Source organism: Desulfosporosinus sp. FKB (genome assembly GCF_002196705.1).
Classification (GTDB): Bacteria; Bacillota; Desulfitobacteriia; order Desulfitobacteriales; family Desulfitobacteriaceae; genus Desulfosporosinus.
The window spans coordinates 1-57,671 of sequence record NZ_NADJ01000039.1 but is presented as its reverse complement, the minus strand read 5'-3'; the positions used below and the strand labels follow the sequence as shown (position 1 = coordinate 57,671).

Genomic DNA, 57,671 nt, shown 5'->3' with positions numbered 1-57,671 from the left:
TGGGCTTTGATTTGCCGGCAAAAGGCAGCTACGGCGTAGGTATGATTTTTGCTCATAAATACGAAGACTTTCGAAAAACTCAGATGGAAACCTTTGAAAAGATTGTTTTAGAAGAAGGTCAAAGAATTTTAGGCTGGAGAGAAGTTCCCATCGATATGACGACTATCGGTGAAGGAGCAAAGGCTGTTATGCCTAGATTTATTCAGGTTTTCATAGCTAAGGATTCAGCAATCACGGATCAAATGGATTTTGAACGGAAACTTTACGTTATTAGAAAACGGGCAGAAAAAGTTATCGTTCCGATGTGTGAGGATAAGGGTGGAACGTTTTATATCTCCAGCCTTTCCTCGAAGACCATCGTCTATAAAGGCATGCTTACGGCAGAACAACTTAGAAATTTTTATCTTGATCTTTCGGATCTGGATTTTGCCTCGGCCTTGGCTATGGTCCATTCGCGGTTTAGCACCAATACGTTTCCAAGCTGGGAGAGGGCCCATCCCAATCGGTATCTCGTTCACAACGGAGAAATTAATACCATTCGGGGCAATGTTAACTGGATGAAGGCGAGACAGAAATGTATTGATTCTCCTCTGTTTGACGATCTTTCTAAAGTATTCCCTATTATTGATGAATCTGGCAGTGACTCGGCGATGTTTGACAATAGTCTTGAATTTCTCCATCTCACTGGAAGATCACTGCCTCATTCGGTGATGATGATGATTCCCGAACCGTGGGAGAAGAACGATTTAATGTCTGAGACGAAAAAGGATTTTTACAGGTTTAATGACTTCCTTATGGAACCCTGGGATGGTCCGGCTGCGATGGCGTTTACGGATGGTGTTGTTGTTGGCGGTGTTCTGGATAGAAACGGTCTTCGGCCTTCACGTTATTACGTAACAAATGATGATAAGGTAGTCCTGGCTTCTGAAGTGGGAGTCATAGACATTAAACCTGAAAATGTTAAATATAAAGGCCGCCTGGAACCGGGAAAGATGCTGCTTATTGATACAGAAGCGAAAAGAATTATCTCGGATGAAGAAATTAAAAGCAGTGTGGCGTCTTTACATTCATATAAAGAATGGAATGAACGTCATATCGTTCGGCTCAGCGATTTGCCTGTTGTAAAGACAGAGGAAGAAAAGGTATCGGAGAACCTGATTAAACTCCAGAAAGCTTTCGGCTATACCTTTGAGGATCTTACCAAAACTATGGAGCCTATGGCGATACAAGGCGTTGATCCCGTGGGGGCAATGGGCATGGATTCTCCTCTGGCGGTGTTATCTGAGAAACCGCAAATGTTATATTTTTATTTCAAACAACTGTTTGCTCAGGTTACTAATCCTCCAATTGACGGTATCCGAGAAGAGATTATTACTTCCGGCAGTATTCTTCTTGGGGATACAGGAAACCTATTGGATCCGGACCAAAGAAACTCTGCCAGCCTGGCCTTGGAACACCCCATCTTAACCAATGAACAGTTAAATACAATTAAGGCTCTTAATAATGACAAGTTAAAAGCAGTAACCATTTCAATATTATATAATGTTTCCGAGGGCTCAAAAGCTATGGAAAAGGCTTTGGATAAAGTCTTCCGGAAAGCCGATCAAGCGATCAGTGAAGGAGCTAATATTATTATTCTCTCTGACCGAGGGGTTAGTAAAGAATTTGCTGCTATTCCTGCTCTTTTAGCGTCCTCCGGACTTCACCATCATATGATTCGCAAAGAAATAAGGACTAATATCGGTATTGTCCTTGAATCAGGTGAACCCAGGGAAGTTCATCATTTCTGTACTCTTATTGGCTATGGTGTTACGGCCATTAACCCCTATCTCGCCTACGAGACTCTTAAGGATCTTGCTGAGAGAGGTTTATTGGATGGACTGAGTTATGAAGAAGCTAAAAAGAACTATATCAAGGCTTCTGTCAAGGGTATTCTCAAAGTCCTTACCAAGATGGGCATTTCTACGATGCGAAGTTATCACGGCGCTCAGATTTTTGAGGCAGTGGGTCTGAGAAAGGATCTTATCGAAAAGTATTTCACATCCACTCCTTCAAGAGTTGAAGGAATTGGTTTGGAAGAAATTGCTTTAGAAAATCAGATGCGGCATGAAAGTGCTTATCTTGAAAACTCCCCTTACACGGACACTCTCGAAGTTGGCGGGTACTTCCAGTGCAAGGATGATGGAGAAATCCATCTTTACAACCCGGAAACAATCTATACGCTTCAGAAAGCATGCCGGGAAGGGAACTACTCTCTCTATAAGGATTTCTCGAAAAAGATTACTGAAGAGGGAATTTATACCTTAAGAAATCTCCTTGACTTTAAAGTAAATTCTGGAGATACAATTCCTGTTGAAGAAGTAGAATCTATTGATTCCATTGTCAAAAGGTTTAAGACCGGGGCGATGTCCTACGGTTCTATCAGCAAAGAAGCACACGAATGTTTAGCCATTGCCATGAATAGGCTGGGCGGGAAAAGCAACACCGGTGAGGGCGGAGAGGATCTCGAACGGTTTACGATGATGCCTAATGGCGACTCCAAGAACAGTGCTATCAAACAGGTTGCCTCAGGACGTTTCGGTGTGACCAGCAACTATCTTGCTAATGCTAAAGAAATTCAGATAAAAATGGCTCAGGGAGCTAAACCCGGTGAAGGCGGCCAGCTTCCGGGACGAAAGGTTTATCCGGAGATAGCCAAAGTCAGACATTCTACGCCGGGTGTTGATCTTATTTCACCGCCGCCCCATCATGATATTTATTCTATCGAAGATTTGGCTGAGCTGATCCATGATTTGAAGAATGCCAACAAAGAGGCACGAATTAGTGTCAAGCTTGTTTCGGAAGTTGGCGTTGGAACTATTGCTGCCGGGGTGGCAAAAGGAAAAGCAGACGTCATTCTGATCAGCGGTTATGATGGAGGGACGGGAGCTTCACCAAGAACCAGCATCAAAAATGCAGGTCTTCCCTGGGAACTGGGATTGGCTGAGACTCATCAAACCTTAGTACTCAATAAGCTGAGAGACAGGGTAGTTGTTGAAACTGACGGCAAGCTGCTTACAGGCAGGGATGTTGTGATCGCTGCGATGCTTGGGGCCGAAGAATATGGATTTTCGACGACACCTCTTATCGCTATCGGATGTGTCATGATGAGGGTGTGCAATCTTAACACCTGTCCCGTCGGAATCGCTACTCAGGATAAAACATTAAGGAAGAACTTTAATGGTAAGCCTGAATACGTTGAGAACTTTATGCGGTTTGTTGCTCAAGAAATGCGTGAAATTATGGCGAAATTAGGATTTAGGACTGTCGACGAAATGGTCGGACGCACGGACAGACTAAAGACCAAAGAGATTATAAAAAATTGGAAAGCCGCTAATCTTGATTTGTCTCAAATTCTTTATCAACCCTATGCCGGGGCTGATGTCGGCCGGTTTAATACTCAAAAGCAGAATCATATGCTGGAGAAATCGCTGGATATTAAAAAGCTCCTCAGAATGTGCAAACCTGCGTTGGAAAACCAGAAACCGATTCGGGCGAAATTGAAAATCAATAATGTAGACCGGGTTGTCGGAACCATTGTTGGAAGTGAAATCTCCAAGAGATATGGTGAAAACGGGCTGCCGGAAGACACAATCAAATTAACCTTTGTGGGTTCGGCCGGTCAAAGCTTTGGAGCATTTATTCCTAAGGGTATGTCCTTAGAGTTGGAGGGAGATGCCAACGACTATTTAGGCAAAGGACTTTCCGGCGGTAAAATTATCGTCTATCCCCCCAAAGCGTCAAACTTCCAGCCTGAAGAAAACATCTTGATCGGCAATGTGGCCTTATATGGAGCTACTTCGGGAGAAGCCTATATCAATGGGATTGCCGGGGAAAGGTTCTGTGTAAGAAACAGCGGGGTTAAAGCAGTTGTTGAGGGAGTAGGCGATCATGGCTGTGAATATATGACAGGCGGTAAAGTCGTTATCCTGGGTAAAACAGGAAGGAACCTTGCGGCAGGGATGTCCGGCGGGGTAGCATATATTCTGGACTTTGACGAAATATACTGTAATAAATCGATGGTGTTACTGGAAACGATCGAATCTGAGGAAGAAATGCATGAAATCAAGAGCATGATTGAAAAACATGTTGAGTACACCGGCAGCCCCTTAGGCAAGAACATTCTTCTGGATTGGACAGGTTATGCTCAGAGATTCACCAAAGTAATACCTAAAGATTACAAACGTATGCTTCAAAACATTGATAAGGCTCACAAGGCGGGCTTAAGCGGTGAAGAAGCCTTGATGGCAGCGTTCGAAGAACATTTTAAAAATTAAAGGACTATATGATTAAGGTGGGACTTACAATGGGAAAAGCGACTGGGTTTTTAGAGTATGAAAGAATAAATCCAAAAAAACGTTCTCCTGAAGATAGAATTAAAGACTGGGAGGAAATGCGGCTTCATCAGGACTCTGAGGTTATTAAAACTCAGGGAGCGAGATGTATGAATTGCGGAGTCCCTTTCTGTCAGGGTGGAGTTCTGCTCAACGGAATGGCTTCAGGGTGCCCTTTGCATAATCTTATTCCTGAGTGGAATGAGCTGGTTTATAAAGGTCAATGGGAAGAGGCATATAAAAGACTGACGCGCACCAGCCCTTTCCCGGAATTCACCTCAAGAGTCTGCCCGGCACCTTGCGAAGGCGCTTGCACAGAAGGCTATATTCTGGAACCTGTGACCGTTAATAGTATTGAGTATGAAATTATTGAAAGGGCTTTCGCAGAAGGATGGGTTCGTCCCAAAAACGCTAAAAAGACAGGAAAGAAGATTGCCATTGTCGGCTCAGGCCCGTCAGGGATGTCGGCAGCCTATTATTTAAATGCTGTTGGACATGATGTAACCGTCTATGAAAGGAACGACAGGGCCGGCGGACTGATGATGTATGGCATTCCCAATATGAAGCTTGATAAACGAGTCGTGGAACGGCGTCTTGAGTTGATGAAGGCTTCGGGAATTCAATTTATTTTGAATACTGAGGTGGGCAAGGATATCCCTGCTCAGGAACTAGTGAACCAATATGATGCGGTTATACTCTGTGCCGGAGCTACCAAAGCACGGGGACTCAATGTTGAGGGCAATGATTTAAAGGGAGTTTACTATGCGGTAGATTTCCTGAAAGCAAATACCAAGAGTCTTCTTGATTCCAAGCTCCAAGACGGCAGTTATATAAACGCTAAAGACAAAGATGTTATTATCATTGGCGGAGGGGATACAGGGACCGACTGTGTGGCCACCTCCCTGCGACACGGCTGCAAGAGTGTTCAGCAATTTGAAATTATGCCTGAACCTCCTGAAAAACGTAGAGAAGCATCAAATCCATGGCCGGAATGGCCGCTTAAGCTTAAAGTTGATTACGGTCAGGAAGAGGCCATAAATCTCTATGGAAAGGACCCTAGAAATTATCTCATTTCGACTAAAAAAATCGTTGGGAATGAGAATGGAGAAGTCAAAGAGGTTCATACTGTAGAGATCACCTGGGTTAAGAATGATTCTGGAAGAATGGTGCCTCAGGAAGTGCCAGGCAGTGAGAAAGTGTGGAAAGCTGACATCGTACTTCTGGCTATGGGCTTTTTGGGTCCGGAAGATACCATTCCCGCCGAACTTAAACTGGAGAGAGATTCCAGGAGTAATATAAAAGCGGATTACGAAGTTTTTGAGACGAATGTAGAGAAGGTCTTTACCGCAGGTGATATGAGAAGAGGTCAGAGTCTCATTGTTTGGGCAATCCAGGAAGGTAAGCTTGCTGCTCGAGAAGTTGATAAATATCTCATGGGCAAAAGTGTTATCTAGGCGATTTCATTTTCCAACAAGCATCCGTGTGGCCGCGGACTATTAATTATTCAATAATATTTTCCCCCAGACTGAAAATTAGTTTGGGGGATTTTTGTCCGGTTTTTAAGCCCCCCACTTCTATAAGTGGGGGTGGGTCCTTCGTTAACTTCAGGTGGGGTAGAGTCCCCATCTGAAGCCCCGATGTTCAGCTTTAGCTGAACGAGTTCACTGTAGATTTATAGATTCATAAATCCTCACCTTGAATAATAGAAATAGAAGATTTGGGATTACAAGGTGCTTATCTTACTGATGAGTCTTTGAGGGGAAAGAGGAGGTAACGGCGAATGAATTATGTTATTGTGGGAAATTCGGCGGCGGCTATCGGAACTGTTGAAGGGATTCGCAGCGCCGATACAAATGGTAGGATTACATTAATTTCGGACGAGTCTTACCATACATATTCACGGCCTCTGATTTCCCTTTATCTTTCCGAAAAGCTGCCTGTTTCTAAAACGTATTATCGCCCCAAGGATTATTATCAGCGGTTGGATCTTGCCCCCAGGCTTGGTGAACGAGTTAGCACGTTAAAACTTGAAGATAAACTTGTAGTTCTGGAATCGAGAGAAACTATTCCTTATGATCGCTTGATGCTGGCTACTGGCGGAAAACCCATCATGCCTAAAATACCTGGCTGTGATTTAAAAGGCGTGCATACTTTTATTAAATGGGATGACGTCCTGGGCTTGGAAAAAGCATTGGCACCGGGAAAACGAATTGCAGTTATCGGTGCAGGACTGACAGGCTTGAAGGCTGCAGAGGCTTTAATCAAGTGTGGGGTTGATGTTACAGTGGTCGAACTTGCCGGTCAGGTTTTAAACACCGTTCTAGATGAGCCCGCTGCCTATCTCGTTCAAAAAAAGTTAGAAGACCATGGAATAAAGTTCTTTCTTCATACCATAATTACGGGAATTATAGGAAGGAAAGGGAAGGTGCTGGGAGTATCTTTTCAAGATGGAACAACTCTTAAATGCGGGCAAGTTGTCTTTGCCCTTGGGGTAAGTCCAAATATTGATTTAGTTAAAGATACACAGATTCAAGTTAACCGTGGAATACTTGTGGATGAGCATATGGCAACGAGTGTGGCAGATGTTTATGCTGCCGGTAATGTTGCCGAAGGATATGATACTATTTATCGGCAGCGGAGGGTATTCCCTATATTAGCCAATGCTTATAAGCAAGGCTTTAATGCCGGTTTGAATATGAGCGGCAGCGTTAGATCCTATTGCGGCAGTTTTACGATGAATTCCATTGGCTTTTTTGATTTGCCTATGATCACTGCCGGCATTTTGAAACCTGGAGGAGAAGAGTTTGTTGAATTAATAGAGTCTACATCTCCCGAGAATTATCGTAAAGCCATTTTAAGGGAGGGAAGAATTGTTGGGTATACAGCCTTAAATAAGGTAAACGGTGCCGGGAGCATTTTAGAACTCATGGAAAAGGAAATAGATGTTAGTAATTTTCAGGAACAATTGTTTAATGAAAATTTTGACCTGGTTAATTTTCTTAAAGAAGATCAAAGAGAAACGTTATAAATAAAGAGTCACATTTGTTTTGAGTAAATAAGGTTTTTACCGGTATAAAACTCTTAGCTGACACATAAGTTCTGGCAAGGGGGGAGTGTCATGGCCTCTTTGGATCTGACAACTTGGATGAGTTATGCTTTTTTCATGCTTTGCCTGATACTTGGCTGGAGTGCTGCTGGAGTCCTGGATTATGACGGAATCTTACGCCGTTCGACGTCCCGATTCAGGAGAATTCTCTTAAGATTTGGCGTGACTTTGGTGCTTGCTGAAGGATTTCGCTTGTTTCTCAGTTTCGTTTTGGGCCCATTGTTAGATATGTTAGTGAATCAGAGTATTAATGGTTTTAAAGCGTTTTAAGCTGCTAATATATATATAAAAGAAATACAAAATATACAATAATATATTGATACATAACACATAAACATAAAACACATAGAACTATAAATACATAAAGCCTAAAAGCAGGCTGCATAGTAATCGTAGTTATATTATAGTTATATTGTTTGTTGAGAAACGAGGGAATTGCAACAAACTCATTTTTGTTTGTTGCGATTCCCTTTTTACACTATCGGACCTCTATCGTTAAGCGGCATCACTGATCTATGGAAAATGCATTTTCCTGAGCAGAAAGTATGACTTTAGGTTGTATACGTTCTATATTACGAAGCCCTGATGTTTAGCTTTAACTGAACAAGTTCACTGAAAATGTTTGCCGGGATATCATTTTGGTTGATAATACAAATAAGCGTGCTAAAATGAATAGGACAACAATTAAAGGAGTAACTATGAAACGGACATGGCGTTTTTGGGTTGCCTTGTGGGTAGGTAAACTCATCACAATAGGTTTGCAAGTCAGCGGAAAAAAAGGAACAACATTACCAGGAAAAATTGCCCAGAAGATTGCCCCGGAGATTATGAAACATTTATCCGCCTCCTATACGGAAGGAATCGTGATCATCACCGGTACTAATGGTAAAACAACTACGGCTAATCTATTAGCGAGTATTTTGCGCGAGGCGGGGAAATCCTTTGCCTTTAATCAAGCCGGAGCAAATCTTGTTACAGGTATTACCGGCGCTTTGCTGCAGAACACTCAATGGAATGGTTCCTCAAGCACCAAGCTCGCTTTGTTAGAGGTTGATGAGGCCACTGTGCCTAAGTTCTGTGAACAAGTAACTCCCAGTTTGGCAATTGTGACAAATTTCTTTCGTGATCAGCTTGATCGATATGGTGAATTGGATACTACTGTGCATTTGGTAAAGGAATCATTATCTCCAGAAACCCTGCTCATTCTTAATGCCGATGATCCACTAGTGGCTCAATTTGGATCGGGTTCTGCGCGAACCTGCTTTTATGGTGTTGAATCAACACCTGATAGTTGTCTTGAGAGTCATGAAACCAGGGAAGCTAAGTTTTGTCCCGCGTGTGGTATTGAACTTAAGTATTCCCTCTTTCATTATGGGCAGTTGGGAATCTATCACTGCCAGGGGTGCGGATTTCATCGCCCTGAGCCTAATGTTTTAGCGCAAAATGTATTTGCCGAGGACGATCTGCTAAACTTTCAGGTGGATGCTGCTGCCTTTTCTACCTCTTTGCAAGGTTATTATAATCTCTATAATGCATTAGCCGCGTTAACTGCAGCGCGCCAGCTTGGAATAGAGGATGGTCTGATTGCTAAAGGATTACGAGAGTTTATTCCTCAAGCCGGGCGTATGGAACGCTTCGGCCTCACGGGAGGAGAGGTTACCTTAACTCTTGTTAAAAATCCAACAGGGTTTAACCAAGTTATTCAAACGATTCTTAGTGCGGACAAACCATTAAGGATTATGATAGGAATTAATGATTTAGCAGCTGATGGCCGGGATATCTCTTGGCTTTGGGATGTTGACTTTGAACGATTAGGAACGCGGGAGGAACGGATACAACATATAATTTGCAGTGGACTTCGCGCAGAAGATATGGCCCTGCGGCTTAAATATGCGGGAATTCCTGAAGAGAAACTTGTAATTGAACATTCCTTACCTGCGGCTGTCAATTTGCTGCAGCAAGGCCGTCAGGGAGATGAGACAGTTTTCATATTGCCTACATACACCTTGCTTTTTACTTTGCGTGAATTATTGGCCGAACAACAGCAGAAAGCGGGCTTGACAGTTATTGAGGACAGAACCCGGAAGGAGGGGGCCAGAACATGAAGCTAACGATTTGTCATCTTTATCCGGATTTGCTCGATCTTTATGGAGACCGAGGTAATATTTTAGCCTTAGCTGCACGCTGTCGTTGGCGAGGGATTGAACCCGAAATCCAAAAAGTTTCCTTAAGAGAAAGCCTTGATTTTACGGGGATGGATATTCTTTTTCTCGGAGGCGGCTCAGACCGGGAACAAAGTATACTGGTGCAGGATTTAATGCGCAGAGAAAATGATCTGCGCCAAGCAATTGAAAATGGCCTGGTAGTTTTAGGTATTTGTGGCGGATATCAAATGCTGGGGAACTATTATCAAATGGCCAGTGGAGAGAAAATTCCCGGATTAGGAATACTTGATCTTTGGACAATTGCCGGTACTAAACGTTTAATTGGAAATGTTGTTGCTGAATTACACCCAACCACTTTAAAAATTGACTCAGAGGACAATTTTGTCCGGAATAATTCTGAGCTTAAATTAAGGACATTAGTCGGTTTTGAAAACCACTCAGGTAAAACGTATCTCGGCAAAGGGGTTAGCCCATTGGGAAAAGTTTCGGTAGGACACGGCAACAATGATCAGGATGGGACGGAAGGGGTTCGATACCGTAATGTTTTCGGTACCTATTTGCACGGTCCTCTCTTGCCGAAGAATCCACATCTTACGGATCTTTTACTGCAGCTTGCCCTGATCAGACGAGGTTTCGACAGTTGCTTGACAGAACTTGATGATTATTTGGAAACCCTTGCCCATAAAACGGTGGTTAATAAGCTTTTGAAGCAAGCATAGATTTCGGCTGTTCATCGATTTTGAACAAAAATGAGTATATCAAGCATGCTATACTGGTATACTATCTATAGATTCAATGATTTATTAGCAAAAATTGCTTAATGTCATGGTTTACCATAATTTACATGCCAAAATGGTTCTATTTTCGCGGTGATTTGGCTTAATTACTCTTCAAGTTCGTTGACACTTTTTTGTATTATTGTCTATAATAGAGTATAGCTTTGGCTAAAAGACTTGGGGGTGCTAATGTGGCAGAGAGTAAGCGGATTATGATCAGTTTGCCGGAGAGTTTGCTTGCAGAAGTGGACGGGATCGTCACGGTGGAGAAACGTAATCGCAGTGAATTTATCCGAGAAGCACTCAACAGCATTCTTCATGAACGTCGAAAAAAAGGAATTCAGGAACAAATGCGCAAAGGTTATATCGAAATGGCGCAGTTGAATCTGTCAATAGCAAGAGAACTGTTCTCAACGGAACAAGAAGTGTTAGAGTACTATGAAGAATCGATGGTGGAGTGTCGGAGATGATCATAAAGCGCGGGGAAATTTATTACGCAGAACTTAACCCCGTTGTCGGCTCTGAACAGGGAGGAACTCGTCCGGTCCTCGTGATTCAAAACGACATAGGGAATCAATTCAGCCCGACCACAATAATTGCAGCGATCACATCACAAATAGCAAAGGCAAAGTTACCTACACATGTTGAAGTAAGAGCTCGGCGCAGTGGTCTAGAGCGAGACTCCGTCATTCTTACCGAACAAATCCGAACCATCGATAAAAGTCGCCTGAAGGAGAAAGTGACAGTTCTCGATGAAGAAGTGATGCTTAGGGTGGATCAAGCCATTGAGATTAGTCTAGGGTTGGCTGATATATAGAAAATTGTTTTTGAACACGAGGCAGCGTAGCGGCGATGAACCGACGCTGTTTTTGTATTCTTAGAGGGGAGATTAAGAATAATGGGAAGACAACGACCTGTGATAGGAATTACTGCTGCACATTATTCTGAAGAATTAAAGACGTTTCCGCGGGCCTTTTATGTTGAAAGCATTCGAAACGCTGGAGGAACTCCGATTATTCTGCCGCCGGTTCAGAATGGTGAAGAAAGCCGAGAGGTTTTAGATTTTATTGATGGTTTGTTATTAACAGGTGGAGGGGACATTTCTCCTGCTTATTTAAAAGAAAATCCTCAGCGAGGAGTTGGAGCTTGCTTTCCTGAAAGGGATTTTAGCGAGCTGCTGCTGACGGAAGTGGCTTTGCAGCTGGATTTGCCTCTTTTAGGAATTTGCCGAGGGATTCAGGTTTTAGCAGTTGCGGCCGGGGGGAGAATCTATCAGGATATTCCAAGTCAGTATCCGGAAGCAATCCAACATAAACAAACTGCGCCCCGTCAATACACATGGCATAGTATTGAAGTAAAGCAAACGTCTTTGCTTTTTACGCTGTTGAAAGATACGGGCATCGATGTCAATAGTCTCCATCACCAAGCCGTCCGTGAGATTCCTCCAGGCTTTCAGGTCAATGCCCAGGCGGTAGATGGTATCATTGAGGGAATTGAAAAGACAGATGCCAAATTTTGCCTGGGGGTTCAGTGGCATCCAGAAAGTATGCCCGGAGCTGAGAAACATAGTCGTGCTCTATTCTGCGGATTTATTGAAGCATGTATTGCCGAATAGGGATTTATTTAAAAGAGATAAGCTTATGACGTATTTTTCAAAAATGAGAGAGGGAAGCACTGCTTCCCTCTCTCATTTTTGAAAAATACCTGGCAAACAAGCTATTAGCTTGCCGTCCATAGCAGGCATTTTTCCCATTTTCGGATGCGTTTTAGAACGCAAACTCAATGTCAGCTCTTGCATAGTTTAAAGCAGATTTGTTACATTGTCAAACGAATTTTTATTCATAAGAAATTCACAAGTTTTTCACGAGAATATCGTATTATACGTTTAAACTTAAGTCATAGAAAATGCAGAATATCCCTAAGTCTTAAAAGCAAAGAGTCTAACAAATTCTGAGGAGGTCTGAAAACCAGGGAAAATATTTTAAAAAGGCTTAGTTGTTAAAGAAGGAAAATTGGGCAAGATAAAATCGAGACTAAATGTTCATAGGTTCCAGTTTAAACATGGCTTAGGCCTAAAATATAAAGTAAAGGGGGATTAACGATGTTTGGCTTAATAATTTTATTGATTATTGCTTATTTTATCTATAAAGAATCACATTCCGGAGAGTTGTTTGGGGGGCATCATCCTGCCCATACCCGTAATCCTTTGGATATCTTGGATGAACGCTACGCACGCGGCGAGATTAATCGAGAGGAGTATTTTGAACGTAAAGCAGGGCTAAGCGGGCGCAAACAAACTGTTTCTCTTGAAAAGACCAATCAGGAATAAGATTTCGAGTTCGTATGGTAAATAATCACATTTTTAATGTGCTAAATTTGAAGGAGGAATTTACATGATGAGTGGTTGGGGACGCATGATGGGCGGTTGGGGTAATGGTGGTTATGGTTACGGAGGCTATGGCGGTTATGGCGGCTACGGGATGGGGATGATGGGCTTTTTTATGCCTTTGATATTTGGAATCGTTATTATTTTACTGGCTGTCTATCTCTTCCGGCGCAGTAGGTCAAGAGTCCAGTCACAAGGATTTAGCACCCATAATAGCGCTCTGGATATACTGCGTGAACGTTATGCACGAGGAGAGATTGATTCCACCGAATTCCAAAGCAGAAAACAAGATCTGGAAAGCCGTTAGGTTCGGGTTAGTATTACCATTATCATGGCACTAAACAAGAAACCATTTAACAAAAAGAAGTCTCCTATAACAAATCGGCCTGCTGATGGACAATCATTGGCAGACCGATTTGTTATTCTGTCAGAAATGATAACCTTCGGTAAAATGCTTTCCTCTGGCCGAAGTGCAACCAACGGTTCACCTTCGCTAAGGCTTAGAGAAGCAGAACTTTCTTTACAGGTTCAAAAGTTGTGGTAATACGTTTAGTGAGCTTTTAGCTGGGAAGTTTTTGATCCAGCCAATTAAGTAGTTCTTGAGGGCTGTTTACGGTTAAACCATTATTGGTTTTAGCTTTTCTGACCAGAACAATATCCAACCCGAGCTCTAAAGCTGCTGAAATCTTTGTGTCTGTTCCTCCGGCAAGACCACTGTCTCGTGTGAGAACAATATCTGCGCTGTAAAACTTAAAAAGGGCTTTATTAATTTCTTTGGAAAATGGGCCTTGCATGGCCACAATATCCCGAGGATGCAAACCGGCTTCCCGACATTTTTGTACCAAATGTCCTTCGGGTAAAATTCTTGCCACGAGACGTACCGATTGGGCAAAAGAACTACTGGTAATTGTTAGAAGCTGATGGCTTCCTGTTGTAATAAAGACGGTAATTGTATGGCCTTTTTGCTTGCGCAGGGTATTAATACGTTGTTCAAGCAGAACTAGTGCTTCTTCCCAATCATAGACGGGAAAAATTAAGGGGCTGGAGGGAATTTTGGTTTCCGGCCGCTCTAAGCGGATAAAAGGAATGTTCAGTTCCTCGCACCAGCGTCGCAAGGAACTGAACTTAGTACTCATAGAAGGGTGACTAGCATCAACAACTAATGCAGGATGAGACGGCAAGGGAGTTTCTTCAGACCAGTATTGTCTCTGAATAACATCAATTTTTCTAGCTGTTAATTGCATATTTAATTCACGTGCTGCTGGAGATTCCCCCAAAAGAACAATCATGTTTGTTAACCTCCGTTAGTGAGCAATAGCTTGAAGGGGCAATTAGTTCAGGCAATTTTCTAAATCCATAACTTTCCATACGATATAAGAAACTGCCCAAGTAATAACGAAAAGGCCGACAAGTATGTAGCCGATAGAACCAAAGTTGAGACTTTGGATCCAGACCCAAAAACTGCTATGATAACCCAGCTTGGTTGACAGTATTTGAGCGAGTTCAATAATCCCAATAACGAGGGCGGCAATAACTGATAAACCTGTAACCGAAAGATTATAATAGATTTTACGCAGAGGGGTAGAAAATGCCCAATGATATGCTGTCGTCATAAAAACCCCGTCTGCTGTATCCATTAAACTCATGCCTGCTGCAAATATAACAGGCAGAGAAAGAATTGCTGTCATGGGCATGCCTTTAGTACCGAGTGTAGCAGAAATGGCGAGTAATGCAACTTCCGAAGCTGTATCAAAACTAAGCCCGAAGAGAAAGCCTAAAGGATAAACATGCCAACTTTTATTTATAAACCGATAGAGAGGTTTAAAAAAGCGGGTTACGAATCCTCGATTCAATAAGAGTTCATCAAGGTTTTCTTCGTCAAATTCACCTTGACGCATTTTCTTGAAAAAGCCAAAGATATCAAACCAAATGTAAAGATTAAACAACCCTATAAGTAAAAGAAATCCTCCGGCAACTGCGGTCCCTATTATGCTGGCGAAATTTTGTATTTGAGGGATGTTTTGTTGTGCCCAATGCATAGAAACAGCAGTAACGATGGACATGATACAAACAACGGTTGAATGACCAATCGAGAAGAAAAAACCGACTCCCATAGGATCTTGTTCTTGTTGGATCATTTTGCGCACTGTATTGTCAATAGCCGCAATATGGTCCGCATCAAAGGCATGACGCAGGCCTAAGGTATAGGCGAGAAAAGCAAATCCCAGTAACTGAGGAAATTGTTTTATATTTAATAGCAGCATGATTATACCCAGAAAATGTATACCAGTGACGGAAACACCATAAGGAAGCCAGCGATGACGATTCCAAATACGTTTGGCGGTGTTATTCATAGGCTCTCTCTCCTAACCAGTGAAGTAATTTATGATCTCAGACAAAACCAAAAGCCCTCCTGCTAAGAGAAGGGCTTAAAGATAAAGATAATACAAATATACCCCCTAACATTCCCGTAGGCAGTTTGGCTTAAGAATAAGCAGGTCTCCTGGCTCAAGATCATTATCAACTCACGTCTTCCCAGGTTTGTCCCAGTGACATTGTGTGAATTGATTCCCTTTTACAGTGGCGGGCACCGCGTCAGCCTTTAACTGACTTTCCTTTTCAATCCTTTTCCCTCAGGAAGGGATCACTTATTCTTAACTATTTAGTTTATTCTAATAATAACATGAATGAAGTGATTTTGTACAGCAAGTTCATTAAATGTAAACCATGTGTTATAGTTATAAAATCGGGGGTGAAAGTGTTCAAATGTTTAATCCATTTTTCATTTTAATAGGAGTTGTTTTTTTTCTTGTCTATGGAGGAATTAATTATTATATTGGCCTGCGTGGCTGGCAGGCTTTATTTAGCTATATCCCCTTTATTCCTTATAAAGCCTATTGGCTTGTCTTTGGGCTGATTTCATTGTCCTATTTAATTGCCCGCTTTCTGCAAAAATTTCTGCCTCAGGGGCTTTACGAAGGGTTAAATCTAATTGGGGCCTATTGGATGGCCTTTATGTTTTACTTTTTATTAATCATTGCTGCCATAGACCTCTTGCGTTTAGTAAACCATATTTTCCATCTTATTCCTCTGAAGGAAAGCCTAAATCCTGCTTTTGGATTGGCAATCTTCGTTCTTGTGCTGGGAATTGTAGGCTTCGGAGCCTGGAATGCGCGAAACCCGCGCATAAATCATTATGATATTACAATAGCCAAACAGGCGGGACCTCTAAAACAATTGCATGTTGTGATGGTATCGGACATTCATCTCGGAACGATTATCCATAATAGTTATCTGACCAAGATGGTTGGGATGATTAATCAATTGCATCCTGACCTGGTATTGTTTGCTGGAGACGTATTTGACGAGAATGTTGAAGCGGTTAATAAGCAGGAAATGACGGAGGCCTTCGAAAAACTAAAAGCCCAGTATGGGGCCTTTGCAGTGTTGGGCAATCATGAGTATATTGGAGGAAATACTGAAGAAGCCGTCAAATATTTGGATGCAGCAGGTGTAAGAGTATTGAAGGACAGCAGTCAGGAAATTGATGGAAGCTTTTATTTAGTTGGAAGGGATGATCGATCCGGATCTCGATATAATGGGGTTCAGAGAAAATCTCTGCAAACCTTGCTCCAGGGAGTTAATCATTCTCTGCCTATTATTGTTATGGATCATCAACCATTACAATTGGAGGAACCAGTTCAGCAAGGGGTTGATCTACAGCTGTCAGGTCATACTCATGCAGGACAGTTGTTTCCGATTCGCTTAATTACCCGTCGAATTTTTGAAGACGATTGGGGCTACCTTAAAAAAGGAAACTTTCAACTCATCGTTTCCTCAGGATATGGAACCTGGGGTCCGCCGATTAGGTTGGGAAATACACCAGAAATTGTAGATATCACGATTAAGTTTAAGTAGTCCGGTAGTTAAAAATAATAGCGCATATAGTTAGGTGGTTTTACTACATGGAAAGTTTGCCCTGTAAAGAGTGTCGGGGATTATGCTGTGGTCCTGTTCCCATCACAATACAAGATCTTAAGTCCATAAAAACAGCTCTTAAGTTAATGCCGGAGACAAGACGATCAGAGCTAAAAAAACAAAAGCGTTATTTTGGAACTTGCATTTTCTATGATCTGGATAAGGATATTTGCGGAATTCGTAAAGCGAGGCCTTCTATATGCCGTGCCTTTGGACATTATAAAAATTTAATTTGTTTTAGAAAACCGGAAGCTTCTAAAGAGTTAAACTGGGTTGCTACAGAAGATCCTATCGGTATTTTGTCGGTAGATTTTACCTGGAAGGACTTTGATCCAGTCTTGAGACTCCCACTTCTATAAGTGGTGGTCCCCGTTCTCTGCTTCGGTGGGGGTAGAGTCTATCCTTCAGCGCGATAGCATTTGTTATGGGCTAGGCGCTTTCGGCGAAAGTGTCCACTGGACACTTTCGTCACCGAAGCCCCGATGTTCAGCTTTAGCTGAACGAGTTCACTGCTGAATCAGGCAGCGGCCATTTTTTGAGAGAAGTTTCTCGGCAAGATGACCGGATTTTTCTGAAAAGGAGGCAGACGATGGCTAGGGATGGCAGAAGCTTAGCGGAGGATGTCGCGGAAGACATTCTGGCAATGATTACTATCGACAAAAAATTTTCAATAGGGGATAAGCTTCCCAATGAGAATGAGCTTGCGGGTAAATTACAAGTGAGCCGTACGACACTGCGGGAAGCTATTCGCATCTTAATCGCTCATAATGTCTTGGAAATCCAGCGTGGTAAGGGAACTTATGTCAAAGATAACCTGGATTTAAATAAGGCTTATGGATTAAAAGAGCTTTCCGCATTTAAACCAGATATCCAAGATCTCTACGAAATGCGGCTCATTTTTGAACCGCAATCGGCTTATTATGCCGCAAAACGTGCGACTGATAAAGAACTTGAGCGAATTTTGTATTATGGCAAGTTAGAAGAAGAACTGATCATTAAAAAAGAAGATCGAACTGAAGTTGAACAGGCCTTTCATCAGGCCATTGCTAAAGCGACCCATAATGAGTTTATGAATCAACTGATGCCGGTTCTTTACCAAGCTATCAACAAAGGGGTCCCTTTGTCGGATACCAATGAAGAAATGATTCGCAATACGCTAAATGACCATCGCATAATTATGGAATTTTTAGCAGCTCGAGATGCTGAGGGAGCCAAAACTGCTATGAAGCTGCATATTATTCATGCCATGAGAGGTTTTGGATTTGTGGAAGATTAAACATAGTTTCGAACTTGTTTTCTGAGATTTATCAAATCGTAAGACTCCCACTTCTGCAAGTGGGAGTTGTTCTCATACCTTGCTTAATGGTAGACAAAAAGAATTTTCGAGAAGTATTATTTCGCCAATAGACATTAGACATCATGCAAGATATAATGATATTACACAACCTAAAAGAGAGAGGTGTTCAAAATGAATAGTGATGCAGTAACAAAGACTGTGCCTCATCGTGCCTTGTTTCATGCCTTAGGTTTAACTAATGAGGAAATGGAAAGGCCGTTAATTGGTATTGTCAGTTCGAAGAATGATATCGTTCCGGGGCATATGAATCTGGACAAGATCGTAGATGCGGTCAAGCTGGGTGTCGCTATGGCCGGAGGCACTCCTCTTGTTTTCCCGGCAATTGCTGTCTGCGACGGACTTGCCATGGGACACCAAGGAATGAAGTACTCCCTTGTCACTCGAGAATTAATCGCTGATTCTACTGAAGCGATGACCCTGGCTCATGCCTTTGATGCCTTGGTTATGGTTCCAAACTGTGATAAGAACGTTCCCGGATTGTTGATGGCTGCAGCTCGGTTGAATATACCAACCATCTTTGTCAGCGGCGGGCCAATGCTGGCAGGAATTGTTGATGGGCAGAAAACAAGTTTTTCCAGTGTTTCGGAAGCCGTTAGTGAATTTCAAGCAGGGAAAATTTCCAAGGAAAAATTACTGGAATATGAAAATAAAGCTTGCCCGACCTGTGGCTCTTGTTCCGGCATGTATACCGCTAACAGCATGAACTGTTTAACAGAAGTATTAGGGATGGGACTTCGAGGCAATGGAACGATCCCGGCGGTTTATTCTGAGAGGATTCAGCTTGCTAAATATGCTGGGATGCAGATTATGGAGCTCCTGAAAAAGAACATTCGTCCGAGAGACATCATGTCCGAAGATGCTTTTAGAAATGCCTTGACCCTCGATATGGCTCTGGGCTGCAGTACGAATAGTATGCTGCATCTTCCGGCCATTGCCCATGAATGTGGTATTAAATTAAACGTAGATATCGCTAATGAAATTAGTGACCGGACTCCGAATCTCTGCCATCTTGCGCCTGCCGGTCATACCTACATCGAAGAACTCCATGAGGCAGGCGGTATTTATGCGGTAATGAATGAAGTTAACAAACTCGGCTTGCTCAAAACGGATTTGATCACCTGTACTGGTAAGACCGTTGGCGAGAATATTGATGGCTGCATTAACAAGAATACAGAGGTCATTAGACCTGCTGAAAATCCCTACAGCAAAACAGGAGGGATTGCTGTCTTAAAAGGTAACCTGGCTCCCGATTCCTGTGTCGTTAAACGGTCCGCAGTTGCCCCTGATATGTTAAAACATGAAGGACCGGCCAGAGTCTTTGACTGCGAAGAGGATGCTATGCAGGCCATTATGACAGGTAAGATTGTTGCCGGTGATGTGGTTGTCATTCGCTATGAAGGACCGAAGGGTGGTCCGGGAATGAGAGAAATGTTAAATCCGACCTCTGCTATTATGGGCAGCGGACTTGGGGGGAGTGTTGCTCTAATTACTGATGGACGTTTCAGTGGTGCAACGCGGGGTGCAGCCATCGGTCACGTTTCTCCTGAAGCAGCGGTTGGGGGAAATATCGCCTTAATCGAGGATGGAGACATTATTCAAATTGACATTATGGCCAATAAAATTAACGTTAACCTAAGTGAGGATGAACTGGCAAAGCGCAGAGCTAAATGGGAGCCGAGACAACCCAAAATTACGACCGGATTCCTGGCTCGTTATGCCGGAATGGTTACTTCCGGCAACAGAGGCGCGGTTTTAGAACTTCCTAAGCAATAAGCACAATTAAAAGCAAAGCAACCAGCAGATCGCCTTAAGCGGCTTGTTGGTTGCTTTTTAATACCCTTTTACAAAGTTAATTAGAAACCGGAGTCACATTTGCCGAGCAGCATATTTTGTCAAGCTTTTTTGTTAGTCAGCAGAATCAGCAATAAACAGGGATAATACACGTTGTTTTATGGCTCTGAGTTCCGGGTCTTCCAGAGAGCGGGGATAAGGAAAAGGCAAAGAAATGATGTCCCCGACTCTGCTTGGATTTGAATGCATGATCATGATTTTCTGGCCGAGAGTTAACGCTTCATCCACATCATGGGTAACGTGGATACAAGTCTTCTGAGTCCTTTGCCACAAATGAAGGAAGTCTGTCTGTAGTTTAGTACGAGTCAGGGCGTCGAGGGCTGAGAAGGGTTCGTCTAAGAGTAAGATCGCGGGATCTACTGCCAGGGCGCGGGCAATAGCGGCCCTTTGAGCCATACCGCCTGATAATTGGCTGGGCCAAGCTTTGGCAAAACCCTTAAGTCCAACCATTTCCATGAGGTCGGCAACAGTTTTATATTCTAATTCCCTAGACATACGTCCTCTTATGCCGAAGGCAATATTCGCCTCTAAGGTCAGCCAAGGAAATAGGCGGGGTTCTTGGAACACCATTCCTCGTTCCCTTCCTGTATCCTTAAGAGCCTGGCCATTAAGAATGATCTCTCCTGAAGTTTGTTTTTCCAGCCCGGCGATGATCCTGAGAAGGGTTGTTTTTCCACAGCCGCTTTTGCCAATAATGCAAATCAGTTCCCCAGAGGTAACTTCAAAGCTAAGGTCCCTTAAGGCCCAAATTTGTTTGGAACCTATTGTATAATTCTTGCTGATTTCTTTGAGTTTTAAAAAGGCTGCCATTTGGGTACCTCGCGTCTCTCTTGTGTATTCCGCCAGGGTAAGAGCGTCTTTTCCAGACGTAGAAATACAAAATCCAAAAATAAGCCGGTGATCCCAATCATCAAGACTCCCGCAAGCATTAGATCGGGTTGAGCTAATTCTCGTCCTTCCTGAATGAGGTAACCAATTCCCTTGGAGGCCCCAAGAAGTTCTGCAGCAACCAATGAACGCCAACAAAAGCTCAGACCAAGTCTCATTCCTACAAAGACAGAAGGCGCAGCAGAGGGGAGATAGACTCTGACAATAATTTGCCAGGGTGAGAGACCGAAGGTTGAAGCTACTTCTTTCAGTTTAGAGTCTGTATTGGAAATACCATGCATAGTGTTCAGAAATATGGGAAAAAAACCAGAATAGGTGATAATGGAGATTTTAGATGTTTCATCAATCCCCAACCAAAGAATGAACATGGGTATCCAGGCGATAGCAGGAATCTGCTGCAAGAAGTTTAAGAAGGGAGATAAGTAATCTTGGACTCTAGGTACCAGACCTAACAAGAAGCCTAAGGGAAGGGCAAGACAAAACGCCAGACCAAAACCGCAGCCAACGCGGTAGAGGCTAGCGCTTAAATGGTTTAACAACGTCCCATTATGGGCAAGGGCAAAAAGCTGGTCCATAATTCCGGAGGGAGGGGGAAGAAGGTAATTATTGAGCCAGCCCATCTGACTGAATAATTCCCAAACAAGAACAAGGACAAAGGGGAGCAGCAAGGCCATAATTGTTTTTTTAAAGACGTTAGTCATAGCAAATCGGTCTCCTCTGGATGAAGGGAATGAAGATTCATCACTTGGCGGGCAGGAAGTCTGGATCTACTAAATCATTAACAAGTTTATTGAGATCAACATTCGGTTTAATCATCCCTTGGCTCTGCAAAAATTCTGCGGATTTTAACAAGTCACTTTTTACTTGATCAAGACCCATGGCGAAGGAAAATTCAGGGTATAGAGCCTTCACAGCCGGGAGACTCATTTTGTTTTCGCTGGCGGCAAGAGCTAAGGCATTGCTAAGATGGGATTGGGTCCAATCAAGCGAGGATTGATGGGCGGTTAAATAGCGTTTAACAATATCTGGATATGCTGCTGCAAAATCACTGCGTACGGCAATAACGGATAAGCCTGGGATTAAGCCTTCCGCAGATATTAATTTCTTTGCCTTGCCGGCCGCAACAGCCTTGGTGAGCAGGGGTTCCGGAAGTATGGTGGCATCGACCTGACCTGAGGCTAATGCAGCCGCTCCCGCAGTGGAATCCATGTCGACAATTTCCAGATCTTCAGCAGTTAAGTTTGCCTGCGTCAGGGCTCTAATTAACATCTCATGCAGCATGGTTCCTTTTTGCAGAGCAATTTTTTTCCCTTTGAGGTCTTGAATTGTCTTAATGTTTTCCCGAGGGTTGACGACAAGACTGATTCCTTTGGGAAAGCGGGAATAGGCGGAAATAATTTTAAGGTCATTCCCGTGAGCTTTTGCTAAAATTACCGAGACATAGTTGAGACTATTGGCGAAATCAAGAGACTTGGAGGCCAGGGCTTCGAGTTGATTGCTCGGGTCTGAAAGATCGTGCCACTGAAACTTAATACCGTCTTTAGAAAACTCTTGTTCAAAAAGCTGTTTATTCTTGGCGACAATAGATGGAACGTTAATAGGCCGACTGACATAAGAGGCATTGATTACTTGGGGCTTTTTCGCGGTGGTATTGCTTGTCGTTTGTTTCGCAGCGGAACAACCGCTGAGAATTGTTGCGCTGACAAGAAAGAGAAAGCTTAAGAGAATTATAACTATGGATTTAGACCGAACCGTAGTAATCACCATCCTACTTCGTTGTTTTTGCCTTGTTCTTAAAGGCACTAGTTCAATAATAGCATTAATTCGTCGATAATCCAGATAAAATTTGGATAAATATCTATATTTAGGGGTACTTTAGTCTTACCGTCCTTGGTTCAGGGACACTCGGCCAATCCACACTGCGGGGGTACGCTTAATGAGCTGCAGTTTGGCGATAGGCTCGTCTGCTTAGCGCGTCATGGCCAGTGGTTCGTATGGGAATATTTGGATGATTGATTTACTATTAAAATTTTGAGATTGACAAAGTCAAAACTTATGATACTATATAATAAAAAATAAGTGAGTAATCACTCATTAGAAGTATAACATTTAAATAAAACTAACTTTTTCAAATTTTAATAAAAGGAGTAATAAGCAGCGGATATGAGCAAAAATCAAAGAGTTCGCACCAAAAAAACTGTAGAAGAAAGGCGGCAGGATATTTTAGAAGCGGCCCTTAAAGTGTTTTCGGAAAATGGCTATAAAGGGGCTACCACAGCTGAAATTGCCCGCCAAGCAGGGGTAGCTGAAGGAACTATCTTTCGGCATTTTGCCACGAAGAAGGAATTGTTGACGGCGGTTTTAGAACCGAAAATTGTTGAAGGTTTAATCGTTTTAGACCAAGAGAAACGAGAGAGCAGTCCGGAAGAATTTTTTCGCTGTTTTCTTAAGAATCGTTTGGAGCTGATGCAGGAAAATGCCGGGCTGTTTCGTTTAATGTTTGCCGAGGCCCAGTATCATTCCGAAGTACGGGAAGCACTGTTTCATGGAATTCTGGGTCCGGGGATAGGTCTAGTTAAGCCCTGGTTTGACAAAGGAATTGCCCAGGGGTTGTTTAAGCCTTTGCCCTTTATACCAACGATGCGGAGTTTTATGGGGATGGCTATGTTTTATGGGGTCTTTGGTTTCTTGTTTCCTAATTTATCTCCTGAAAGTACCATCGACGAGGCAGCCGACCATATTGCTGAGCTTTTTCTCCATGGGTTAGTGCGGTCAGACAGTTAATCGTTTATCCCGTCGTAAGACTCCTACTTCTTTTAAGTGGGAGCGGCTCCCATACTTTGCTTCGGTGGGGGTAAAGTCCATCCTTCAGCGCGATAGCATTTGTTATAGGCTAGGCGCTTTCGCCGAAGCCCCGATGTTCGGTTTTAGCTGAACGAGTTTACTAAAACGTTTCAGGAAGAGAAGAGTTAACTAGAGTCAGGAGAAGAAGGAATGAAGAAAAAGTTGCTGGCAGTCATCGTAATCATAGGTCTAATAGCCGTTTCGGTCTGGGGAAATTCTTATCTTAATCATCCTCAGGATCAAGATGTTTTTTCGGGAACTATTGAAGGGACGGAAATTCCGGTTCAGCCGGAGCTGGGAGGCAAGATTGTTGAGCTGAAGGTACAAGAAGGGCAAATGGTTAAAAAGGGAGATGTCATTGCCAAGCTCGATGACAGTCAGGCTAAGATTTCCTTGGAGACCGCTAAGAGTCAACAGACTCAGGCCCAGGCGAAACTCAATGATCTATTGGGAGGGACTAGGGCAGAAGAACTGCGCCGATTGGAATCTGTTCTGGCACAAGCCAAGGATAATGCTGCGGCTTTGGCTCCGAGTCTTCAATTAGAGGAAAATAACCTGGCGAATGATCAAAAACTTTATCAAAACGGGGCTATAAGCAAACAGGACCTGGATACCCAACAAAACAAATACAATACCCTCAAGGCTCAGTATGAAGCTGCTCAAGCCAATGTAAATGCAGCTCAGGCAAGCCTGGATCAAGCTCAGGCAGGTTATACTCAACCGACCATTCAGGCTCAAAAAGCAGCTGTCGATATGGCAGCCCAATCTGTCGAAACGGCGGAATTGAATCTCAGCAAATTTACGATAACGAGTCCGATAGACGGACAAGTGCTCTATAAACAAGTTGAGCTTGGGCAAGTGGTCAATACGGGCTCGACGTTAATTAGTTTACTCGATTCTAATGACCTGTGGATCAAAATCTATGTTCCGGAAGCAAAGCTTAACAAGGTTAAAGTAGGCGGCACAGCCAGTATTTCGGTAGATTCCTACCCTAATAAAACCTTCAAAGGACAGATTCAATATATAAGTACCCAGGCTGAGTTTACGCCCAAAGATGTTCAGACTAAGGAAGAACGGACGACTACGGTCTATGCAGTCAAAATCATCATCACCCAAGGTCGAGACCAACTAAAGGCAGGTATGCCTGCTGATGTGACCCTGGATTAGAGGAGTGAGAGATAATGAGTCTGGCAATAGATTGCCAAGGTTTAATTAAACGATTTGGCACGTATACGGCTGTTCAGGATGTCACTTTTCAAATTCCTCAAGGGGCCATAATGGGTTTTGTGGGTCCTAATGGGGCGGGTAAGACGACCACTATCCGCATGTTGTGCGGAGTTCTGGTGCCTTCCGACGGGAAGGCTACGGTCTTGGGTTTTGATGTTAAGAGCCAACCTGAGGATATTAAGCAGCGCATCGGCTATATGTCCCAGAAATTTAGTCTCTACGATGATTTAACCGTTGCTGAAAACCTTGCTTTTTATGCCGGGGTGTACAATTTGCGGGGAAAAGAGGCCGCTGCTCAGAAAGATCGGGTTATCGAACGAATTGGTCTGGGTGAACGAACTTCCCAGTTAGTTTCCTCTCTCTCCGGCGGCTGGAAGCAGCGAGTAGCTTTGGCCTGTGCGTTGCTGCATAGTCCCCAATTATTAGTTTTGGATGAACCGACTGCCGGTGTAGATCCTGTTTCACGTCGAATTTTTTGGGATATTATCCATCAGCTGGCCAAAGAAGGCATGACAATCTTAGTTAGCACCCATTATATGGATGAAGCAGCTTCCTGTGATTATTTGGGTTTTGTATTTTATGGACGATTGATTGCCTTTGGCACCCCTGAGGAGATGAAACAACGAGAAGGAAAAGAGACCTTGGATGACCTCTTTATCTATTATGTAGAACGTGAGGCCTCGGAGGATCCTCGTAATACAAAGGCTGGAAGTGGAGGGGCAGGCTGATGCTGCGATTTTCATGGACCCGCTTTTTAGCGGTTTTAAAAAAGGAATTTATTCATATCCGGCGAGATCGCGCCAGTTTAATTATGGCTGTCGCTATGCCCCTCGGAATGCTGCTCTTATTTGGCTATGCTGTTAATACTGATGTTGAGCACCTTCCGACAGTGGTTTGGGATCAATCCCAAACCCAGGAAAGCAGAGATTTTGTGTCTTCTGTGCGCAATACTCAATATATGGATCCCGATGATTATGTTTCCGGATATAAGCAGATTGAGAATTATTTGGACAGCGGTAAAGCACGGGCTGCCGTGATTATTCCGCCGGATTTTGGCAAACAATTGCAAGAGCAGCAGGCAACGGTTCAGGTTTTGGTTGATGGTTCCGATCCTACGGTCGCCCGGGCAGTCACCTCGGCTGTACAAATGCTGGGCTTCGATAAATCTCTGCAATTACAAAGTCAACGTTTGGCCGCCATGGGGATTTCCGGAGGAACGACGTTACCCCTTGATATTGAGACGAGAGTCTGGTATAACCCGGATATGAAGTCGAGAAATTTTAATATACCAGCATTGATTGGCCTGATCCTGCAAAATGTGATCGCAATGTTAACCTCTTTCTCTATTGTCCGTGAGAAAGAACGCGGTACTATGGAACAATTAATTGTAACGCCGATACGTTCCCTGGAACTTCTTTTGGGCAAACTCTTGCCTTTCGTCTTGATCGGATTCGTTTCCCTTTCCTTAATTTTGGTAACAGGCATATTTTGGTTCGGAGTTATGCCTATGGGAAGTATTCCTTTGTTGGTCCTATTGTCGACAATTTTTTTATTCACCATTTTAGCGATTGGACTCCTTATCTCCAGTATTGCCAAGACACAGCTTCAGGCTATGCAAATGACCTTTATCTTAATCTTGCCGTCTATTCTTCTGTCAGGGTTCGTTTTTCCAAGGGAGACAATGCCTAAATTGCTGCAATTAATGGGCGGATTACTTCCTTTAACGTATTTTTTAGAGATTGTCAGAGGGATATTTCTCAAAGGAGTAGGACTCCAGTTTCTTTGGCAAGATACTTTGGCCTTATGTTTATTCGCCGTGATTTTGTTGGCAGTGGCTTCGAAAAAGTTCAAAAAGAATTTAGACTAAGGGTATTACAGTGGGACCGTTGCCAAAAACTCACTAGTTGCAGGCAACGGTCATTTTTTGCTCATTATAAACAGTACATTACTCGTACTCATTATGTAGACATTTAAGCCTGATTTGGTATTTTAACGAGGATATGCTAGGATTATGTGGGAGTTTCCTCATTGAGCCTGGGTTGCTTAATGGATGGACAAAGATATCTGATAATTTTTTGGAGGACGATTTCGCATGAAAAAGGTTCAAAAACTAAGCATGTTGCTATGTTTACTCACGGTGATTTTTGTAATCCTTGGCTGTGGGATACAGACAAACAACTCTGCGTCACAAGGGTCAACGAAAAATAGTCAAACTGCCCCCAATTCAACGTCTTCTTCCGCACCTGTGCCAACAACAAATAATAAGAACAACCCTGTCGTGACCATAACAATGGCTGACGGGGGAGTGATTAAAGCTGAACTCTATCCGAACATTGCGCCTAACACGGTGAAAAACTTTATTTCTTTGGTAAAAAAAGGTTTTTATAATGGTCTAACCTTTCATAGAGTTATCCCAGGGTTTATGATTCAAGGAGGAGATCCGAGCGGTAATGGAAGCGGCGGTCCGGGGTATAGTATTAAAGGAGAGTTTACCAATAATGGTTTTAAAAACGACTTGAAACATACGCGGGGAGTTCTGTCCATGGCCAGGACTGATGATCCTAATTCAGCCGGTTCGCAATTCTTTATCATGGTCGCAGCGGCACCGAGTTTAGACGGTAATTACGCCGCTTTTGGAAAAGTGACGAGCGGGATGGATGAAGTCGATAAAATTGTCAATACTCAGAGGGATCAAGCGGATAAATCGCTGCAAAATCAAGTGATGAAAAGTGTTACAGTGGATACCTTCGGTGTAAACTACGGTGATCCCGAAGTTATTAAGAAGTAAAACCTGACTATACTTTTAAGCCCCCGCTGTCTGTCAGCAGGGGCTTTTTAGACAAATTAGTTACAAATTTGGTCAAATAATGACAAATAAACATGATACAATGTTTAGAGGCCAAATTTATTTTCGCTTAACAGTTTTGCAGCGGCCTTAGGGTGATTTATTAAAAAACGATGGTTATCTAATAGAGAATGGAGTGATAGTATGCCTGCAAAACGTTTGGCTGGGCTTGGTGCTTCAGTTTTTACGGAAATGGATAATTTAAAGAAGACGTTAGAGCAAGAGGGCAAATCATTAATCAATTTGAGTATAGGAAGCCCTGATCGGGCTCCGGCTGAGGAACTTCGCCAGATTCTCAGTCAGGCAGTTCTTGAGGAAACTCAATATGGTTATACGTTAACCCGTGGGACTGGAGAATTTCGCCAGGCTTGTGCCCGATGGTATCAAGAACGGTTTGAGGTTTCTTTAGACCCAGACTCTGAAGTATTGCCCTTAATGGGTTCCCAGGATGGACTGGCTCATATTTTTTTAGCCTATATTAACCCCGGTGATTTAGCGTTTATACCTGATCCAGGTTATCCTATTTATACGGCCGGTCTGTTGCTGGCAGGCGGAGAGAAGGTTCCTCTGCCGCTGGAGGAGAAGAATGGCTACCTGCCGGATCTCCAAGCAATTAATCCCGACTTGGCGCGAAGAGCTAAACTTATGTTTTTAAATTACCCCAATAATCCAACGGCCGCGGTGGCCCCTCTTTCCTTCTTCGAAGATGTTGTGGAGTTTGCTAAAACCTATGATCTTCTTATTTGTCATGATGCCGCTTATTCGGAATTGGCCTTTGAAGGCTATCGGCCGGTAAGCTTTTTACAAGCGCGCGGTGCTAAAGATGTGGGTATAGAATTTCATTCTGTTTCTAAAACTTATAATCTGGCGGGAGTCCGTTTGGGCTTTGCAGTGGGAAAGGCAGAAGTTATTGGTACCCTTTCACAACTTAAATCCAATATTGATTATGGGGTATTTGGGCCAATCTTGAGAATGGGGGCAGCCGCACTCAGTCTACCTCAAAGTTCCATAGACGAGAATCGGCGGGCTTATCAGAGACGAAGAGATCTTTTGGTAGAAGGCTGCGCTCGTGCGGGTTGGAAGATGCCGCTGCCTCAGGGTTCCATGTTTATTTGGGCTCCGGTTCCGACCAGGCAGGATTCGGTATCCTTTGCCAGGGAGTTAGCCCGAGAAGCGGGGGTCATCGTGGTACCGGGAGTGGCCTTCGGAGAGTATGGCGAAGGGTATGTGCGCATAGCCATGGTTCAAGACGACAGCGTTCTGGAAGAGGCTGTTCAGCGTATTCAAAATTATTTGCGGCATAGGCTGACAGAGGCTTAAGCTACATAGTTTACTTAACATGTCAATGAAGTTTCAGCCTTTGCTTTCCATTATATGGAACATGTTATATAATAAAAACCATTAACATCATTGATGATGAGCATAGTTAGGGAGGAAATAGGATTTTGAATTTTAGTCAAGTTATTGCTAAAGAACTTGGATTAAAGCAGACACAAGTGCAAGAAGCAGTCAACTTATTGGATAGCGGAAATACGATTCCCTTCATAGCTCGTTACCGTAAAGAGGTTACCGGGGAACTTGATGAAAATGTATTGCGTGATATTGTTGAACGGTTAGATTATTTACGACGCTTGGAACAGCGGAAAGCCGAGGTCCTGCGGCTTATTGATGAACAAGGAAAACTTAACGACGAACTGTCGGCTCAAATTACTGCCGCGACAGTACTTCAGGACGTCGAAGATCTCTATCGGCCTTATAAGCAGAAACGTCGGACACGGGCCACTGTGGCTAAAGAGAAAGGTTTGGAACCTTTAGCTTCATGGCTTCTTCTCCAATATCCCGGAGTTCGCGTTGACCCTCAGGGAGAGGCTGAGAAGTATCTAAATGATGAATTAAACGTCACTACGGTCGAAGATGCTTTGAATGGTGCCATGGATATTATCGCCGAGCTTATAGCTGATGATGCTGGTTTGCGTAAGCAGATACGTGAAGAAACCTGGCGAATCGCTGATGTGGTTGCTGCAGCGTCGGCTAAAAAGGGTAAGGAACGCTCTGCCTACGAAATGTACTATGAATACCGTGAACCAGTTCGTAAGATTCCTCCCCATCGGATTTTGGCCCTTAATCGGGGCGAGATTGAAGAGTTTTTAACCGTGAAAATTGAGGCTCCCTTGGAAACGATCCAACGGCTTATTGGTATTCGTTATGTAAAAACCGGCCCTTGCGCCGAATATGTTCAAAGGGCGGCCGCAGATTCTTATAAACGCTTAATAGAACCTTCTATTGAAAGAGAGATACGGACAGAGCTTTCCTCTCATGCTGAGGAGCAAGCGATAAAAGTGTTTGCCGCCAACCTTCGGCAGCTTCTGCTTCAGCCTCCCGTCCGCGGTAGAATAGTTTTAGGTCTTGACCCGGGATTCCGGACCGGATGTAAGTGGGCCGTTGTTGACGAGACGGGAAAACTTATGAAGGTGGGAGTAATTTACCCCCATACCGGGAAAAGGCAGCGTGAAGAATCAAAAGTTGCTTTAAAAAAGGCGATTACAGAATTCGCAGTCGATATCATTGCTATAGGCAATGGCACAGCCTCGAGGGAAACGGAAGAAGTTGTAGCGGAAATGATTCAGGAAGAGGGAATAACTGCCGAATTTATTTTAGTCAGCGAGGCGGGGGCTTCTGTCTATTCCGCTTCGAAATTGGCCGGCGAAGAATTTCCTGATTTTGATCTTTCTTTGCGGAGTGCGGTTTCCATTGCCCGACGGCTTCAAGATCCTTTAGCTGAGCTGGTTAAGATTGAACCCAAGGCCGTTGGTGTGGGTCAGTATCAGCATGATGTTCAGCCCAAGCGGTTGGAGGAATCTCTCCATGGAGTTGTGGAAACCTGTGTGAATGGCGTTGGTGTTGATCTGAATACTGCTTCGGCTTCTCTGCTTCAATACGTAGCCGGGCTGAAACCGGCAGTGGCGAAAAACATTGTTGCCTGGCGCGACGAGAATGGGAAATTCAAGTCACGAGACCAACTGAAAAAAATACCCCGCCTTGGTGCCCAAACATTTATCCAATGTGCCGGGTTTATTCGTCTGCCCGATGGGGAAAATCCTCTGGAAAATACGCCGGTTCATCCGGAATCCTATCAGCTGGCGGAAAACATTTTAAAAAAGGTTGGTCATACGCCTCAGGATTTAAAGGATCAACTTAGAGAAGTTCGTCAGAAACTCGCCGAACTAACAGCTGAGGAATTGGCCGAAGAATTTGGCGCTGGGGTACCGACAGTTCGCGATATTTTAGATGCTCTGCAAAGACCGGGACGAGATCCACGGGAAGATTTGCCCCGACCGTTGCTGCGGCGGGATGTCACTCACTTAGAGGACCTCAAGGAAGGCATGATCTTAGAAGGAACCGTTCGCAATGTGGTGGATTTTGGTGCCTTTGTGGATATTGGAGTTAAACACGACGGACTTGTTCATATTTCTCAGTTAAGTGATAACTATATTAAACATCCGATGGAAGTTGTGTCTGTAGGAGATATTGTCAAAGTTCGTGTCCTGGGGATTGATAAGGAGAGGGAACGGGTGAGCCTTTCCATGAAGGACCTTTTGCCTAATGCATCCCTAGCCTAAAAGGCCGGGCTTGATCCCCAAAGTACCTTGCTATAGGGTGGCAGTTGGTTAACTTTGATAGAAATGAGGGCCGTCTTCAGTGCAGAAGGTTCAAATGCAGCGTTGGCAGGGAGTAGGTGCTGTCCTAACAGCTGGAACTGGATATGCTTGTATGTCTATTCTCTTGAAAGGGGCTTACAGCCTTGGACTTGGCCCAATCCAAGTCATTGCGTTACAATCTTGGGTAGCAGCTATTCTCCTCTTTAGCTATACAGTTATCTTTAAACGGGAGATTTTCAAAATTTCTTTACGGATGTTTGGCTGGCTGCTGCTCCAGGGTGTCGTGGGAACAATGGGAACAAGCTTGTTGTATGCTTACGCGCTTATATTCCTGCCCGTTTCTGTAGCTATACTTCTTCTTTATCTATATCCGGCCTTAGTTCTTGCGGCGAGAGTCTTTTTATGGCACAAGCGAATCGGTCGTAAGGAATTGGCAGCTCTCTGCTTGACCTTAGGCGGGACGACGTTGGCCAGCGGGATATTTTCGGGTGTCAGTGGAGTGGCTTGGGCTGGTATTCTCTTGGGTTTAGCGGCGGCAATAGGTTACGCGGTTTTCAATCTTGTGGGAGAGGTTGTGCTGGCTGAAGTGTCACCCTTAGCGGCCATGTGTTTTAGCCAGTGGGTATGTGCTGTTTCCCTGCTCATTGTCTCGAAGGGAGAAATTATGAGCATTCCTTGGCAGAATGTGCACATCTGGGAATTAGGCCTTTTGCTGGCTACTATTGCCTCAATCATTCCTTTTTATATGACGTTGTTGGGCATTGAACGTCTTGGCTCTGATCAGGCCGCTATTTTGAGTACCTTTGAATTGCCTATGACGTTTGTGTTAGCTGCAATTTTTTTAAAGGAATTTCCCACCATGACCCAGTGGATTGGCGGGGGATTTGTTTTAGCGGGAATTTTATTATTAAATTGGAGGAACAGAAAGAATGAGGAAACTTCTAATAAAAAACGGCCGGATTTATACGATGGCAGGGCGTGATTTCGTGGGGGATCTATTAATCGAGGGATCGAAAATTGCGGCTCTCGGAGAAACATTGGAAGTTCCCGGGGATGCTGAGGTGATCGATGCTTCCGGATGTCTCGTTTTGCCCGGTATGATTGATGCTCACTGTCATGTAGGTATTGGGGAAGAGATCTACCGCTGGGAGGGAGAAGACTTTAATGAAATGACCGATCCGGTGACACCGGATATGCGGGCCATTGATGGTATTAATCCTGAGGACGAAGGCTTTCGCGATGCCCGCTTAGGCGGGATTACAGCTGTCTTTACCGGCCCCGGCAGCGGTAATGTTATTGGCGGAACGGGAGTAGTCATGAAGACGGCAGGTAAAATTGTCGATAAAATGGTTGTAAGAGATCCTGCAGGTTTAAAAATTGCTTTTGGCGAGAACCCTAAAATGGTTTATGGTGAACAAAAGAAAATGCCCATGACCCGGATGGGCACGGCAGCACTCCTGCGTCAAGCTTTAGTTGATGCTCAAGTATATAAGGGTAAGCTTGAGGATGGGAAAAAAGATCCGGATAAACTTCCGGAGAGGGATTTGGGCCTGGAAGTGCTTATGAAGGTCATTCAGCGGGAAATTCCCTTGCGCGCTCATGCCCATCGGGCGGATGATATTATGACGGCAATTCGTATTGCTCGGGAATTTGACGTTGATTTAGTTATTGAACATTGTACGGAAGGTCACAAAATTGCCGAAGAGTTGGCTGAGTTGGGGTATCCTGCGGTGGTTGGTCCCCTTTTGACAAACCGCTCGAAAGTTGAATTAAAGGATAAATCTTTCCAAACTCCGGGAATCTTGACTAAAGCAGGAGTTAAAGTAGCTATTATGACCGATCACTCAGTTACCCCCATAGAACAGCTTCCTTTGTGTGCTGCTCTGGCTCACAAAGCAGGAATGGATAAGGAAGATGCTCTTCGTTCCATCACCATTAATGCGGCGGAAATCCTCGGTGTTGCTGATCGTATCGGTTCTTTAGAGGTTGGTAAAGACGCTGATATTGTTGTTTGGGATGAACATCCCTTTCAATTGGGTGCGCGTCCTCACTATGTCATTATCGACGGGAAGATGGTCTGTCCGGAAGCGAGGAAGGCTGGTAATGGATTATAAAGTAACGAGTGTGACAGCTGAACAAACTAAAAATTGGGGAAAATATTTAGCAGCGTACTTGCTGCCCGGCGATGTCCTTGCCTTAATTGGGGATTTGGGCGCCGGAAAAACTGCCTTTGCTCAAGGAATCGGCGAAGGGTTAGGGGTCACGAGACCGATGGCCAGTCCGACGTTTACCTTAATTCATGAATACGAAGGCCAATGTCAAGGAACTCAGATTCACTTAGTTCATATGGATTTGTACCGTTTGCAGCATCCTCACGAAGCTGAAGTGATCGGTGTTGAGGAATCGTTTTCAGGGGATTCTATTTGTTTAATTGAATGGCCGGAAATTGCTGAGGATTATTTGCCGGAAAATCGCCTGGACGTTAAGATCCTTGGGAGCGGGGAACAGCCTAGGGAAATTGTCTTTCATGTCAATGAAGGGAATTGGGAACAACGGATTACAGCCATGATTCACTCTAAGGAAGGAAAGCTTGGGGGATCCTAATGAAATACTTAACCATAGATACAACAACAAAAGTGAGTGCCATTGCCCTAGCCGAAGATGGAAAGGTCGTTGCTGAGGGTTTCTTACATACCTCAAAGACCCATTCAGAACGAATTATTCCAATGCTGGACCAGCTTTTTGCTGCTGCTGCTTGGACACTGTCTCAACTGGAGTTAATAGGTGTTGTGAGAGGACCGGGTTCATTTACCGGGATAAGGATTGGCATCGCTACAGCCCAAGGGTTGGCACAGGTCTTGAAATTGCCGTTGGCAGGGATACTTTCCCTCGATGCTCTCGCCTGGGCTGGCTGGGGGAGAGACGAAGATATAGTACCCATATTGGATGCACGAAAGAATGAGTGGTATACAGCCCGCTATCGCTGGACAGCGGAAAGTGCTTCTGCAGAGTGCCTAATGGCTCCACAAGCCCTTTCAATCAGCGAATGTTTGGAACAGTTAAAGGAACTTAAGCAGCGGATTTGTTTTATCGGAGATGCTGCCGGAAAAGCCAAACAAGAAATTGAAGCTGCCCTTGGGGACAGAGCTATTGTCCTGCCGGATTATTTAAGCTTACCAAGGGGGGCTTATGCGGCCCAAGAGGTATGGAGACGCTGGCAAGAGATTGGTGCAGGCGAAAAGGTAGAACCCTTTTATATACGTTTTTCGGAGGCCGAGGTCAATTGGGCCAAAAAAGAGCGGGCGCGCAAAGGAGAGAACCATGAATAAAGGATTGGTGCGTCCAATGCGTATGGAAGATCTTGAAGCTATTATGGAAATCGAGCATGCTTCCTTTTCAACTCCCTGGTCGTTACAAGCCTTTGCGGCAGAACTTAAAGACAACGAATATGCCCAGTATCGTTGTCTGGAGTTGGATGGCCGAGTGATCGGGTATATGGGACTATGGTTCATTCTTGATGAAGGACATATCACGAATATTGCTATTTCTCCTGACTATCGGGGTCAACGCAGGGGAGAATTTTTGATGCGTTCTGTGATGAACGAGATGGTTAATTTAGGCATGGATCGGATGACTCTCGAAGTACGCGTCTCTAATTATCCAGCCCAGGATTTATACAGGCGCATGGGTTTCAGCGCAGCAGGGGTCCGCAAAGGCTATTATGCAGACACGGGGGAGGATGCCTTGATTATGTGGGCGGAATTGGGGAGGAGTGATGAACGATGACGGTGAGTCAGGAGAAGCAGATTACTATTTTAGGCATTGAAACGAGCTGTGATGAGACCTCTGCCGCTGTTTTAGTTGATGGGGTAAACTTACGCAGCCATATTATTTCTTCCCAAATTGTGACTCATCAGAAATATGGAGGCGTGGTACCGGAAATAGCTTCCCGCGAGCATAGCCTTCATATCCGTCCGGTAGTGGAACAGGCATTAGCCGAGGCCAGCGTTGGGTTTAAAGATCTTTCAGCGATTGCGGTAACTTATGGACCAGGACTCGTGGGTTCTCTGCTGGTGGGCGTTTCCGGTGCCAAAGCTATGGCTTATGCCGCCGGAATTCCTCTGTTAGGGATAAACCACTTGGAAGGGCATATTTATGCCAATTTCCTGGAACATCAAGATCTGGAATTTCCTCTTTTGGCCCTTCTGGTTTCTGGAGGACATACGCATCTTATTGTATTTAAAGATCATGGGAGATACGAAGTTTTGGGATATACTCGGGATGACGCGGCAGGTGAGGCTCTGGACAAAGTGGCCAGAGCTTTGGGTTTAGGTTATCCAGGAGGACCTCAGATTCAAAAAGCTGCTCAAGACGGTAATGAGCAAGCGTTTAAATTTCCGCGCGCCATGTTAGAGCCTGGAAGTTTGGATTTTAGTTTCAGCGGAATGAAGTCAGCTGTTTTGAATGCTTTGAATTCTGCCCGTATGCGGGGTGAAACCTTAAATGTCCCTGATTTAGCGGCTTCTTTTCAGCAAGCAGTTGTTGACGTTCTAGTTCACAAAGCACTGCTTGCTCTTCAGCAGACTGGGGTTAAAACGCTTCTCTTAGCGGGTGGAGTTGCAGCAAATCGTTTATTAAGGGAATCTCTTGAGTATGAGTTATCCCGGCAAAAAGTACGTTTAGTTTATCCCTCACCGGTGTTTTGCACAGACAATGGGGCAATGATTGCCGCGGCTGGCTACTATCATTTCCTCGCAGGAGACGCTGCACCTTGGACATTGAATGCAGTTCCAGGACTAAATTTAAAGTCGCTATAGTGATTATTGTGGTTTAAATGAAAATGAATTCGACGAAACAAAGCGAGGACGTTAGATTTCCTCGCTTTGTTTCGTATTCTTTTGAAAGAAAAATATCCTTGGCAGTAAGGTGCTGTGGATAAGGTAAAACTGTGGATAATGTGAATAAGTCTGTAGATAAGTATAGATAGCGGGTTGAGGGTTTTAAGATAAAGGTGGACAGTTGGGATAAAGTTACCCACAGACCCTGTGGATAATGTTGATAACTTTCCGGGAAGGCAGTTAAACTGGGGATTAGGCTGTGGATAAAAATGTGTGTTAAAAAACGTTAAGACTTTTCCTAAACATGTCCGTATAGATTGAAAAAATGTGAACAACTTCGAAATAATGCAAGCTCAATAAAACATTTATAGTTAAACTTTAATTCTAGAATTAATTAGCGCAATTGTCTGATTAATGTAGAAAACCATCGTATTATGCTGTATATCATCAAATATTCATGAATTCTATAGCTCAATATTTTGGTATAATGATAATTTAAAAATTCTAACTATACATAATAAAAATTAAAATTTAGAAGAAGGAGTTTGCCGCTATTGATCGAATATTTCTAATAAACATGTGATTTTACCGAAAGGCAGTGCAAGAGATGAGTAAGGAGACATCATTGCAAAAGGGTATCATACGCAAATCCTGTTTAGCCCAGCGCGGAAGTATGGGGGAGAAAGAAAGAGCTGACAAGAGCCGTTTAATTCAGGAGAAGGTTTTGGCCTTATCAGACTATAGACAGGCTCAGACTGTCATGCTGTTTCTTAATTTTCGCGATGAGGCAGAGACCACGGGCTTAGCTGAGGCTGCCCTTGCCATGAAAAAACGACTTATCTTGCCTCGTTGTGCGCCTCAAGGGATACTTCTGTCAATTGAAGTACGCAATCTCAGCGAGGATATTGAACCGGGACTTTGGGGAATTCGTGAACCTAAATTGAAGCTTGGTGAAACAGAGCCTTCAGAGATTGATTTAATCCTTGTGCCCGGTGCAGGCTTTGATCTGCAGGGGAATCGTTTGGGATACGGAGGAGGCTATTATGATCGGTTTTTTATGCGGATCAAGCCGACCGTACCCCGAATTGCTATAGGTTTTGAATGTCAAGTCATTGATCAAGTCCCTGTGGATGATCATGATGTTAAAATGACCATGTTAATAACTGAAAAGAATGTTTACCATTTTGAATCTAGGAAACAATAGGGGGTATTTATTTGTGCACTGCGTGTGAGGATCTCGTCGATCCTAAAGAGATCAAATTGGATGAAATTATTGCCAAGTATCAAAGCGAAAAGGGGCCTTTGATCCCGATTTTACAAGAAGCTCAAGAAGTCTATGGATACTTGCCTGCTCACGTTCTTAAACACATTAGCAAAGCGACCCGTATACCGTTATCCAGGATTTATGGTGTGGTAACATTTTATGCCCAGTTCCGCTTAACTCCTGTAGGACGCAACCTGATTAATGTTTGTATGGGAACGGCCTGTCATGTTCGCGGGGGAGCCAAAGTATTAGAAACTTTGGAAAAGGAATTAAAAATTAAAGACGGCGCGACAACGGAAGACGGACGTTTTACGTTGGAAATCGTAGCCTGTATTGGAGCCTGTGGACTTGCCCCGGTAATATCCATCAATAATGAGGTTCATGGACGATTGCTGCCGGAGAAGATAGCCGGGATATTGGCCAAATACGAGTAGGGGGTTAAGGGATGGCTGAGAATCAAAAGATTCTAGTGTGTGCAGGAACAGGTTGTGCTTCTTCTGGGGCACTTCCGATCATTGATATTTTAAAAGAGGAAATAAAGCGTCAAGGGCTGGAAGAGACTGTAACTATTGTCGGTACAGGATGCCAAGGTTTCTGTGAAAAAGGACCAACTATTGTTATCGAACCTCAACATGTCCTATATACTCGTGTTCAAGGAGAAGATATTGCAGAAATCGTTGCTTCGGATGTTATGAAAGGTGAAAGGGTTGAACGTTTATTATTATTAGACACAGAAACTCAAAAACCCGTGACCAAAATGTCCGACATCCGGTTTTTCGCGAAACAACATCGAATTGTCCTGAAAAACTGCGGGGTTATTGATCCCCAGCGTATTCAAGATTATACGCTTCGCGACGGTTATAAAGCCCTTGAAAAAGTGCTCAAAGAGATGAAACCGAACGACGTCATTGAAGAAGTTAAAAAATCCGGATTGCGTGGACGAGGTGGTGCAGGATTCCCAACAGGTTTAAAATGGAGTTTCTGTCAACAAACGCCGAGTGACAAAAAATATATAATTTGTAATGCCGATGAAGGAGATCCGGGGGCCTTCATGGATCGCAGCGTTCTTGAAGGTGATCCGCATTCCGTTATTGAAGGAATGCTCATTGGAGCTTATGCAATGGGTGTTGATGAAGGTTATGTTTATTGCCGTGCGGAATACCCTTTGGCTATTAAACATCTCAGTATAGCTATTAAGCAGGCTGAAGAAGCGGGCTTTTTGGGAGACAATATTTTTAATTCCGGCTTCAATTTCCGCTTGAAAGTATTTGCCGGTGCAGGAGCCTTTGTCTGCGGTGAAGAGACAGCGCTGATGGCTTCCATCGAGGGCAAGCGCGGAATGCCGCGTGTTCGGCCGCCCTTTCCGGCTGTGAGCGGTTTATGGGGGAAACCGACAAATATTAATAACGTTGAAACCTGGTCTAATATTCCGCATATCATCCGTCATGGAGCAGAGTGGTATGCTCAATTTGGAACGGAGAAGAGCAAAGGGACGAAAATTTTTGCTCTGACCGGAAAAGTAAATAATACAGGTCTGGTTGAAGTTCCAATGGGAACAACATTACGGGAGATTATCTTTGATATTGGGGGTGGAATCCAGAACGGCAAAGCCTTCAAGGCTGTGCAGATTGGAGGCCCCTCAGGCGGATGCTTGCCTGAGAACATGCTCGATCTATCCGTAGATTATGAAACCTTGACCAATGCTGGAGCAATGGTCGGTTCGGGCGGACTTGTCATTATGGATGAGACGACGTGTATGGTCGACATTGCCCGTTTCTTCGTAAACTTTTCCCAGAAAGAATCTTGTGGAAAATGCACCCCCTGCCGCGAAGGCAATAAGCGGATGTACGACATTCTGGACAAAATCACGAAAGGCGAAGGGAAAATTGAAGATCTCGACACCTTAGAGAATCTAGCCTTAACGATCAAAGAAACATCCCTCTGCGGCTTAGGCCAGAATGCCCCAAATCCTGTACTGGCAACGCTCAAATATTTCAGACATGAGTTTGAGGCCCATATTTTAGAGCATAAGTGTCCCGCACATGTCTGTTCAGCGTTATTGAGTTATTCAATTGATGCCGATAAGTGTAAAAAATGCAGTCTTTGTGCCAAAAACTGTCCGGCTAACTGCATCAAAGGCGATAAGAATACTCCATATGTTATTAACCAAGATGAATGTATTAAGTGCGGTACTTGTATGGATAAATGTAAGTTTGGAGCAGTAAGCCGTTCGTAGTCTGGGTTTGCGTTTTCAATATCGCTATGATAGATATACTGAGAGGAGTGAAACACTTTGGAGTGGTTTACAATAACTATTGACGGCCGTGAAGTAAGCGTTCCCAAAGGAACAACTGTGCTTGAAGCCTGCCGCATGAACAATATTCCTGTTCCTACGTTGTGTCATGATCCGGAGCTTACCCCTTCTGGTGCTTGTCGTTTATGTGTAGTTCAAATTGAAGGAATGAGGAATCTTCCTCCCTCTTGTGTTACCCAAGTGGCACAAGGCATGAAAATTGAGACGCAAAATCCAAAGGTTCGCGCGGCACGTAAAACGATTTTAGAATTATTAGTTGCCAATCATCCTTTAGATTGTATGACCTGTGAAAAAATGGGGAATTGTTCTTTAGCAGAATATGCTTATGAGTATGGAGTAAAAGGTGACGTTTTCGCAGGGGAAAAACGCGACCTTCCTGTGGATAATGCAAATCCTTTCATCATTAGAGATCCTAATAAATGTATCTTGTGCGGGAAATGTATCAAGGCTTGTACAGAAATCCAAGGAAAAAGCAGGTTAGACTTTTCCTTCCGCGGATTTAACACTCAGGTAGGTCCCGCCTATAATATACCCCTCAACGAATCGGATTGTGATTTTTGTGGTTCTTGTGTTTCAGTATGCCCCGTGGGTGCACTGACGGAAAAACAAATGGCTGGGAAAGGACGTCCTTGGGAAGTCACTAAAGTTCAAACGACTTGTCCGTTTTGTGGTGTGGGATGTAACTTTGACCTGAATGTTAAAGATGGTCAGGTCATTGGTGTAACATCGAACCCGCAAGCTCCTGTAAATGGCAAGGCTCTTTGTGTAAAAGGCCGTTTTGGGATGGATATGATTTATAGCTCCAGACGCGTAACGACCCCGCTTATCCGAAAGGATGGCGTCTTAGTTCCGGCGGAATGGGATGAGGCTTTAGATTTAGTTGCTTCGAAATTTCGCGAAATTAAGGATGCTTATGGGCCTAATGCTCTTGCAGCTTTAAGTTCAGCACATTGTACTAATGAAGAAAATTATTTAATGCAAAAATTTATGCGCGCGGTGATCGGAACGAATAATGTTGATCACTGCGCCAGGACCTGACACGCTCCCACAGTGGCCGGTCTGGCCACTTCATTCGGCTCAGGTGCTATGACAAATTCTATCAACGAAATTCCAAATGCCGAGGTTATGTTTGTTATCGGTTCGAATACAACGGAGGCTCATCCGGTCATTGGGACGAAGATGAGGCAAGCATTAGCTAAAGGCGCAAAACTAATTGTAGTAGACCCACGCTGCATTGATTTGGCTGAACAGGCAGATGTATGGCTAAGACTTCGCCCAGGGACGGATATTGCTCTGGTTAACGGGATTATGCACATTATTCTTGCCAAGGGCTGGGAAGATCGTGGGTTCATTGCAGAACGTACGGAAGGTTTTGAAAAACTCAAAGAAACCCTTCAGAAATATACCCCCGAGTACACCAGCCAGATTACCGGTGTGCCGGCAGAACAACTCGAGGAAGCAGCAAGGATTTATGCAACTGCCGAACGGGCACAGATTTTCTATACTTTAGGAATTACTGAGCACTCCTGCGGTACAGATAATGTTTTGAGTCTGGCAAATCTCTCCATGCTTACAGGGCATATAGGCAAGGAATCTACAGGAGTTAATCCGCTGCGCGGGCAAAATAACGTTCAGGGTGCCTGTGACATGGGAGCTTTGCCCAATGTTTATCCCGGTTATCAACAGGTTAGTAATCCAGAGGTGAGAGCAAAGTTTGAGGCCGCTTGGGGAGTTCCCCTTGATCCGAATCCGGGCTTTATGATTCCTGATATGTTTGACGCTGCGGTGAACAAACAACTGCGTGCTTTGTATATCATGGGTGAAGATCCTGTAATGACGGATGCGGATGCTAATCATGTCCGCAAAGGCTTAAAAGCTTTGGACTTCCTCGTTGTGCAGGAAATTTTCCTGTCGGAAACAGCACTGCTGGCCGATGTGGTTCTGCCAGGTGCTAGTTTTGCCGAAAAGACAGGAACTGTTACTAATACCGAGCGCCGGTTCCAGATGGTAAATCAGGCCATAAAACCCTTAGGGAACGCTAAACCTGATGGCGAAATCATCTGCGAACTGGCAAATCGAATGGGTTATCCTTTCCCCTACGCATCGTCAGCAGAAGTTATGGAAGAGATTGCCCAGCTAACGCCTCAATTTGCCGGAATATCCCATGAGCGCCTGGGAACTCAAGGACTGCAATGGCCGGTCCCAACTGCGGATCATCCTGGGACTAAGTTCCTGCATAAAGGAAAATTTAATAGAGGCAAAGGGCTTTTCGTTCCTTGTGAAAATCAGCTGCCTCATGAACAACCTGACAAGGAGTACCCTCTCCTTCTCAACACAGGACGGAAACTTTCGCATTATAATGTATTTACGCAAAGTTCTGAAGGGTTGATTAAGAACTCACCGGAGGAATTAGCAGAGCTCAATCCTATTGATGCTAAGCAAATAGGAATCAGTGATGGTGACGTTGTAAAAGTAGCATCTCGCCGGGGAGAACTTAATACGAAGGTTAAGGTAACTGAACGGGTGCCTGCGGGCATGCTTTTTATGACTCTTCACTATGCAGGATCGCCGACCAATGTTTTAACTAATGGAGCTTACGACAAAGTCACTAAGACCTATGAGTATAAGGTCTGTGGTGTAAAAGTTTCAAAACTCTAGTAAATACTAAAGGGGCTTTCGTATTTAGCGAAGGCCCTTTTTCAATTGTTCACCAGAAAGTAAACCTTCGTACAAGGGGGCTTTGAGAAAATGATACTTCAAGACACCATAAAACGGCTTCCTAAGCTCGAGGCGACGGGAGTTTTGCTGGCCGGAGGAAAAAACTCGCGCATGAAGAAGAATAAAGCGTTCTTGGAATTAGAAGGGAAGCCTCTTGTGGAACGTACTCTAGACGTTCTGGAAGATACCTTTTCCGAAGTCCTAATCAGCAGTAATGAGCCGGAACTTTATAAGGACTACAATTTTTCGGTTATTCAAGATGAACATCGTGATCAGGGACCATTGGCAGGACTTTATCAGGGTTTGAAAGCTGCAGACAACCCCTCTGTTTTTTTTGTCGCTTGTGATATGCCTTTTCTGCAAGGAGAGCTTATCCGCTTTCTGTTTCGTTGGGCACCAGACTATGATGTCGTAGTTCCACGGTTTCAGTCAGTAATTCATCCTCTCCATGCTTTTTATCATCGGAACTGCCTGCCGGAAATTAAAAAAAATCTTGAGGCCGGTCGCCTCAAGATTACCGATTTGTTCTCTGCATGTTCCATAAAATATGTGGAAGAAACTGAACTAACGAGTTTTTCGGGTTTAGATGATGTTTTTTGTAATGTGAATACTCCGCAGGAATGGTTAAATATCCTTAAATGATAACTCGTTCGGGACAGGTATAGATATTCAAGCGCTGTTCCCGTGCAAAGCCAATGACAGTAATGTTTAAGGCAGCGGCCTGAGATAAGGCCATATCAGTTGGGGCACCACGTGCGATGAGAATGGGAACTTTCATTTTAGCAACTTTTAAAAGAATTTCAGAAGATACTCGGCCGCTAAAGAAAATAACATGGTTTTCAAGCTGTAATCCGGAGCGAAAGGCACTGCCGTTTAATTTGTCAAAAACGTTATGGCGGCCGATGTCGTAACTGGTTAAGATCACTTCGCCTTGATGTCCTACCCCACCGCTGTGGACTCCTCCGGTTGCTTGAAAAAGCGGAAGATGGTTCTGCAAAAAACCGGCGTATTTGTAGGCTTCTTCAAGAGAAATACGATAAGTTGAGACGAGCGGTTTAACCATAAGCGCATCGTTAGCGAAGCAAAATGAAGCTCGGCTTTTTCCACAGCAAGCTGAAACAAAACGTTTGCTCATAAGTTCCTTTTGCAAGAGGCATGGTTTACCTTCGATCCATACTAAATGATCAGCAGGGTCCTGGCGAAGTTCATAGACGTCATTGGGAGTTTGGATAAAGCCCTCATTGAGTAAAAAACCTAAGGTTAGTTCTTCGGTTTGTGAAGGAGAACATAAAAGGGTAGCAATTTCTTCCCCGTTGTAGTGAACGGTCAAGGGAATTTCTTGGACTATACAGTCTTCAACCTCTTCGAGCTGAAGGCCGCTGGCTTTTAAAATGGTATGAGTTACTATTTCCTTAGTCATGTGTACCTCCTCGTACCCTGTTAACTCTAGTTTACAATATTTTAAGACAAATCTAAATCCTTTTTTCTTTAAATCTGATACTGAAAAATATAGAGGATTTTGGTGTCTTATCTCGAAAAGTATAAGGAATACGTAATATAATAAGTGTTGCAATTGGACAACTTATAACGATTCATTAGTTATGGTTTTTCATGGTATGAAGGTTTGAAAAATTTTGAATGCTCCGAAGCTGGCTTTCCTAAGGCAAAGGCTATGGGAACCAGACAAGTGTTTTAAGACACTCGGGTATTACGGGAAACTGTAATATCTCCCATTGGAAAGGAGTCTGTTGACAGGAGGAAATAATCCCCCGGTTGTTTACAGACCGTGGTTTTTTTTATTTATCTTGTAATAATAAGAGGGGGATTTTATGCAGGATCAATTTCAAAGACAAATTGACTATCTAAGGATTTCCGTAACTGATCGATGTAATCTCCGCTGTAAGTACTGCATGCCAAGTCAAGGCGTAGCATGGATGCCTCATGAGGACATCCTTACTTTTGAAGAAATTCTTCGCTTAATGAGGCTTAGTACGCAGCTGGGGTTTCATCGTTTTCGCATCACCGGGGGAGAACCTCTTGTCCGCAGAGGGATTCTGGAGTTCCTGAGCAAAGGATCACAAATCCCCGGAGTTGATGATTTAATGCTTACCACCAATGGAATGTTGCTTTCTGAAATGGCCTTTGATTTAAAAGCTGCAGGTGTACGGCGTGTAAATATTAGTTTGGATACGATGAATCCTGAGCGGTTCGCTGAGATTACACGCGGCGGAGATGTTTCGAAGGTGATCCAAGGAATTTTCCGTTCTCTTGAAGCTGGGCTGAAACCGGTAAAAGTTAATGTTGTCGTTGTCCGTGATTTTAATACTCAAGATCTGCCTGGTTTTTTAACACTAGCCAAGCAGTATCCCATTCATATCCGTTTCATAGAACTCATGCCGATTGGCTCGAGTTCCGAAAGACGAAGTGATTTTGTTCCTATACAAGAGATGAAAGAATTGTTAGGAATTAAGCAATATGTTCCTTCAAAAGAGATTTTAGGCGGGGGACCGGCAGAATACTTCCAGCTCCGTGACTTTAAAGGAAGTATTGGGTTTATCAGCGCTTTAAGTCGCCATTTTTGCAGTACCTGTAATCGCATACGTTTAACACCTGACGGCAAACTCAGGCCGTGTTTGCATAGTAAATTAGAAATTGATTTGCGGGAAGCGCTGCGAAATGGCAGTTCAGATCAAGATCTGTTGGATATAGTTGCCCAAGCAGTATGGCGTAAGCCTTCTGAGCATCATATGAATGAAGAAGCTCTGCAAGGCCAGCGTATTATGTCTCAAATCGGAGGTTAGAGGATGAACGATTTAACTCATTTTGATGAACAAGGGCGTGCCCGCATGGTCGATGTCAGTGATAAAGCAGAAACTTCTCGAGTTGCAGTAGCTCATGGAAGTGTCCAGATGAAGCAAGAGACTTTAGATCGAATTCGCAGCGGGGGTATTGCTAAAGGAGATGTCTTGGCAGTTGCCCAGGTTGCAGGAATTATGGCGGCCAAACAGACTTCCCAGCTAATTCCCATGTGTCATCCTTTGGGAATAACAGGTGCTAAACTGAGCTTCAATTTGAAAGACCCGGGAGAAGTTGAGATTGAAGCGATTGTAAAAGTTCAAGGAAAAACAGGAGTTGAAATGGAGGCCCTGACGGCTGTGAGTATTGCCGCCTTGACCATCTATGATATGTGTAAAGCCATTGATAAATCCATGACGATTGGAGAAATCTACTTGGTAGAAAAACAGGGCGGCAAAAGTGGTCATTATGTGCGTTGATCAAAGGCAAGAACAAGAGGTACAATAAGAAGCTAAACAATTATAAATATCATATTGGTCAGGTTCTTCTTATAAAGGGCGAGTAAAATGGAACATTCAGGGAAAGAGAGACGATGAAGGTGGGTAAAATTGTTGCAGTCTGCGTTAGTGAACGAAAAGGAATGCGTAAAAAAAATATAGGTGAGGGAATCTTAAAGGTCGGTTTTGGGCTAGAAGGCGATGCTCATGGCGGGAATTGGCACCGAATGGTCAGTTTGTTAGGTATGGAAAGCATCAAAACCATGCAGGACAAAGGGTTGGACGTTGGTCCCGGAGATTTTGCTGAGAACTTAACGACGGAAGGGTTGGAATTATATTCGCTTCCCATCGGCACAAAGTTAAAAATAGGTGCAACAAGTATTGGCGAAGTAACTCAAATCGGCAAAGAATGTCACTCTAAATGCGCAATCTACTATCAAGCGGGAGATTGTGTCATGCCCAAGGAAGGGATTTTTATTCGCTTACTGGAAGGCGGAGCAGTTCGTGTAGGGGATACTATTGAGGTGATAGAATAGTGGTAAGGGTTGGAATAATTACGGCAAGTGATAAAGGCTCACGCGGAGAACGAGAAGATCATTCAGGTCCCGCCTTAAAAGAGATGGTTCGAGAAATGGGTTGGGAGGTTGTTGAATATGCAGTGCTTCCAGATGATCAATTGCTCCTTGAAAAAACCTTGTGTTTGTGGGCCGATGAAATTAACTTGGATTTGATATTGACGACCGGCGGTACTGGTTTTTCTCCTCGAGATGTCACACCTGAAGCAACACTGGCTGTTGCTGATCGGTTAGTACCGGGCATAGCGGAAGTGATGCGTCAAGAAAGTTTAAAAGCGACTCCAAAAGCAATGCTAAGCAGGGCTGTGGCTGTAATCAGAAAGCGAACTCTTATTATCAATATGCCTGGAAGTCCTAAGGCTGTTCGCGAATGTTTTACTGCAATTTCTTCGGCTTTGCCGCATGGTATTCAAATTCTCAAGGGAGAAGCGAGTGAATGTGCCACTCCCGATAAATAAGAAAACTAAATAGGATAACGTCTTAGAGTTAAGGGCTTGCACAGTCTTGTGAAAGCTCTTTAACTTTATCCCTTTGCTTGTCACTCTTGTCCAGGATTTAGCGTATGATATCACAGAGGTGGCTTGAAAGGTGATGATAACAATGACTAAAGCCATTGCGTTTGTTGATTACGAAAATATCTGGACAAGTTTACTTGAACGAGGCTATGAACTGACACCGGAACAGCTAGTTCAATATTTACAAACCTACGCCCAAAAAAACGCCTTGGATTTGCAGGCTATTTATTTGTATGCTAATTTTGATCGTGAGGAATTTTGGCGTACTCAAACAAACTTTGAAAAGACAAATGTTTTCACGAGACATGTATTTAGTAAGAATAATTATGCTAGTACCGGATTGCGCCGTAATGCTGCTGATTTAGAACTGATGCTGGAAGCTCAAGAAATTTTGCTCACACGAACAGCGACCTTCGACCTGTTTTTATTAATCACAGGTGATGGCGATTTCCTTTCCCTCTTACGCAAAATCAGAGCTTGGGGTAAAGACGTTAAAGTTGTTGGGGTAGGCGGCAGTGTCCATCATTCTTTGCAGCCTTATTGTGAAGGAGACGACCTTTTAGAATGGGTGTTTCATGAGAACCCAGAAGCAGAGTATCTACCGCAAACGGATTTGGAGCGGGGGGTCCAAATTATTGGTTCGCTTCAAATCCGATTACCTTATGTGGCTTCGACAAAGGCAAGAGCAGCCTTAGCTGAGCTTTTAGGACGCTCAATTCCTCAAGTTAAAGAGTTGATCCGGTATTTATTGAAGGAAAATATGCTTTCTGAGAAGGAGCATCTGGACAGCAATTTGAAAATAGGCAAAACTAAGATCTACCTTCTTAACCAAAAACACAAGAAAGTTAGGGAAGCCCTTGGGCCTATGCTTGATGAAGTAACCCAACGCCAATTAAAACTAATTTCGGAGGAGTAGATGAATAAAATGGTAATAATATGGAAACTATAGTTTCTAGTGATTTAAAGGTCTTCGAGTAAGATCTAAGCTATATAATCAAACGGCTTATATAGGAAATTGGAGGAAATGAGATATAATTTGGATACAAGAGCGAATTCGGCTATTTGGGGGGGTTGCTTTCCGCTGTCCCCTTGCATATTATTATAGTGATATTGTTAGCACTCAATAAAGCCGAGTGCTAACAAATTATAAACTAACAAATAACATTAAGGAGGGTCTTTTCTTCATGAACATTAAACCTCTCGCAGATCGGGTAGTCATTAAAGCGCTCCCGATGGAAGAAAAAACAAAGAGCGGAATCATTATGCCGGATACGGCTAAAGAGAAACCGCAAGAAGGCGAAGTTGTGGCTGTAGGACCTGGCAAAATGGAAAAAGGGACTCGCATTGCACTTGATGTTAAACCAGGTGATAGAGTCATTTATTCTAAATATGCAGGTACTGAAGTTAAGTATGATGGTGAAGACTACCTGATTTTAAAAGAAGCAGATATCCTGGCTATTCTCGGTTAATTAATTAACATTTACTTAAGGAGTGAATAACGTGGCAAAGCAAATAGTTTTTAATCAAGATGCTCGACATGCTTTAGAGCGTGGTGTAAACGCTCTCGCAGAAGCTGTTCGTGTTACTCTCGGACCTAAAGGCCGTAATGTTGTATTAGATAAAAAATTCGGATCTCCCTTAATCACTAATGATGGAGTTACTATTGCCCGTGACATTGAACTCGAGGATCCATTTGAAAATATGGGTGCTCAACTTGTTAAAGAAGTCGCTACCAAAACTAACGACGTTGCCGGTGACGGAACAACGACCGCAACCGTTTTGGCCCAAGCCATCATTAGAGAAGGTTTAAAGAATGTCGCAGCCGGCGCCAATCCCATGGGAATTAAACGTGGTATTGAGCAAGCAATCGAGCTCGTTGTGGCAGACATTAAAGCCAATGCTAAACTTGTGGAAACAAGCGAAGCTATTGCTCAAGTTGCCTCAATTTCTGCCAGTGATAAAACAATTGGCAGCTTAATCGCTGAAGCTATGGAAAAAGTAGGTAAAGACGGAGTTATCACCGTTGAAGAAGCTAAGGGTATGACGACTGAGTTAGAAGTTGTTGAAGGTATGCAATTTGACCGCGGTTACATTTCAGCTTATATGGTTACTGATACTGAAAAAATGGAAGCTGTGCTCAATGATCCTTACATCCTGATTACCGATAAGAAAATCAGCTCAATTCAAGATGTTCTGCCTGTACTTGAAAAAGTCGTACAAGCAGGCCGTCAATTGTTAATCATCGCTGAAGATATTGACGGAGAAGCTTTGGCTACCCTCATTGTGAACAAATTAAAAGGCACATTCGTCTGTGTCGGTGTTAAAGCTCCTGGTTTCGGTGACCGACGCAAAGCTATGCTGGAAGATATCGCCGTACTTACAGGCGGAACAGTTATTACCGAGGATCTCGGCCTGAAACTGGAAAACACTACTGTTGATATGCTTGGACGTACACGACAAGTTCGCGTTACTAAAGAAAACTCCACCATCGTGGAAGGTGCCGGTGACGCTGAGGATATAAAGAAACGTGTCGAAGCAATCAAGAGACAAATCGATGAGACCACTTCAGACTTCGACCGTGAAAAACTTCAGGAACGCTTAGCAAAATTATCCGGCGGCGTTGCTGTAATTCAAGTCGGTGCAGCTACTGAAACCGAAATGAAAGAAAAGAAACTTCGGATTGAAGATGCTTTAGCTGCTACCCGTGCTGCCGTTGAAGAAGGTATTGTTGCCGGCGGCGGAACAACCTTGATCGATGCTATCAGTGCTTTAGATAAACTTGAACTGACAGGCGATGAAGCAACAGGAGTTATGATTATTCGCCGTGCTTTGGAAGAGCCCCTGCGTCAAATCGCTAACAATGCCGGTCAAGAAGGTTCGGTTGTTGTTGAGAAAGTTCGCTCCTCCAATAGAGGAACCGGTTTCAACGCTGTAACCGAAGTTTATGAAGATATGATCGCAGCTGGTATCGTGGATCCTGCTAAGGTTACACGTTCAGCTCTGCAAAACGCCGGTTCCATCGCTGCAATGTTGCTCACCACTGAGTGCTTGGTCTCTGACCTGCCTTCTAAAGACAATGGTGCTGCTGCTATGGCTGGTATGGGCGGAATGGGTGGCATGGGCGGAATGGGCGGAATGATGTAAGTAAACGCCTGTAATCCTTGACACAAGCCGATTTTATGGCATAAGCTCCCCTAAAAGGGGTAACAAAAGCGTAACATTTTCTGAGAAAATAATTAATACCCAAAAGGGGTATTGGGAAAATTAGAGGTTTTTCATGAGTTCACTGAACTTTTGAGAAGCCTCTTTTTTATGTCGTCAATTATCGTAGATTATTATGTCTGGAATTATCAATTATCTTACAATTCGAGTCAAATCTTAATAAGATTTGATAACAAATAATTAGATATTGACTCAACAAAGGATGGAGGACTTTATTTGGTGAGCTCTTCATTACATCTCTATAAGTTAATGTCTAGCCTAGCTTTAAAACAATAGAAAAATTTTATTGTACATACCTAGTAGTTTTACTAGGGACAAAATATAAAATTAACGATAATCTTGTTATTAACAAATACCATAAAGAGATGAAGATCAAGATTTTGAAAGGTATTTAGTAAAAGTATGAAAGAAGGCTTATAAGGGGGATGAAAATTAAGACTGTTTAGGCTGTAATGAAAAGGTAATCTAATTATTAAAAGAGGGGGAATTTTCATGAAAATTAAGTTAAGTGCCGTATTAGTAGTTCTTATGATGGTAATGTCTATGTTGCCTGTGGATGCATTAGCTAGTAATAGTAATCAAGATGCAAATAGTGTATTATCTTCATTTTTGCTGGCTACTCAAAAGAATGATATTAATCAGATGATATCTCTCTCAAATGATTCTAGAGTATCTTCAACCTCTAGGGTGGAATTTTATTCTCAAATACTTGAAAACCAATCAGAACAATTAACGTCGTATAAAATTCTAACCCAGGAAATACTTTCGCGAACTTCGAGGAAATACATAACCGAATTGACGTTTAAAAACGGAGACTTATCCCAAGTTCCATTTACAGTTAGTAATTTTAATGGGCAATGGAAAGTTATAGTAACCCCTGGTTCGTTAGAAGACTCCAAATTTAAGGTGTTAAAAGGCGAAAACATGATTTCAGGTAGAGATGATACAAACCCGACTACGGTAACTACTTCCCAAAATTTGATTTCCCCCGCCGCTCTTACTTCATTGTGTAGTTGGTCATTTACAGGGCTGTATACGACTTTGTATAGTACAAATTCGTTTAATATAAACTCAGTTTATAGCCAAGTATTACTTCAAGGGCATCAATATTCAACAGATCGGCTTTCAGGTTATGTCCCAAATATTCAATATGCAGTAGTTCAACCTAATTGGTACGGAGATACCGTTTGGGGATCGACAAACTATACAGGAAGTGGATATTATTCCTTTTTGATTAACGGAAGCTCTAAAACGTTTAGCAACGCTAAACTTAGATTTACTAGAGTGGGTGGAGGTCAATATGACAAAGCAGATGGGGATGGCAATGTGTACAATAATTAGTAAATTCAAATGATATTACCTTATAACAAAAGCAAATAAGGCTATTGTAGTCATTACGTATATGTAATTACTAATAGCCTTATTTGACTAACATTTTTTTGCTCCAACTTTTACTCAAATTTCCTGCAGGTTTGTGTTAGTGTTTCTTGACATATATAGATTATCTATATATAATTGTGCATAGATGATCTATATATGGAGGGAATAATGTGACAATTGATAAAAGTTTTTTAACCGGGAATACTACCATGCTGATTTTAAGACTGCTTGATGAAAAGGATATGTATGGGTACCAAATGATTGAAGAGCTTCGGAAAAAGTCAAATAATGTTTTTGAGTTAAAAGCCGGTACATTATATCCGTTGCTCCACACTTTAGAGAAAAAGAACATGGTCACTTCGTATGAAGACATTGCTGATAATGCGAAGGTACGGAAATATTATAGTATCACGAAAAATGGCCACAATTGTTTAAATGAGAAAAGGGAAGAATGGAAAACGTACATTGCCGCGATAAATGAAGTGTTAGGAGGTGCAAGTTTTGCAACAGACTAGCATAATCCCTGAGTACTTGGAAATTGTGCGCCAACAGATACGTTGGAAGAAGATTCAGTCTTCTCTTTTAGAGGAAATCAATAATCATATTAACGATCAAATTAGCGCCTTTGTAGATGATGGACTCGATGAGGAAGAGGCAACTAAGAAGGCTATTGCCGAGATGGGTGATCCCGTTATCGTCGGAAAACAGCTTGACCGTACGCATCGTCCAAACTTAGTTGGCATAGGGTTAGGTTTGATTTTAATTCTATCCGTTTTAGGGTCAGCTGATATGGGTAACAGCCTATTACGAATTATTGGGTTTGGAGATCAAATAGTCCTCGGTATTTTTATTCCAAGATTGGCAGAACTGGTTTATCTAATAGGGATGTTTGTTATTGAATCTTCATTTGCGTTTATCTATGCTCCTACTAATGTAAGAAAAGCAGTGATATATTGCCAGGGTTTTATTGTGACAGCTGTCTATTTATCTGAAGTATTCCCGCGCCTAAGATTCGTGCTGCTATTGGTAGCTGTCAATATTGCTTGTTTTCTTATTTTATATCGAATTACAAGAAGCATTAAGTTTGGACTTGTGTGGACAGTAACTAGTTTCATTGGGCTATTTTTACTAGTGTTAGGTACTCAAATTAATTGCTTTATGTATAATCATGCAGTAAATGGTAACTTCGGAGGGTTTGAGAATGTCCCTAAAGCCTTAACAGCTATTGCTATCATGTGTCTGGTTCCTCAGGTATTTATGGCAATTTTTATAAGGGGAAGAAATTCAAAAGAGCAAATTGTATAAGCAAGGAATATATTTTATCTCTTCCAAATGGAAATCTTAAGGCTCACTAAGGATTATCCAATTATAAGACTCCCGCTTCTACAAGTGGGAGTGGTTCCCATACCTTGCTTCGGTGGAGGGAGAGTCCCCCACCGAAGCCCCGATGTTCAGTTTTAGCTGAACGAGTTCACTACAAGATACTTTACAATATTGTTTCTAGAGATATCTCATCAAAGGTGTTCCATTTTGGTTTTTACAGAATAATTTTCGGATTCGACAGGATTATCCAAATTTCATTGCAGGGAACGCAAATAAAAAAGAGAATTAAATAATATGACTGAAAGTGCAGAAAATTACTGAAACTGTGTTTGACATTGGAACTTGATACAATTATTATCTCAAAAACTATCAAATAATCGAAGAAAGGATGTTATAAAAATGAATTATCAACAGATTGCAGAGCTCGTACATAAATTAGTCAAAAATCCTAAAAGCCCGGAGGTGTTAAAAGAGGAAGTACTATCGGAAGAAGTGAGGATGAATGAATTCACATGCATTCAAAAAGTTTTTTCCAAGCTTGAGGTGTCCGGGGATATTTTGACGTTTGAAATTACGCCGCTGGATTTTTGGGGATAAGGGAAATGGGCCATCATCTTGATCAAAGCATTACAGTTGAAATCACCAATTTACTATGTAAAACTCTTCTGAGTTCAGAGATTCAAGATATTATGTATTCTTCCTTGGAAGCTAATAGTAAGGCCGGCGAACCCTACAGGTGGGCCCATCTGACATTGTTGAATTGCGAATGTATAAATGGAGTGCCTGAAGTTTCACTACCTGGTGCAATTGCTATGGAATTAGCTGCCCTGGCAGCCGACATTTTTGATGATATTCAGGATCAGGATAATGATGACCAACCTTGGCGTAAAATTCCTACAGCAAACGCTCTCAATCTGGCTATCTGTTTAAGTATGTTGAGTAGTGAGGCTGTCGAGCAAATACAAGATGGTCGTATTTACAGGGAAGTTAATCAGACCTTAAACAAAATGTGGATAAGAGCAAGTGATGGTCAATTTCAAGAGGCATTATTTGACACTCGCGAAAAAGTATCCCTTGATGATTATTTTGATTTGGTAAAACGAAAGTCAGGTAGTCTAACAGCTTCTGCATGTAAAATTGGTGCAATTTTAGGAGGAGCATCGGAAGATATAGTATTACAATCGGAACAGTTTGGATTAAATTTGGGTATTATGAGCCAACTATGGAACGATTTAAATGACTTCTTAAACTTTGAGAAGAAAAGGGATTTTGTTAACAACCGCAAAACGCTTCCGTTTGTCTATCTACTGAACACTCTAGAAGGCAAAAAAGCAGACGAGTTTAGAGACTTGACTCGATTACAAAGGCTTGGAAAGCAAGAACAAGATTATTTAAAACAACTGGCCATAGATGAAGGGGTTGTTCACTACTGTAGAGTTATGTATGAACTATTCCGGAGAAAGTCACTGGAAATGGTGCAAAGGCTTCCGGTTCTCGAAAATCGTAAGGAAAAGATGATCAAACTTGTTGAAGAAAATGTTTAGGCGGCAAGCATATTATTATGCTAGTGCCGTCTTTATCTTATTAGCGCTTGTTTATTTTTTTGCTGCTATGAAACAACCATATATTGGCCTAAAGATTAGAGAAATTAAGGGACAATGGAAAGTCATTTCCGCGGATCCTCAAGGTGAAGGTTACAAATCGGGGATCCGTATAGATGATGTTATCGTGAAAATAGACAAAGACGCTCCCGAAAATTATTCCTTAATTCAGAAATGGAGTGAGGCAGAGGGAGCCTCAACGTTCGAAGTCCTTAAGCAAAACGGTATATCTGATCAGATGATTAATATTCCTATACCCTCAATTTTGCAGAATACTATAAGTGAAATTCCCTTTACAATCCTTGGGGTTGTTTTTTGGCTTTTAGGATTTGCTACCTGGTTAAGACGCCCGTTTCTGGTCGAGGCTCGGAAGTTATTTTGGTTTAACTGGAGTACGGGCTTGGCTATCGTCTTAGCTTCAGCCTCGAGCCGTGATTTGTTATTTGCTCGGGAATTGGAGTATATGATTTTTGCGGCTGTGCCCATCTACCTTAATGATTTTATTTCGGTTTTCTTAAAAGACAAAAATAAACAGATTAATCGCTGGGGTCGTCGCATTCTCAAATTGATGTTTGCGTTTATCTTATTAATAACTGTGTTGCAATCTGCAAATATTACAAGTTCCTTCAGCGCATTAAGAAAACTGGTCCTAGCAATAATGACCTTTGGTAGTCTTTTTGCGCTTTGGAATTTAAGTTCCTTATTAAGTTTACATAAAGATAAACCGCAAAAAAATCAGGTAAATATTTTACTTATTGGTATGGTGGTTGGTTTTTTGCCATTTGTTCTTCTGACGGCAATTCCTACTATCCTTGGACTTCAACCGCTTATGAATTCTCATTTTAGTTCACTTTTTGTTTCAGTGATTCCAGCTATCTCGTATTATGCCGTAGTAAATAAATATTTACCGGATAGTCGAAGGCTATTAGAGATTATAATACCATTCGTCGTTTCGGCAGTAATTATCTGTCTTGTGATAAGTTACCTGCTTTTTGCTTTAAAAGAATCAGAAAAATTTAGTCTGAAGCCATATCTTTGGACTCCGGTTTTATTTATAATCTTTTTTGGAGGTTTTGATGTACTAAGATTTTCAACAACTAAATTGTTAGATAAATTCATATTTAAAAATAACAAGAATTCTTTCAAAAATAGAATTCTTGAACTAAATGAGCAGTTGTCTATACTTAATGAAGAAAATCTGATAATGGAAGAAATGATTCGAAGACTGGCCATTGAGGGTGTTTTCATAATTGTAGAGAATGGTAAAGGGGGATATCTTAAAAGGGCTTCGGGGAGATTTTTAAAAGAACCAAACGAACAAAATGCGTTGGAGGAATTTTTTCAAAGAGACTTGGAAACTAGCTTCGATCCCAAAATTCTTTCGGATGATTATTCAGCCGAACTTTACATTCCTGTTATTAGTGACGATTACACTTTTGGAATATTTTTAGGTCATCGCAAATCGAATGTTAAATTTGAGCCGGATGAACTTCCGTTAATTGAATTGGTTTCCAGTCAAATGGCTCATCGGCTTAAGACTATACTTGTTATTCGGGAGCTGTCGAAAGAAATAAATGACTTAGCTCAACGATCTCTCGAGGCACAACGTAAAACTCAGGGGCTTCAGGGAATAAATATCTCTTTGTTTAGAAATCTGGAAAAAGAGAGAAAGTTAATAGCCAGCGAGATTCATGATGGGCCTTTGCAATTAGGACTAGACATGAATCGTTGGCTAAATTACTTAGTGGAAGAGTGTCATTGTAGTGAGAACACGAAGGCTAACAAAGCAATTTGTCATATGCGAGAACTAGTAGAAAATTTGAACTTTGAGCTCCGATTAATATGTAATGACCTGCGTCCTCCGTCGTTAACTGATTTAGGTCTGGTTCCTGCTATTGAATTATTATGTGAAGAAATTATGCATAACGAGTTATTGCTAATTTCCCTTGAGACTGAAGGCATGAATCGCGAAGAACGGTATGCGGAAGGAGTAGAATTAGCAGCTTTTCGGTTTGTACAGGAAGGTATAACAAATGCCTTAAAACATTCAGGCTCTAGAAAGTTAGAGGTTCAAATTAAAATGAAGGAATCAAGGTTAGAATTGACAGTGAGCGATTCTGGTAAAGGGTTTGATACTAGTAAAATAGAGGATTGGTTACTGACAAGTGTTCACTTTGGAATTGTTGGAATGAAAGAACGATTGGAAAATTTAGGAGGTGAGTTTCAAATTAATTCAATAATCGGGCAGGGTACCATTCTTAGAGCTGTAATACCTATAGTTTGAAAAGATTATCCCATATCAATTTTATGAGTGTTCTATAAATGAGAGGAAGATAGATGTGCCATTCAACCTTGAAAAACTACTAAAGATTAAGGTACTAGTAGTAGACGATCATACACTTTTTGCGGAAGGAACTGTTTCCTTATTATCCTCTGAACCCCGAATCTCGGTAGTCGGAATAGCTAAGAGTGGAAAAGAATGTTTGAGCTTAATTTCAGTATCTAAACCCGACGTCGTACTGTTGGATATTAAGCTTCCCGATGCTAGTGGTACTGACTTAATTGACAAGATAAAGAAGGTTCAACCAGTAGTAAAAATCATTATGCTGACCGGGTATAGTCCAAAAGGTTATATTACTAAATCAATGAGTAGAGGAGCTGATGGTTTTTTATTAAAGGACTGTGCTGTGCAGGAGATGATTCAAGGAATACTAAAAGTTTATAATAGTGGAGTTTATTTTTCGAAGGGTTTAGAGATTTTCCTTCCTTCCGAAAATAACTGTGATAGGATACATGCTCTTGCTGAAATTGTAGAACTACCTGGAGAAAAGCTAACACCTAAAGAAAGTGAAATTATTGAATTAGTATCAAGAGGGTTACACAACAAGGATATTGCAGAGGTTTTGGGAATTAAAGTGGCAACTGTTAATTTTCATGTTAGTAACATCCTTGTAAAAATGAATGTAAAAACACGTTTGGAAGCTGTCCTAAAATACAAAGATGGAGAACTTAGCAATTTGTAAGTTCTCCATCTTTGTATTTTAAGTACTGAAGTTTCGCACCTAATAAATCAGCTCTAATTCCGGCTTAATTGGGTCAAACAGATATAAAAATTCCGCATGAACACAGGGTTTTGGTATAATTTGATTGCGTACAAATCTACCAAAATTGAG

At 42.7% G+C, this 57,671-nt stretch carries 53 protein-coding genes and 2 riboswitches (1 of these 55 running past the window's edge); of the genes, 47 read left to right on the top strand and 6 right to left on the bottom strand.

What is annotated here, in order from left to right:
- The 11 genes from gltB to B5Y67_RS18925 all read left to right on the top strand — a co-directional run.
- Positions 1-4,316: the 3' portion of a glutamate synthase large subunit gene (gltB, locus tag B5Y67_RS18975; protein ID WP_088227988.1), read on the top strand. Its footprint begins 247 nt before the window's first position; 4,316 of the gene's 4,563 nt are visible here — the last part of the coding sequence; its start codon lies beyond the left edge, outside the window; it ends in the stop codon at positions 4,314-4,316.
- Positions 4,317-4,345: 29 nt separating this feature from the next.
- Positions 4,346-5,827 (top strand): glutamate synthase subunit beta, encoded by a 1,482-nt coding sequence (locus B5Y67_RS18970; protein ID WP_088227987.1) that lies wholly within the window; start codon positions 4,346-4,348, stop codon positions 5,825-5,827.
- 326 nt (positions 5,828-6,153) lie between these two features.
- Positions 6,154-7,401, top strand: a complete 1,248-nt coding sequence (locus tag B5Y67_RS18965) for an FAD-dependent oxidoreductase (protein ID WP_088227986.1) — start codon at positions 6,154-6,156, stop codon at positions 7,399-7,401.
- 90 nt (positions 7,402-7,491) lie between these two features.
- Positions 7,492-7,749 (top strand): hypothetical protein, encoded by a 258-nt coding sequence (locus tag B5Y67_RS18960; protein ID WP_088227985.1) that lies wholly within the window; start codon positions 7,492-7,494, stop codon positions 7,747-7,749.
- A 428-nt stretch (positions 7,750-8,177) separates the two neighbouring features.
- Entirely contained in the window at positions 8,178-9,584 is a 1,407-nt protein-coding gene (locus tag B5Y67_RS18955; RefSeq protein WP_088227984.1) for a Mur ligase family protein, read from the top strand.
- On the top strand, positions 9,581-10,363 hold the full coding sequence (locus B5Y67_RS18950; protein WP_088227983.1) for a glutamine amidotransferase: 783 nt from the start codon (positions 9,581-9,583) through the stop codon (positions 10,361-10,363). The genes B5Y67_RS18955 and B5Y67_RS18950 overlap by 4 nt, the downstream gene beginning before the upstream one ends.
- Before the next feature lie 248 nt (positions 10,364-10,611).
- On the top strand, positions 10,612-10,890 hold the full coding sequence (locus tag B5Y67_RS18945; protein ID WP_047810879.1) for a ribbon-helix-helix protein, CopG family: 279 nt from the start codon (positions 10,612-10,614) through the stop codon (positions 10,888-10,890).
- The gene (locus B5Y67_RS18940) at positions 10,887-11,237 is read left to right on the top strand and encodes a type II toxin-antitoxin system PemK/MazF family toxin (RefSeq protein ID WP_014825820.1); all 351 of its coding nucleotides are present in this window, start codon (positions 10,887-10,889) and stop codon (positions 11,235-11,237) included. The genes B5Y67_RS18945 and B5Y67_RS18940 overlap by 4 nt, the downstream gene beginning before the upstream one ends.
- 81 nt (positions 11,238-11,318) lie before the next feature.
- A complete protein-coding gene (locus B5Y67_RS18935) occupies positions 11,319-12,035 on the top strand; it encodes a gamma-glutamyl-gamma-aminobutyrate hydrolase family protein (RefSeq protein ID WP_088227982.1) in 717 nt (238 codons plus the stop codon).
- 486 nt (positions 12,036-12,521) lie between these two features.
- Complete coding sequence (locus tag B5Y67_RS18930) at positions 12,522-12,749, top strand: SHOCT domain-containing protein (RefSeq protein WP_088227981.1); 228 nt, start codon at positions 12,522-12,524, stop codon at positions 12,747-12,749.
- A gap of 64 nt (positions 12,750-12,813) precedes the next feature.
- Positions 12,814-13,113, top strand: a complete 300-nt coding sequence (locus B5Y67_RS18925; RefSeq protein ID WP_242976042.1) for an SHOCT domain-containing protein — start codon at positions 12,814-12,816, stop codon at positions 13,111-13,113.
- A 253-nt stretch (positions 13,114-13,366) separates the two neighbouring features.
- On the opposite strand, the gene B5Y67_RS18920 is transcribed toward B5Y67_RS18925, so the two are convergent.
- The gene (locus B5Y67_RS18920; protein WP_088227980.1) at positions 13,367-14,095 is read right to left on the bottom strand and encodes a precorrin-6A/cobalt-precorrin-6A reductase; all 729 of its coding nucleotides are present in this window, start codon (positions 14,093-14,095) and stop codon (positions 13,367-13,369) included.
- 42 nt (positions 14,096-14,137) lie between these two features.
- Positions 14,138-15,160: a HoxN/HupN/NixA family nickel/cobalt transporter gene (locus B5Y67_RS18915; protein WP_088227979.1), complete on the bottom strand. Its 1,023-nt coding sequence runs from the start codon at positions 15,158-15,160 to the stop codon at positions 14,138-14,140.
- 121 nt (positions 15,161-15,281) lie between these two features.
- Positions 15,282-15,473: riboswitch (cobalamin riboswitch) on the bottom strand.
- 99 nt (positions 15,474-15,572) lie between these two features.
- Between B5Y67_RS18915 and B5Y67_RS18910 the strand changes: the two genes are divergently transcribed.
- From B5Y67_RS18910 to ilvD, 4 genes are all read left to right on the top strand, one after another.
- Positions 15,573-16,724 carry a metallophosphoesterase gene (locus tag B5Y67_RS18910; RefSeq protein WP_088227978.1) on the top strand — a complete coding sequence of 384 codons (1,152 nt, stop codon included), beginning with the start codon at positions 15,573-15,575 and terminating at the stop codon, positions 16,722-16,724.
- Between the two features lie 47 nt (positions 16,725-16,771).
- Positions 16,772-17,143 (top strand): YkgJ family cysteine cluster protein, encoded by a 372-nt coding sequence (locus B5Y67_RS18905; RefSeq protein ID WP_088227977.1) that lies wholly within the window; start codon positions 16,772-16,774, stop codon positions 17,141-17,143.
- Positions 17,144-17,373: 230 nt separating this feature from the next.
- On the top strand, positions 17,374-18,060 hold the full coding sequence (locus tag B5Y67_RS18900; protein WP_088227976.1) for a FadR/GntR family transcriptional regulator: 687 nt from the start codon (positions 17,374-17,376) through the stop codon (positions 18,058-18,060).
- A 192-nt stretch (positions 18,061-18,252) separates the two neighbouring features.
- Positions 18,253-19,914, top strand: coding sequence for a dihydroxy-acid dehydratase (gene ilvD / locus B5Y67_RS18895; RefSeq protein WP_088227975.1), 1,662 nt, complete (start codon positions 18,253-18,255; stop codon positions 19,912-19,914).
- A 132-nt stretch (positions 19,915-20,046) separates the two neighbouring features.
- Here ilvD and B5Y67_RS18890 read toward each other — a convergent pair whose 3' ends face one another.
- From B5Y67_RS18890 to B5Y67_RS18880, 3 genes are read right to left on the bottom strand one after another with little or no spacing between them, the layout of a single operon-like run.
- On the bottom strand, positions 20,047-20,802 hold the full coding sequence (locus B5Y67_RS18890) for an ABC transporter ATP-binding protein (RefSeq protein WP_088227974.1): 756 nt from the start codon (positions 20,800-20,802) through the stop codon (positions 20,047-20,049).
- Positions 20,787-21,581: an ABC transporter permease gene (locus B5Y67_RS18885; RefSeq protein WP_088227973.1), complete on the bottom strand. Its 795-nt coding sequence runs from the start codon at positions 21,579-21,581 to the stop codon at positions 20,787-20,789. Before B5Y67_RS18885 ends, B5Y67_RS18890 begins: the two co-directional genes overlap by 16 nt.
- A 40-nt stretch (positions 21,582-21,621) precedes the next feature.
- Positions 21,622-22,647 (bottom strand): aliphatic sulfonate ABC transporter substrate-binding protein, encoded by a 1,026-nt coding sequence (locus B5Y67_RS18880; RefSeq protein ID WP_088227972.1) that lies wholly within the window; start codon positions 22,645-22,647, stop codon positions 21,622-21,624.
- A gap of 396 nt (positions 22,648-23,043) precedes the next feature.
- Here B5Y67_RS18880 and B5Y67_RS18875 point away from each other — a divergent pair, with 396 nt between their 5' ends.
- From B5Y67_RS18875 to B5Y67_RS18790, 18 genes are all read left to right on the top strand, one after another.
- Complete coding sequence (locus B5Y67_RS18875) at positions 23,044-23,664, top strand: TetR/AcrR family transcriptional regulator (RefSeq protein ID WP_088227971.1); 621 nt, start codon at positions 23,044-23,046, stop codon at positions 23,662-23,664.
- A gap of 210 nt (positions 23,665-23,874) precedes the next feature.
- Positions 23,875-24,891, top strand: coding sequence for an efflux RND transporter periplasmic adaptor subunit (locus B5Y67_RS18870; RefSeq protein ID WP_088227970.1), 1,017 nt, complete (start codon positions 23,875-23,877; stop codon positions 24,889-24,891).
- A gap of 14 nt (positions 24,892-24,905) precedes the next feature.
- A complete protein-coding gene (locus B5Y67_RS18865; protein ID WP_088227969.1) occupies positions 24,906-25,679 on the top strand; it encodes an ABC transporter ATP-binding protein in 774 nt (257 codons plus the stop codon).
- Positions 25,679-26,818, top strand: coding sequence for an ABC transporter permease (locus tag B5Y67_RS18860; protein WP_088227968.1), 1,140 nt, complete (start codon positions 25,679-25,681; stop codon positions 26,816-26,818). The genes B5Y67_RS18865 and B5Y67_RS18860 overlap by 1 nt, the downstream gene beginning before the upstream one ends.
- Positions 26,819-27,043: 225 nt before the next feature.
- Positions 27,044-27,739 carry a peptidylprolyl isomerase gene (locus B5Y67_RS18855; RefSeq protein WP_088227967.1) on the top strand — a complete coding sequence of 232 codons (696 nt, stop codon included), beginning with the start codon at positions 27,044-27,046 and terminating at the stop codon, positions 27,737-27,739.
- Positions 27,740-27,940: 201 nt separating this feature from the next.
- On the top strand, positions 27,941-29,116 hold the full coding sequence (locus B5Y67_RS18850; RefSeq protein WP_088227966.1) for an aminotransferase class I/II-fold pyridoxal phosphate-dependent enzyme: 1,176 nt from the start codon (positions 27,941-27,943) through the stop codon (positions 29,114-29,116).
- Positions 29,117-29,241: 125 nt separating this feature from the next.
- Positions 29,242-31,416 (top strand): Tex family protein, encoded by a 2,175-nt coding sequence (locus B5Y67_RS18845; RefSeq protein ID WP_088227965.1) that lies wholly within the window; start codon positions 29,242-29,244, stop codon positions 31,414-31,416.
- Positions 31,417-31,495: 79 nt separating this feature from the next.
- The gene (locus tag B5Y67_RS18840; RefSeq protein WP_088227964.1) at positions 31,496-32,437 is read left to right on the top strand and encodes a DMT family transporter; all 942 of its coding nucleotides are present in this window, start codon (positions 31,496-31,498) and stop codon (positions 32,435-32,437) included.
- Entirely contained in the window at positions 32,385-33,569 is a 1,185-nt protein-coding gene (locus B5Y67_RS18835; protein WP_088227963.1) for an amidohydrolase, read from the top strand. Before B5Y67_RS18840 ends, B5Y67_RS18835 begins: the two co-directional genes overlap by 53 nt.
- Complete coding sequence (gene tsaE, locus B5Y67_RS18830; RefSeq protein WP_088227962.1) at positions 33,559-34,059, top strand: tRNA (adenosine(37)-N6)-threonylcarbamoyltransferase complex ATPase subunit type 1 TsaE; 501 nt, start codon at positions 33,559-33,561, stop codon at positions 34,057-34,059. The genes B5Y67_RS18835 and tsaE overlap by 11 nt, the downstream gene beginning before the upstream one ends.
- Positions 34,059-34,784, top strand: coding sequence for a tRNA (adenosine(37)-N6)-threonylcarbamoyltransferase complex dimerization subunit type 1 TsaB (tsaB, locus tag B5Y67_RS18825; RefSeq protein ID WP_088227961.1), 726 nt, complete (start codon positions 34,059-34,061; stop codon positions 34,782-34,784). Before tsaE ends, tsaB begins: the two co-directional genes overlap by 1 nt.
- A complete protein-coding gene (rimI, locus tag B5Y67_RS18820) occupies positions 34,777-35,241 on the top strand; it encodes a ribosomal protein S18-alanine N-acetyltransferase (protein WP_088227960.1) in 465 nt (154 codons plus the stop codon). Before tsaB ends, rimI begins: the two co-directional genes overlap by 8 nt.
- Complete coding sequence (gene tsaD, locus B5Y67_RS18815; protein ID WP_088227959.1) at positions 35,238-36,272, top strand: tRNA (adenosine(37)-N6)-threonylcarbamoyltransferase complex transferase subunit TsaD; 1,035 nt, start codon at positions 35,238-35,240, stop codon at positions 36,270-36,272. The genes rimI and tsaD overlap by 4 nt, the downstream gene beginning before the upstream one ends.
- A gap of 628 nt (positions 36,273-36,900) precedes the next feature.
- A complete protein-coding gene (locus B5Y67_RS18810) occupies positions 36,901-37,497 on the top strand; it encodes a 5-formyltetrahydrofolate cyclo-ligase (RefSeq protein ID WP_088227958.1) in 597 nt (198 codons plus the stop codon).
- A gap of 11 nt (positions 37,498-37,508) precedes the next feature.
- Positions 37,509-37,991, top strand: a complete 483-nt coding sequence (gene nuoE, locus B5Y67_RS18805; RefSeq protein WP_088227957.1) for an NADH-quinone oxidoreductase subunit NuoE — start codon at positions 37,509-37,511, stop codon at positions 37,989-37,991.
- An 11-nt stretch (positions 37,992-38,002) separates the two neighbouring features.
- Complete coding sequence (gene nuoF / locus B5Y67_RS18800) at positions 38,003-39,793, top strand: NADH-quinone oxidoreductase subunit NuoF (RefSeq protein ID WP_088227956.1); 1,791 nt, start codon at positions 38,003-38,005, stop codon at positions 39,791-39,793.
- Positions 39,794-39,850: 57 nt separating this feature from the next.
- Positions 39,851-42,529, top strand: coding sequence for a formate dehydrogenase subunit alpha (gene fdhF, locus B5Y67_RS18795; protein WP_088227955.1), 2,679 nt, complete (start codon positions 39,851-39,853; stop codon positions 42,527-42,529).
- 90 nt (positions 42,530-42,619) lie between these two features.
- Entirely contained in the window at positions 42,620-43,231 is a 612-nt protein-coding gene (locus B5Y67_RS18790; protein ID WP_088227954.1) for a molybdenum cofactor guanylyltransferase, read from the top strand.
- Here the strand turns inward: B5Y67_RS18790 and fdhD are convergent.
- On the bottom strand, positions 43,224-44,009 hold the full coding sequence (gene fdhD, locus B5Y67_RS18785; RefSeq protein ID WP_088227953.1) for a formate dehydrogenase accessory sulfurtransferase FdhD: 786 nt from the start codon (positions 44,007-44,009) through the stop codon (positions 43,224-43,226). The two genes, B5Y67_RS18790 and fdhD, sit on opposite strands and share 8 nt — an antisense overlap.
- A 209-nt stretch (positions 44,010-44,218) precedes the next feature.
- A riboswitch (molybdenum cofactor riboswitch) is annotated at positions 44,219-44,350 on the top strand.
- Positions 44,351-44,418: 68 nt separating this feature from the next.
- On the opposite strand from fdhD, the gene moaA reads away from it, so the two are divergent.
- The 14 genes from moaA to B5Y67_RS18715 all read left to right on the top strand — a co-directional run bounded on the left by moaA (position 44,419) and on the right by B5Y67_RS18715 (position 57,521).
- Positions 44,419-45,390: a GTP 3',8-cyclase MoaA gene (moaA, locus tag B5Y67_RS18780; protein WP_088227952.1), complete on the top strand. Its 972-nt coding sequence runs from the start codon at positions 44,419-44,421 to the stop codon at positions 45,388-45,390.
- Positions 45,391-45,393: 3 nt separating this feature from the next.
- The gene (gene moaC / locus B5Y67_RS18775) at positions 45,394-45,864 is read left to right on the top strand and encodes a cyclic pyranopterin monophosphate synthase MoaC (protein ID WP_088227951.1); all 471 of its coding nucleotides are present in this window, start codon (positions 45,394-45,396) and stop codon (positions 45,862-45,864) included.
- 119 nt (positions 45,865-45,983) lie between these two features.
- Positions 45,984-46,418 (top strand): MOSC domain-containing protein, encoded by a 435-nt coding sequence (locus B5Y67_RS18770; protein WP_088228407.1) that lies wholly within the window; start codon positions 45,984-45,986, stop codon positions 46,416-46,418.
- Positions 46,418-46,915, top strand: coding sequence for a molybdopterin adenylyltransferase (mog, locus tag B5Y67_RS18765; RefSeq protein WP_088227950.1), 498 nt, complete (start codon positions 46,418-46,420; stop codon positions 46,913-46,915). Before B5Y67_RS18770 ends, mog begins: the two co-directional genes overlap by 1 nt.
- A 133-nt stretch (positions 46,916-47,048) precedes the next feature.
- Positions 47,049-47,888 (top strand): NYN domain-containing protein, encoded by an 840-nt coding sequence (locus tag B5Y67_RS18760; protein WP_242976074.1) that lies wholly within the window; start codon positions 47,049-47,051, stop codon positions 47,886-47,888.
- Positions 47,889-48,156: 268 nt separating this feature from the next.
- Positions 48,157-48,441 (top strand): co-chaperone GroES, encoded by a 285-nt coding sequence (groES, locus tag B5Y67_RS18755; RefSeq protein WP_088227949.1) that lies wholly within the window; start codon positions 48,157-48,159, stop codon positions 48,439-48,441.
- A 31-nt stretch (positions 48,442-48,472) separates the two neighbouring features.
- Positions 48,473-50,116: a chaperonin GroEL gene (gene groL, locus B5Y67_RS18750; RefSeq protein ID WP_088227948.1), complete on the top strand. Its 1,644-nt coding sequence runs from the start codon at positions 48,473-48,475 to the stop codon at positions 50,114-50,116.
- Positions 50,117-50,686: 570 nt separating this feature from the next.
- Complete coding sequence (locus B5Y67_RS18745; protein ID WP_088227947.1) at positions 50,687-51,535, top strand: hypothetical protein; 849 nt, start codon at positions 50,687-50,689, stop codon at positions 51,533-51,535.
- Between the two features lie 209 nt (positions 51,536-51,744).
- Positions 51,745-52,089: a PadR family transcriptional regulator gene (locus B5Y67_RS18740; RefSeq protein WP_088227946.1), complete on the top strand. Its 345-nt coding sequence runs from the start codon at positions 51,745-51,747 to the stop codon at positions 52,087-52,089.
- Complete coding sequence (locus B5Y67_RS18735) at positions 52,076-52,879, top strand: permease prefix domain 1-containing protein (protein WP_088227945.1); 804 nt, start codon at positions 52,076-52,078, stop codon at positions 52,877-52,879. Before B5Y67_RS18740 ends, B5Y67_RS18735 begins: the two co-directional genes overlap by 14 nt.
- A 417-nt stretch (positions 52,880-53,296) precedes the next feature.
- Positions 53,297-53,494, top strand: coding sequence for a hypothetical protein (locus B5Y67_RS18730; RefSeq protein WP_088227944.1), 198 nt, complete (start codon positions 53,297-53,299; stop codon positions 53,492-53,494).
- A 5-nt stretch (positions 53,495-53,499) separates the two neighbouring features.
- The gene (locus B5Y67_RS18725) at positions 53,500-54,441 is read left to right on the top strand and encodes a polyprenyl synthetase family protein (RefSeq protein WP_088227943.1); all 942 of its coding nucleotides are present in this window, start codon (positions 53,500-53,502) and stop codon (positions 54,439-54,441) included.
- A 457-nt stretch (positions 54,442-54,898) separates the two neighbouring features.
- Complete coding sequence (locus B5Y67_RS18720; protein ID WP_242976041.1) at positions 54,899-56,782, top strand: ATP-binding protein; 1,884 nt, start codon at positions 54,899-54,901, stop codon at positions 56,780-56,782.
- Positions 56,783-56,837: 55 nt separating this feature from the next.
- Entirely contained in the window at positions 56,838-57,521 is a 684-nt protein-coding gene (locus B5Y67_RS18715) for a response regulator transcription factor (protein ID WP_088227942.1), read from the top strand.
- Positions 57,522-57,671: the final 150 nt, after the last annotated feature.

What these genes read in the sequence shown, in the direction of transcription:
- B5Y67_RS18970 (WP_088227987.1), top strand. Translation starts at nt 4,346, where the DNA reads ATGGGAAAAGCGACTGGGTTTTTAGAGTATGAAAGAATAAATCCAAAA.
- B5Y67_RS18965 (WP_088227986.1), top strand. Translation starts at nt 6,154, where the DNA reads ATGAATTATGTTATTGTGGGAAATTCGGCGGCGGCTATCGGAACTGTT.
- B5Y67_RS18960 (WP_088227985.1), top strand. Translation starts at nt 7,492, where the DNA reads ATGGCCTCTTTGGATCTGACAACTTGGATGAGTTATGCTTTTTTCATG.
- B5Y67_RS18955 (WP_088227984.1), top strand. Translation starts at nt 8,178, where the DNA reads ATGAAACGGACATGGCGTTTTTGGGTTGCCTTGTGGGTAGGTAAACTC.
- B5Y67_RS18950 (WP_088227983.1), top strand. Translation starts at nt 9,581, where the DNA reads ATGAAGCTAACGATTTGTCATCTTTATCCGGATTTGCTCGATCTTTAT.
- B5Y67_RS18940 (WP_014825820.1), top strand. Translation starts at nt 10,887, where the DNA reads ATGATCATAAAGCGCGGGGAAATTTATTACGCAGAACTTAACCCCGTT.
- B5Y67_RS18935 (WP_088227982.1), top strand. Translation starts at nt 11,319, where the DNA reads ATGGGAAGACAACGACCTGTGATAGGAATTACTGCTGCACATTATTCT.
- B5Y67_RS18930 (WP_088227981.1), top strand. Translation starts at nt 12,522, where the DNA reads ATGTTTGGCTTAATAATTTTATTGATTATTGCTTATTTTATCTATAAA.
- B5Y67_RS18925 (WP_242976042.1), top strand. Translation starts at nt 12,814, where the DNA reads ATGATGAGTGGTTGGGGACGCATGATGGGCGGTTGGGGTAATGGTGGT.
- B5Y67_RS18920 (WP_088227980.1), bottom strand. Translation starts at nt 14,095, where the DNA reads ATGATTGTTCTTTTGGGGGAATCTCCAGCAGCACGTGAATTAAATATG.
- B5Y67_RS18915 (WP_088227979.1), bottom strand. Translation starts at nt 15,160, where the DNA reads ATGAATAACACCGCCAAACGTATTTGGAATCGTCATCGCTGGCTTCCT.
- B5Y67_RS18910 (WP_088227978.1), top strand. Translation starts at nt 15,573, where the DNA reads ATGTTTAATCCATTTTTCATTTTAATAGGAGTTGTTTTTTTTCTTGTC.
- B5Y67_RS18905 (WP_088227977.1), top strand. Translation starts at nt 16,772, where the DNA reads ATGGAAAGTTTGCCCTGTAAAGAGTGTCGGGGATTATGCTGTGGTCCT.
- B5Y67_RS18900 (WP_088227976.1), top strand. Translation starts at nt 17,374, where the DNA reads ATGGCTAGGGATGGCAGAAGCTTAGCGGAGGATGTCGCGGAAGACATT.
- ilvD (WP_088227975.1), top strand. Translation starts at nt 18,253, where the DNA reads ATGAATAGTGATGCAGTAACAAAGACTGTGCCTCATCGTGCCTTGTTT.
- B5Y67_RS18890 (WP_088227974.1), bottom strand. Translation starts at nt 20,802, where the DNA reads ATGGCAGCCTTTTTAAAACTCAAAGAAATCAGCAAGAATTATACAATA.
- B5Y67_RS18885 (WP_088227973.1), bottom strand. Translation starts at nt 21,581, where the DNA reads ATGACTAACGTCTTTAAAAAAACAATTATGGCCTTGCTGCTCCCCTTT.
- B5Y67_RS18880 (WP_088227972.1), bottom strand. Translation starts at nt 22,647, where the DNA reads ATGGTGATTACTACGGTTCGGTCTAAATCCATAGTTATAATTCTCTTA.
- B5Y67_RS18875 (WP_088227971.1), top strand. Translation starts at nt 23,044, where the DNA reads ATGAGCAAAAATCAAAGAGTTCGCACCAAAAAAACTGTAGAAGAAAGG.
- B5Y67_RS18870 (WP_088227970.1), top strand. Translation starts at nt 23,875, where the DNA reads ATGAAGAAAAAGTTGCTGGCAGTCATCGTAATCATAGGTCTAATAGCC.
- B5Y67_RS18865 (WP_088227969.1), top strand. Translation starts at nt 24,906, where the DNA reads ATGAGTCTGGCAATAGATTGCCAAGGTTTAATTAAACGATTTGGCACG.
- B5Y67_RS18860 (WP_088227968.1), top strand. Translation starts at nt 25,679, where the DNA reads ATGCTGCGATTTTCATGGACCCGCTTTTTAGCGGTTTTAAAAAAGGAA.
- B5Y67_RS18855 (WP_088227967.1), top strand. Translation starts at nt 27,044, where the DNA reads ATGAAAAAGGTTCAAAAACTAAGCATGTTGCTATGTTTACTCACGGTG.
- B5Y67_RS18850 (WP_088227966.1), top strand. Translation starts at nt 27,941, where the DNA reads ATGCCTGCAAAACGTTTGGCTGGGCTTGGTGCTTCAGTTTTTACGGAA.
- B5Y67_RS18835 (WP_088227963.1), top strand. Translation starts at nt 32,385, where the DNA reads ATGAGGAAACTTCTAATAAAAAACGGCCGGATTTATACGATGGCAGGG.
- tsaE (WP_088227962.1), top strand. Translation starts at nt 33,559, where the DNA reads ATGGATTATAAAGTAACGAGTGTGACAGCTGAACAAACTAAAAATTGG.
- tsaB (WP_088227961.1), top strand. Translation starts at nt 34,059, where the DNA reads ATGAAATACTTAACCATAGATACAACAACAAAAGTGAGTGCCATTGCC.
- rimI (WP_088227960.1), top strand. Translation starts at nt 34,777, where the DNA reads ATGAATAAAGGATTGGTGCGTCCAATGCGTATGGAAGATCTTGAAGCT.
- tsaD (WP_088227959.1), top strand. Translation starts at nt 35,238, where the DNA reads ATGACGGTGAGTCAGGAGAAGCAGATTACTATTTTAGGCATTGAAACG.
- B5Y67_RS18810 (WP_088227958.1), top strand. Translation starts at nt 36,901, where the DNA reads ATGAGTAAGGAGACATCATTGCAAAAGGGTATCATACGCAAATCCTGT.
- nuoF (WP_088227956.1), top strand. Translation starts at nt 38,003, where the DNA reads ATGGCTGAGAATCAAAAGATTCTAGTGTGTGCAGGAACAGGTTGTGCT.
- B5Y67_RS18790 (WP_088227954.1), top strand. Translation starts at nt 42,620, where the DNA reads ATGATACTTCAAGACACCATAAAACGGCTTCCTAAGCTCGAGGCGACG.
- fdhD (WP_088227953.1), bottom strand. Translation starts at nt 44,009, where the DNA reads ATGACTAAGGAAATAGTAACTCATACCATTTTAAAAGCCAGCGGCCTT.
- moaA (WP_088227952.1), top strand. Translation starts at nt 44,419, where the DNA reads ATGCAGGATCAATTTCAAAGACAAATTGACTATCTAAGGATTTCCGTA.
- moaC (WP_088227951.1), top strand. Translation starts at nt 45,394, where the DNA reads ATGAACGATTTAACTCATTTTGATGAACAAGGGCGTGCCCGCATGGTC.
- B5Y67_RS18760 (WP_242976074.1), top strand. Translation starts at nt 47,049, where the DNA reads ATGATAACAATGACTAAAGCCATTGCGTTTGTTGATTACGAAAATATC.
- groES (WP_088227949.1), top strand. Translation starts at nt 48,157, where the DNA reads ATGAACATTAAACCTCTCGCAGATCGGGTAGTCATTAAAGCGCTCCCG.
- B5Y67_RS18745 (WP_088227947.1), top strand. Translation starts at nt 50,687, where the DNA reads ATGAAAATTAAGTTAAGTGCCGTATTAGTAGTTCTTATGATGGTAATG.
- B5Y67_RS18730 (WP_088227944.1), top strand. Translation starts at nt 53,297, where the DNA reads ATGAATTATCAACAGATTGCAGAGCTCGTACATAAATTAGTCAAAAAT.
- B5Y67_RS18725 (WP_088227943.1), top strand. Translation starts at nt 53,500, where the DNA reads ATGGGCCATCATCTTGATCAAAGCATTACAGTTGAAATCACCAATTTA.